Genomic DNA, 57,671 nt, shown 5'->3' with positions numbered 1-57,671 from the left:
GCCACAATGACATCAAAGAGCTTGAGCCCGCCAATGACATTCAGCACAACATTAATGGTGATCGACGGCATAAGCAGCGGCAATGTAATCCGCCTGAATTGTTGAAAGCTCGATGCGCCGTCTAATTGTGCCGCTTCGTAATAATCCTTAGGGATACTTTGAAGTCCTGCTAAATAAATGATCATCGCAATCCCGACGAATTGATATGTGTTGACAAGCACAATGATCCATGTGTTGAATTGCGGGTTGCCGAGCGCATTTATTTGATCAAATCCAAAAAGCATCGCCACATCATTTAAGGCACCGCCTTGGTAAGCAAACACAAAATACCAAATATAGCCCATCGCAATCGGGCTGATCATGACAGGTAAATAGATGACCGTTCTTGTGATGGCTTTCATCTTTAAGCTTTGATTTAATAAGAGCGCATATCCAAGTCCGATGATATTTTGTAAGATGGTGCTCCCAATTCCGTAGAGAAGCGTGTTTTTGACAACAAGCCATGTCGCTTGATCCTGAAGCAGCCGCTCATATTGCTCAAGACCAATCCATTGATAAGTTTGTGAGAAACCGTTCCAATTCGTAAAAGAAAGCTGAATGCCGTTCAAAAAAGGATAAATGATAAAGGTACTGACGACGAGAACAGCTGGCATGTACATCCACCAAAGTGATGAATTGTGGCGTTTTTGTATCTTTTGTTTTGGTAAAGAGGTGAATGCGGCTGGCTGGTTTGCTTTTGTGATGTCATTCATTGGCTTCACTCCTGTTTCAGCATCCATCGGCTATTGTTTTTTCAGACGCTTATACTCCTCTTCCATTTTCTTTGACAACTGTTCTGGTGTGATCGAGCCTGCTAATAATTCTTGACCCGTTGTTGCCATGACCGCCCACATTCCGCTTGGTAAGTATTTTCGATCGAAATACGGTTCAATCTTCACCTGTTCGTATTGATCGTAAAATGTAGAGTAATAGTTTTTCGCTTTCACTTGTTTTAGAGCTGTTTCAGAGGATGTGCCCTCTGCGATTTTTTTGGCGTTTTCAGGCTTTGCTAAAAAATCGATGAATTGCTTTGCTTCTTTTAAATGCTTAGAATCCTTCCAAGCAGCGACAGTAAACCGTTCTCCGCCAATCCAGCTTTGTTTATCTCCTTCATGAATGGCAGGAACAGGCATCGTGCCTACTTTGATCGATGGATTCAGCTCTGTTGCTTCAGGTCCTAATGATCCTCCGACAAAGGTGAAGGCGATTTTGTTTTGAGCCATGAGTTCCGGTGCTTGAGAGAGTTTCGCTGTCAGGACATCTTTGTTTAAAAGGTCTTGATCTTTCAGATCTTTCATGAATTGTGCAAGCGGTGTATAGAGAGACCAATCAAATGATCCGTTTTCAAGTTCCTTTCCGTATTGATGTTTTTGATCGGTGATTAATAAAGGCGTCGCCAGCTCATCAAAGACTTGGGCAATATTTGAGTTATCTCCTCCTGGTATCCAGAGCGGCACAACATCTCCTTTGCTTTTTTCTTTCACTGTCAGCAAAGCCGATTTTAATTCATCAAGTGTTTTAGGGGCTTCGATGCCATATTCATTTAATAGATTGGCATTAAAGCTAAGCCCGTCTTTTGCTTGATTCAGCGGATAGGCGTACACTTTGCCATCTTGGTCCTTTAAAATCTGGTCGAGTGAAGGATCAAGCTGTTTGACCCAATCCATCTCTTTTAAATCTGCCACATACTCGCTATAGCGCAGTTTGGCCCAGCCATGTGTATCAAAAAGGTCTGGCATATCGTTTGCCCCCATTTTGACACGGATCATATCTTCATAGCTGTTGCCTGGGAAATTGGCATCGATTCGAATGTGTTGATGCTCCTTTTCAAACTCACGAATCACTTCTTCAAACGCTTTTCTTTCCCCGCTGTTGCTCATCGTTGAAAATAGCGTCAAGGTGACCTTTCCATTTGCTTCAGAAGAACCGTTATTACCGCAAGCAGACAAAATCATGGTCAAGAATATGGCTGCAGTCAGCAGCATGATTTTTTTATTCATGGTTTCCTCCTTTTGATCACTGAAAATTCAGACGATAATCGGTAGAATTCATGCAGTTGCGGAAACAAAAGAAGTCCATTATACTGGAATTCTATTCTTTTCAAAGAGATAAGAGAGCATACCGGCAGGCTGCCTTGTTCTTAGCATGATCTGGCCATCATGCTAAGCAGCTTGCTTTCTGCTTTTTTGTCTCTTTTTTGTTTGCTGAAATCGATGGTTCACCCCCTTTCATGGATGAGACATGTACTGCCTCGCTCGATGAGTGTTGTTGGCACGACGACTTTTAGAGGAAGTTTTCTTCCGTTTATTCTCTCAAGCAAAAGCTTCAGACCGACTTCCCCCATTTCTTCTGTATATACTTTGACAGTCGTAAGCGGCGGGCTTGAAAATGATGCGGCTTCAATGTCATTAAACCCAACAATGGATACATCTGAAGGAACGTGTAGACCGGCTTCATGGAGAGCGCGCATTGCCCCGATTGCCATAGAGTCACTTCCAATGAAAAAGGCCTGCGGCAGTTTTCCTTTTTTGATAGCTTGCTGCATAAGCGTATAGCCTTCATGCATGGAGTATTCACCAATGTGGATGTCTTCCATATGAAGAGCGCCCGCTTCCTGCATTCTTTTCATAAACGTCGTTTGTCTTTCGTCCTCAATCACAGCGTTGCCTTCGAAATAATGCTCCCGCTCTTTCCCGCCAATATAGCCTAGATGTGAATAGCCGAGTGATTGCAGATGACGAATGGCGCGATCTGCCGCTCTGACAAAATCCACATGTACACAATCATACAAATCTTCATCTGCATAATGATTGATAAAAACAATGTGTTCCATTCGATTTGTCATTTTTTCAACCGTATCGGGGCTGATTCGTCCAATGACGATCAAGCCGTCAATATCCTTTAGCATCGCCCCTTTATCCATGCTTCTTAGACGAAAGGTATGGAGAGTGGATAGGCCTTGTTTGGCATATTCTTTTTCAATTCCTTTTCGAATCGATGAAAAAAAGGGATCATTTAATTCTTCGTCAATGGATTGAGCGACAACGATACCGATGACTGGGGATTCAGATGGGCTTTTTTCTTCTGCTTGATCGGCTTTTCTTGCTCTCACTGGGGTATAGTTTAACTTCTTAGCAATGTCGAGGATGTTTTGTCTTGTTGCGTGTGAAACGGCAAGCGTTTGATCGCCATTTAACACACGGGATACAGTGGAAACGGACACTTTTGCATCATGAGCAATATCTTTGAGTGTGGTCATAGGCAAACTCCTCATCGTTATTTGACTAAATATTTACTAAAGATATTTGAAGGATAACATATTAATAAAGCGCTTTCAATTGTGGATTTGCGATTTTTATTTTGTTTTTGGGTAAGTTTTGGTGAGTAAATGTTGTTTTAGTAAAATTGCGTAAAAAAGAGGATGGGTTTCATCCTCTCTTTTACTAACGTGATTCGATTGAAGCTGTTTCTTTTGAAAATATTTGCTTCATTGTTTCCCAAGCAGTGTCGAGTTGTTTATGAAGTCCAAATAAACCTGAGGTGCCGATGATGTAGATCTCATTTCCAGCCTCAGCAAGCAGCCGGAACGTGCTCTCATTACAAGAGCCGTCTACTTCAATTGAAAACGAGTATCCTCCGTGTTTTTTGATATCTTTCACCTGTTTAATTTTCTGAAGCATTTCTTTAATAAATGGCTGTCCGGCAAAGCCTGGATCGATCGTCATGATCGTCACTCGGTCTATTAAATGAATAAAGGACTCTAATGCTGCAACTGGTGTGGTGGGATTTAGAACAAAGCCAACCTCACAGTTTCTTTGGTGAATATGCCGGATGATTCGAAAGGTATCTTTTTGCACGACTTCTGGATGTAAACAAATCATCGTTGCGCCAGCATCAATACATGCATCGATTAAAAATTCCTGGGGGTGTTCAGCCATTAGATGAACATCAATCGGTAAATTTGTCAGTTTCCGAAGCTGTTCAATGAAAAAGGGTGATAACGTCATATTCTTCACATAATGCCCATCCATCACATCGACATGGTACCGGTCTGCTCTCGTGTTGAGAAGATGAATTTGTTCACGGAAATGCGTGAGATCCATGCACATCAGTGAAGGTGAAAAAGTGGCTGTCAATCTCAGTCTCCTCCTTTTTACAGCTGAAATAAAAACTTGATCAATCCAATTAAGATTCCGATGATACCAAAGTCTGTATCTCCAAACGTTGTCCCTTCAAAGCCGAGGGTTCCGAGCACAGGTAATAAACAAGCAGGTAAAAAGGAAAGAAGCAACCCATTTACAAAGGACCCAGCGACAGCACCTCTTACCCCTCCTGTTGCATTGCCATACACTCCTGCTGTAGCACCGCAAAAAAAGTGCGGGACAAGACCAGGGACAATGACAGTTAAACCAAACAAAGGTAAAAGAAAAATGGATACGATGCCTCCTGCAAAGCTGCATAAAAAACCAATAATGACCGCATTTGGCGCAAATGGAAAAACGGTTGGCGCATCAAGTGCCGGCTTTGCTCCCTTCACGAATCGATCGGCAATCCCCTTGAAAGCAGGCACGATCTCGCCAATGGCCATCCGTACCCCTGCTAAAATAATGTACACACCAGCAGCAAACGTAATCGCCTGAATGAGAATGAAGACAGCGAAGTTCGTGCCCCCGCTAATTTGTTCTATAAAAGGAATTCCTGCAAACGGTGCAATCGCAAAGAACAGCAAAGCCATCGTAATCGAAATGGCAACAGATGTATCTCTTAGAAAACCGAGTGATTTAGGCACTTGAATGGTTTCCGTTGATTTTTCTGGAGAACCAACCCATTTGCCGATCATTCCCGCAGTAAAATAACCGAAAGTACTGAAGTGTCCGAGCGCGAGATCATTGCTTCCGGTGACTTTCCTCGTAAACGGCTGAAGGATTGCGGGTGCAATGACCATAGCTGCCCCTAATATCATTGAACCAGTTGAGATGAGCAGCCACCCGTGCATGCCGGCTGTTGAGAGAACGACGGCGAGCATAGCCGCCATATACAACGTATGATGCCCAGTCAAAAAGACGTATTTAAAGGGTGTGAATCTTGCAAGTAACAAATTGACCAGCATGCCAAAAATCATAATGAGTGCTGTCTGTGTACCGAATTCTTTTTGAGCAATGGCGGCCATAGCATCTGTATTTGGCACAACCCCTTGAATGTGAAAGGCTGCTTCAAACATCTTTCGAAAAACCCCGAGTGAATCCGAAACCACTGTAGCGCCCGCCCCTAATATTAAAAAGCCCATGGTTGTTTTCAAGGTGCCTGACACAGTATCTGCGGCTGATTTTTTCTGCAAAAGTAAACCGGCTAGAGCAAATAAACCGATAAGAATGGCAGGTGTGCCCAATATATCGTTCATGATCAGTTCTATCATGATGTGAATCCCCCTTTTTCATGACTTAAATGTGTTGACGAAGGACGTCCTTAATGGCTTTCTGGTCTAACAAATTATTTAAGCCAGCCACATTTCTTGTGCCGTCATTCAGTTGGTCAATAATATCAGCTGCCCCGATATAAAGGTCTGCTTGTTCATTTTTACTTGTACTGAGATCGGTATGATCCACCTCAGCTTCAAGACCTAATTCTTCTAATGCTTTTTTGACATTCATTTCTACAATAAAGCTGCTCCCTAACCCGTTTCCACATACAACTAGAATTTTTTTCATTCTCTTTTTCCCCCTTTATACTTGTGAAAATTGATCAATTAATTCTTGAACCGATGCTAAATCTTCTGCTTCAATCAATTGTTTCGTCCGTTTCTCTTCACTTAACAGCATGGTCAGCTGTTTGAGTGCTTTCAAGTGGCTCATGCTGTCAATAGCGGCTAACACAATGACGAGCCGCACCTGCTTTTTGCCATCCTTTGAAAACGAAATGGGCTGTTTGAATGACATGAGTGTCATGCTCAATTTGTTCACGCCATCCTCGGGCCTTGCATGTGGAATGGCCACTTGTGGTGCAATCACAATATAAGGACCATTTTGATGAACAGACTGAATCATGGCTTCTACATAACTTGTTTCAATGGCATTTTGGTCAAGTAAAGGCTGCGCCGCTTTAGTAATCGCCTCTTGCCATGTGTCTGCTGTTTGGTGGAGCTTAATGGTTTGTTCTGTTAATAAATCGTTTAACACTGGGTTCCACCCTTTCTGATAGGATACATATGTGGGATGAAGCAGCTCCTGAATGTCATGAAGCAGTGCTTGTTTGTTTTGTACGATGGTATGCTGCTGAATGATGTTGAATAAAGCGTTTACATACTGCTCGTCAACCATCGTTTCTAAGCCTTTCCCGTATTGAAGTAATGTTTTTTTCTCATAGGCAGTTAAAATAGGATGAACGAGATGAACTGGTTTTCCTTTAAACGAAATAGGTGTTGTGGACACAACGAAATCTGCATCAACGGCTGCTAATTCTTCATATGCACGCTTTGATAACAGCCCGCGTACTTCGATGTAGCCGATTAATTCGAGGAGCTGAGTTTTCAGCATGTTACTTGTGCCGATTCCTTCTCCGCAGACAATGTATACAGAACGCTTAACAATGGATGAAATTCCTTCCCTTCTCATCCAGCTGCCAAAATGCATGGTGAGATATGCAACTTCATGGTCACTCAACTTGGAACAGGCCGCCTTTTCTAAATGGCAGGCAACTTTTTGAGTGATTTCAAATACTTCTGGCTGTGCTTTTTTTATAGAATCCGTCAGTTCGTTGATTATACCAATGTGATAGATGAGCCTGTAATAGGCTGGAATTAAATGCATGGTTAAGTTTTGCTCCAATGCTTTTGGTTCTTGAAAGGAAATACAAGCATATCGCTGAAAGTCAAATATCATTTGTCTAGCGATGGTGCGAATGAGATGTTCTTCTGGTTTTTTAATTGATGGAAGTTTTTGTTTTTTGGCACTGAGCCAAAGGGTGCTAAGAAAATAGATCTCATCATCATGAACAAAGAGACTGGCCTCTTTTTGAATCTGCGCCATGAAACGAATAGCCGCCAAGCATTCCTCTGTTTCCTGCAATGTTCGCTTTTCTTCGTTTGAAATGTGTACAGCATACCCTAGCTTCATCCGCTTGAAGTAGAAAAAGAGATCCAAAGAGAGCTGATCCAGCATCTCATCTGCAAATTCAAGCTTAAGTTCTTGTTCTGACTGCTGGAGGAGATGGTGTACCCGTTTGGACGAAATAGGTCCCTTTAACCAAAATGACGGAAACGTTTTTTCGTTTTTTATCATTGTGCGAATGAAATGTATATAAGGTTTGAGTGCCAATCGAATGGCCCTTTCGTCTCCTAAAATCACATAGCCGCTTGCTGCCTGATAGCGGAGTGTGATCTCCTGCTTTAAAAGCGCCTCTTTTAGCTGTTTCATATCCTCGAGCAATGTATTTCGGCTCACCTTTGTCATCTTCATGAAATCATCAATTCTTAGGCAATGCTCGCTGCATGCAATGGATAAAAGCAAGATGGCCCTTCGTTCCTTTTTACATGGTTCATAATCGTGACCAACAAGAATGGTGTCAGCTTTTTGAATAATGATTTCTTTCTCAAGAGGATTTAAATAATAGCCAAGTTGACCTTTTCGCTGCACACCACTAAGCTGATGAGTTTCCAGCCAGCTGTTCATACGTTTGATTTCAGCGTAAACGGTTCGAGTCGAGACTTTCATCCGATTCTGTAAATCTTCTATTGATAGATAAGATGTCGTGTGAAGCAGCATAGATAGTAAAGTCGTGCCCCTTTTGGTTAAGTACAGTTGGAATTCCTCCTTTCTTCTCTTTGCTTATAAGTCTAATCAACTCACATGCATCAAAGAAGCCCAAATGTCTTCAGCACGTGCTGTGCAGCGATTGTGTGCTCTTTTCATAAGAAAAACACACCATTTGAGTGTGCTTTCAGGCAAAGAGTCCTTTGTCTTTTTTTAAGTGTTTGAGGACCAATAAACACAAAAAACCTTGAATGATATAAAGCCAGTCAAGGTTTTTTCACTTCTTATCATCTTTTATTTTTCCTATACGTGACGTTTAAAATTATTTTTTGTTTAAACTAAATCCGAAATCCAAATCGTTTTCAAATGAAATACAAATACACCAATCACCTTTTAATGATATAAAGTAGTGGTGCTGTGGGATATCTAAAAAATAGACTAATAGCTCTTCTAAATGTTTTAATTCAAACTGATACCCAAACTCTGTAAGGTTATCCCCTATGTAAATCACTTGTAAGTGATTAGCTAAATATTTGTCTTTTAATTCGGTTATAAATAGAAGAGCATCAGGAAGTAACGATTCATTATTTGAGCTCTTACTATAATGTTTATTTGTTTGTAACCAATCTATTTTTGAACCAGCAAAATCAAATTTTTGTTCTATTAAATCTAAATAAATTTCGGGATTTTTATGTACTTTGACACTTTTAAGAAGGTCTTTTAATTCCAAATCCTTTATTAGTTCTTCATCATAAGAAATCAATAAAATTAACCCCTTTATCTAAAATGTATTTAACTGCCTTCTTGTCAAAATTCATAGGAATCGCTGTTCCATCATTTGTCGCATTCATCATTTCGGCTTACAATGCCATTGTAGTTTGCTGCTCTGTCTCTAACAAAGAATATTCACCTTTTAAATTTTGATCGAGTTTTATTAAATCTTTAACCGTTTTCTTCCGCAGCTGAGATCTACAGAAGATGGAAGTAAGATTGGTGGTTCATTGAGATTTGTTCGAAATACGACTCAGCTTCATGTATCTAATACGAGGTCTAACCAGCATTGATTATGGACAATATAGTAGTAGTCTTTCTTGTAAACTTTCCAAGATTTCTACAGGCATTTCCCTGACCTTGATATCCTCACCTAGGAAAAATAGCCAATTTGTTATTTCGGTTATTTCTTCTGAATAATTAACATTGATAAAAGTCTTTAAAATGGCTGTAGTTTGGTAAGGATTCGTATAAGAAATTGACATTTTGAAAGGATGGTATTTTTTGAACTGTGCAATTGCCTTTGGACCAAGTTCAAGGACAAGGTTGATTACCTCCTCCTGCTTACTTAGTTTTTCTAATATCTTTTTCCTGCTAAATCTATTTTTTGTAGAGTATGGTTTTACATCTGTGAGATTGTCGACAGGCAAAATCCGTTTCTTCTCTTCCTTTACATCAAAGCCTTCAATCAACCACAGGCTTTTTTCACGATAAAGGTTCAAAAGGTAAATGGGATAGGACTTGATCACTTTCTCCTCTCTAACGGTAATCAGTAAATATCGATCCAAAATAAGCAATTGGATTAATTTTTCTAACATGGGGTGAGGGAGATCGGACAAATCAAGCAAATCAGGATTATTCGGGTTGGTCCCTTCAAATAGCAAGAGGCGATTTAACAGAACGAGGTCATCTTGCTGGGTTTCTGAGATGAGTCCTAGTAATTTTTCAGCTAAAGACTGGCGACTCTTTAAATAAGGGAGTTGTTGGTTTCTCGTGGCCATAAAGGCAATAAAAAGAGCTTTAATCTCATTATCGGTAAAACGGACAGTTGGCAGGACAGAATTGTTCATCACAAAATATCCTCCGTCTCTTCCTACTTCTGCGACAAGCGGCATCCCCATAGCTTCAATTTCTCTGATGTCTCTAATTGCTGTCGAACGAGAGATATGAAATTCTCTCATGATTTCAGAAATTGTAAAGTTGGCGCGGTTGTTAATATACCGCATGATGGTATTAATCCGTTCAACTTTTTTCATCTGGTCCCCCTAAACAGTATCATTTTTTGACATGATTTAAGCCTATTATATACCTATCAAGTGAAAAGACAGAATCACTTGGTTCATTTTTCGAAAAGGAAGTGTTGAATATGGCAGAATATATACTAGAAGAAAAAGACAGCTTTCACGTGTTAGGTATTGGAACTGAACTTAAGAGTCATTACACAGACTATGCGGGCATAACGAAGGAAAAAGCAGACTTTTGGCAAGCAGTCAACCAAGAAGGTAAGCTTGACAGCTTAAAAGCCATTGCCACAAATGACTATATTTTTATCGTAAACGAAGCGGTAAATAATAAGCTGATGCATTATGTCGGGGTCATGACAGAGGAATCGTTACCAGAAGCGGACAGAGTGATTCAATTTCCTAAAGGGGAATATCTAATCGTTAAAGGGGAAGCTAAAACCGCTGATGAATTGCATCAAACGCTTACTGGTATTGCATTTGGTCAAGTCTTGCCTGAAGCAAAGAATTTTGCCTATGTTGGTGGACCAAATGCAGTGGTAGAAATGGGTCAGCGAAACGACTTATTACTTGGTGAGATGTGGATTCCTGTTGTACGGAAATAAGAAGGATTTGGAGGAATAGAAATGGCTTATATCGTTGATTTTAAACATGTGTCTACGATTGGTTTAGAGTCTTCACCTGTAGCAGAAGCACTTGCTGGCTTAAGAGCAAATGAGGCTCGCTACTTTATGAACAAATATAAGCATGAATTTACAGTATTACCCGCCAGCGAAAGTCAGGAGACCCTTGATTATGTGAACCGAGTGTTAAAAGAAGAACGTGAACTAGAGTTTGCAGCCAAACCTTTAGAAACGGCAAGTTTTCAAGTGGAAAATATCAAATGGACCTATGTCTTTTATGAGGATGGTCTTGCAATTAACGTCCTGTATACATTGGATGACCCGAAAAAACGCGCTGTTGGTTTTAAGCTTTCTGAAGGGATGGATGTACCAAAGGAATTAGAAGGAAAATTTAAATTTGCTAGGCAGAAGTCTAAACTAGCTGGAACGATTCGTGGGTCATTTTTTAAAATTAAAGGGGAATATTGAGTTAAGAAACACTTTCTTCACTCGAATTTGTGAATCTGATTGAACAAATAAATTAAAATAATTTCCACCTTCTAAACAGAGCAGCATTCTCTATGCATTATTAGAGGATGTTATTCTGTTTATTGTACCAACCTCATTTTCTTATGAAGAAGTTCGCCGTTAAAGCAATTAGTCTGCTATTTCACTGTTTAACATCTATACTTTTTTCAGATCTATATTCAAAGAAAATGATGTGAAGTATCCCTCATTCAAAAAACAATCACCATAAAAGCTGTGAGTGCCTAGTTTTGCTTGTCTCTATCATACGATGACCCACTCAGGAAAAAAGATCCCCATTTTATCGGTATGAAGGCCAATAAACACAAAAACCTTGAAAGGCATATAGCCAGTCAAGGTATGATAACAATAACATTATATTTAGAAGTATCAACTACTTCACCTACTGATTTATCTGAGAGAATATCATATTTGTTTTATATTTCTTTCTAATACAATAAGGCTATTTTAAAGTAACTCCACTCCAACTTGTTTATAAAATTTAACTTTTAGCCTCTCTTCTTCGCCCACGTTCATTACCATAGCTTTGTCATCTTTTTTTATACTTGTTACATTATTAAAATCACCTGTAAATACTATAGAATCATTAAATGTAATACTTAGACTACTCGTTTGCTTATATACATCTAAAGTTAAAATCACCTTGAAATTTTGGTCATCTTTGTAAGTATAAATTAATTCTCCATCATCTATATTGCCTGTTATACTCACCGGCTCACTTTGAAAAAGTTCTAATAGATCATATTCATCATACTTGATAAACATTCGTATTCATCCTTTTATTAATTATTTTGGTATAACTGTGATAACATCGCCTGCTTCATTTATAATTACTTTGACATCCCGAGTTTCATGAACAAACGTTCCACTTCTATTACCAGGTATCTTTTTCGTATTCATTATAGCGTCTTCAATAACTGAAGGTGGAATATTTCTTGGATCAACATATTTTTTGATAAAATCACTAAATTCTTTTGTTTGTGGTTTAAATCCTAATTCTTCAGCTTTTTTAATTGCTCTACTTGTTAAAGTAGCTTTTACTTCAGGAGTATCAGGTGCCATTCTTTCCAAAGCATGGTGAGAATACATTCTTCCATTTATTTTCCCTCCGCCTTTTGACATATTCCAACCAATTTCACCCGTACCCTTAACCCCCATTTTACCATGAAACCCTTTCGCTCCAAACGGCAAAAGCATTCCAAGCGCCGCATTCATACTCGCTTCCTGCTGTTCTTTCGAGACCTTATTTCCAAACATATCGCGGCCTGTGATTGCTTCGCTGAAACCGTTGGTGACGGTGAGGCCATATAATCCTTTTTGTGACGTTTTCAGGGCGTCAAAGGATTTTTGTGATGTCTTGTAGATGTCGACTGCTCTGACTGCAGCTGTTGTGGCTTGAGTCGTTTTATAGACCGCCTTTCCGCCTTTAAAAATGCGGCCTGCCCAGCCTACGATTGGGATATAGCCGGCTGCTGCCATGCCGCCTGCCGCGACTCGCTGGCCTGCGGTGAGTTCCTCGCCCGTGATTGGATCAACGCCTGTTGCGGCACGTTTTGCATCGTTCACACCTGTCAGTTCATTGACGATATTTCCACCGTAATCGAGCGCTTTTTCATACCAAGGACGGTTGGCGAGGGCTTCTTGTTCTTTTGCGATCTCGCGGGCTTCTTCTTGTTCTTTTTTGATTTTCAGATATTCAGAAGTTTGCTTTTCAATATCGCTTTTTGCCTTGTAGATGTCGCTATTTTGATACGCTTTCTTGTCAAAATTCATAGGCGAAATCGCTTTTCCGTCATTTGTCGCATTCATCATTTCAGCGTACAATGCCATTGTAGCTTGCTGCTCCGTTTCTGACAAAGCATATTCATCTTTTAAATTTTGATCAAGCTCTCTCAGATCTTTGACCGTCTTTTTTCGTTCATCTTCCGCATCTTCTATTTTTTCATCAAAGGTTTGGCTATCAAATACCTCTAGGGAAATGAGGTCATCAATGTCTTGAAAAATGGTTTTGAGTGCCTTTTTTTGATCCTTCACAATGCTTTTGGCATTTTTGATGCCCATATGTACTGCGTTGTCTAAAAAGTGTTCTTCTACAAAGGTGTCGCCGCCAAAGTTTGTATCATCAAGTGTCCCAGAAACACCTTCATGAAAGGCTTTTTGCTTATCAATGAAATTGATAAACATATCAACATTACCCGCTAGTTCTTTATAAAAGCTTTTAATGTTATCGGCACCTTTCCCAGTAAAATCATCACCAAGATTGGCAACACTTTGTAATGCCTGTTTTAAATCTACTATTTGTTCGCGGAGTTCCTGATAGTGTTTTGCCCTTGTGTCCATGGCACTTGTTAGTGCTTTTGCATCAAGTATCTTCCCCAGCAGAATTCACTCCTTCCTATTCATTGACAAGGTCAATTTTCCCAATACAAAGTTTGTCATTAAATAGGCATTAAGATACAAAAACAATACTGATTATGTAAATGAACATTGTTTCAATTGAAAAGCAAACTATAGAATGCATTAGTTCCACTTTTGTCATAACAATTATAATGTAGTTTTTAGAACAATCTTTTAAATAGATTTGAGCTACTCCATTATAAAAAAGTGTTATAGAGCACTTTTATGGTAAGGAAGATGTCACTAATCGAGGCAATCCCTACATGAATTAGGAATGCACTTAGAAAAAGCACACCCGCATCAGTGTACTTTTTACGATTTAGACTTAAGCAATTGAAGTTCTTGCTCCATGATATCTGCTGCTTCAGTTATAAATTGAATAATTAAATCTAATTCTTCTGGTTTGTATTCATTTGTGAGTTCCTTCGTTGATGTTGATAAGGATCGAAAGAGTTCTTTCACCTGTGATTTCCCTGCCGTTAATGGAACGATGATCACTCTTCGTTTGTCTTTTGGGTCCTTTGCTCTTTTGGCGTAGCCCGCTTTTTCAAGCCGGTCAATGAGTGCTGTGACTGCACCGGAGCTAAGGCCTGTTTTTTCACTTAATTCCCCTGCTGTAAGGGGGCCGAGTTCATTTAATAAATCAGCTGATTTGAGATCTGTTGGAAAAAGGCCGAGTGATTGGGCGGCCGCTTGGTGGAATAAAACGGTTCGTGTGGCGAGGCGCCTCATTGTATGGATGATCTGGGTTGCTCTGTCTTCAGCCTCGTTCTTTATTGACAACTTGTTCTCCTCCCTTTAAAATCAATTTATCTTGATCATCAAGATAAATGTTCTCTTACTTTAATATTTAAGTTGATCATAGCAAAAATAAGGAGAGAACGTAAGCAGGAGGTAAATGAAATGAATCATGTGGATAAAGGCAAGGCATCCACTCGCTTTGTTGTCATCGGTTTGCTGTTAGGTATTTTTATGGCAGCGATGGACAATACCATTGTTGCAACAGCGATGGGAAGTATCGTAGCAGATTTGGGCAGTTTTGATAAATTTGCTTGGGTGACGGCTTCTTATATGGTGGCAGTAATGGCGGGAATGCCTATTTACGGAAAGCTTTCTGATATGTATGGTCGAAAGCGTTTTTTTCTGTTTGGACTTATTTTCTTTTTAATTGGATCAGCGCTGTGCGGTATCGCACAAACGATGGATCAGCTCATTATTTACCGAGCCATTCAAGGGCTTGGAGGCGGTGCCCTTCTTCCAATCGCATTTACAATTATCTTTGACATCTTCCCGCCTGAAAAGCGCGGAAAAATGTCTGGTATGTTTGGAGCTGTCTTTGGTTTATCAAGTGTACTCGGACCGCTCTTAGGTGCTATTATTACGGATTCGATCGGCTGGCATTGGGTTTTCTATATTAATGTGCCGATTGGTATTGTCAGTGTCTTCTTGATCGCCAGATATTATCAGGAATCGCTTGAACATCGTAAGCAGAAAATCGACTGGTCAGGTGCTATTACACTTGTCGTTGCGGTTGTCAGCTTAATGTTCGCGCTTGAGCTTGGCGGTAAATCTTATGCTTGGGATTCGGTGCAAATCCTCACACTTTTTGCTGTGTTTCTTGTGTTCGGTACGATCTTCTTTATTGTTGAGCGTAAAGCTGAGGAACCGATTATCTCATTTTGGATGTTTAAAAATCGATTATTTGCGACATCTCAAATTTTGGCGTTTTTATATGGCGGGACATTCATTATTCTTGCTGTGTTTATTCCTATTTTCGTGCAGGCGGTGTACGGTGAATCTGCGACAAGTGCAGGGTTTATTTTAACACCGATGATGATTGGATCAGTCATTGGCAGTATGATTGGCGGAACGATGCAGACGAAAGTGCCTTTCAGACGTCTTATGGCCATCTCTGTCATTTCATTTTTCGCTGGGATGCTGCTGCTTGCCAATATGTCACCAGATACAGCAAGACTGTGGCTCACACTCTTTATGATGATATCAGGATTTGGGGTCGGGTTCAGCTTCTCCCTTCTGCCGTCAGCTTCAATGAATGATCTTGAGCCGCGCTATCGAGGCAGTGCAAACTCGACCAATTCATTTATGAGATCACTTGGGATGACGCTCGGTGTCACGATTTTCGGGACGATTCAAACCAATGTGCTGACAAATCGTTTAGCTGATGCCTTTAGTGGAATGAAAGGATCCCCTTCCCAAATAGGCGATCCACAGGCTATTTTCCAAGAAGGTGCCCGCTCACAAATTCCGACTGATATTTTAAATAAAGTCATCGATGCAATGTCACAAAGTATTACGTATGTATTTTTGCTTGCTTTATTCCCGATTGCACTTGCGGCGATTACAGTCGTATTTATGGGAAATGCACGAGTACGTACATCAAATGAAATGAAAGAAAACGAATAATGTGAAAAAGCAGAGCAATTGCAGCTCTGCTTTTTTTCTTATTGATATAGCGGATGGGCTTTGCCCTCACTGCCAACGATTCGGATTTTCGATTGGACCATGTCTTTTGCTGCTTGTTTTGCTTTTTGTAAATACATACGCGGATCTAAGCTTTCAGGTTCATTTGAGAAATGATCACGTATGGCCTCGGAGTATGCATTTTTCAATTCAGTTGAGACATTCACCTTTGCCATACCAAGTGCAACGCATCGCTTCACATCCTCATCCGGTACAGCAGAACCACCGTGGAGAACAAGTGGTACATCGACCAGGTCCGCAATTTGTTCAATGCGGGCAAAGTCAATATCCGGCACCCCTTTATAAATGCCATGGGCAGTACCAATCGCAGGCGCTAAAGTGGGCACCCCAGTTTCTTCTACAAATTGACGGCATTCTGATGGAACGGCTTTTTCAGCATCCTTTTCATCAACAACGATATCATCTTCGACACCGCCTACCTTGCCTAATTCTGCTTCGACATTTACACCCACTTTTAAGGCAAGATCCACGACTTCTTTTGTGCGACGAACATTTTCTTCATATGAATGCATAGATGCATCGATCATAACGGATGTATATCCCGCTCTGATACAGGTGAGAATCACATCAAAGTCTGTGCAATGATCGAGGTGAAGACCGATTGGGATTTGATATTGATCAGCCGCCGCCTTCACTGTATCTGCAATCGCTTTTGCTCCAAGAGATTGAACCGTTCCAACCGTTGTTTGCAATATCACAGGTGACTTTAATTCTGCAGCAGTTTCGAGTACCCAATAGATACTGTCAAAGGAGTGTACATTGAATGCCACAATTCCGTATTTTTCTTTTTTCGCAGCCTCAAGCATTGGTGTTGTTGAAAGTAAAGGCATGATCAAACATCCTCTCTCGTTAAAATATCCGTTTCTAATACAGCCAGCATGTCTTCATTTGTTCTTGTTTCCAGCAGTTTTTGACGTTTCGTTTCATCCATTAAGCCTCGTGAAAGGGCAGAAAGAGCCTTTAAATGAGTCGTCCCTGCTTCACTTTTAGGGATCAGTAAGGATAAGAAGAAAAAGCAAGGCTTCCCATCAAAAGCGTCCCATTCAATGCCTGTTTCCGTGCGGACGATCACAAGTGCTGGTTTTGTGATGGCTTCTGTTTGTGTATGCGGAATAGCAAATCCATCTTGAAATCCAGTTGTACTCAATGCTTCTCTTTCCGCTAAGCCTTTTTTGACTTCCTCTGGTGAGGTGCAAATACCTGCTTTGTAAGCAATGTCAGCAATGGCTGCGAACACGCCAGCCTGTGAAGAAGCTGTTTCGTGAAGATTCATATAGATATGTTCCATTATTTCTCTTCCTCCCTCTTAAACTGCGGGTTTGTCTATTTTTTTACGGTAAAGTCCGTATAGAATCGCACCTACAATTGATCCGATTAGTATGGAAAGCACCCATTGGAATGCACCTGTGACAACTGGAAGGACAAGGAATCCACCATGCGGAGCTGGAACCTGTACGCCAAACAAATATGTCAATATAGCAGAGATGGCGGAACCAAACATGATAATTGGCAGGACAACGACTGGGTTTTTTGCCGCAAATGGGATGGCTCCTTCTGTAATATGTGTCGCCCCCAGAATATAGTTGATTGCCCCAGCATTTCGTTCTTGTGGCGTGAAATGTTTTCGGAAAATGGTTGTAGCAATCGCAATGATAAGTGGTGGTGTGATACATGCTGCAGACACACCTGCCATAAAGTAAAGGTTGCCTTGTGCAAGTAAAGCCGTTCCTGTAACATAGGCTGCTTTGTTAAATGGTCCGCCCATATCAAATCCACACATTGCTCCCACAATTAAGCCTAAAAGCAGCGGATTTGTGGATTGTACAGATGAGAGAAAATCCATTAAGGAATTATTTAACCCTGTGATGGGAACCAATAGCGGGGTCATGACAGCCCCAATTAAGAAAATACCGATGACAGGATAGATGAAGATCGATTTTAATCCATCAAGTGATGCTGGTAATTTTTGAAGCAAGAATTGAAGCAATAAAATGATATATCCTGCTGCAAAACCTGCGATAATACCGCCTAAGAATCCAGCACCTCCATCATTTGCAAGGAGCCCTCCTATAAAACCGACGACCATCCCTGGGCGTCTTGCAATTGAATCAGCGATAAATGCTGCTAAAATTGGTACCATTAAGCTAAAGCCAAGTCCGCCAATGCTTTTCAAATAGGCAGCAAACGGATGATACGTTTCGTGCTGAGGATCAGCAGAGTAGATTCCGAATAGGAAGGAAATAGCTATTAAGACCCCGCCTCCAACGACAAATGGCAGCATGTGCGATACACCGTTCATTAAGTGCTTATAAATAGTGTGTATCCATTTATTTGCCGACTTTTGTTGAGAGGATGAAGGAGCAGATGGTTTCTCTGTTCCAGAAGCTCTTCCTTTCACTTGATGAACGGGAGCATCTCCATTGATAATGCTCTGAATCAGCTCAGTCGGCGTGCGAATGCCTTTGGCTACAGGCACTTCAATCAGTGGCTTGCCGTGAAAACGGTCTGTATGCACATCTTTGTCGGCTGCCACAATGACTCCATCTGCTTCCATAATGTCTTGATCAGTTAAAGCGTTTTCAATTCCTACTTGACCATGCGTTTCGACTTTGATGTCGACCCCTAGCTGCTCAGCAGCGATTTTTAATGCTTCAGCTGCCATGAATGTGTGTGCAATGCCTGTTGGACAGCCGGTTGCAGCGACAATTTTTTTACGGCTCATGTGTATTCCCCCTTATATTTTCTGTATGTGTACTTGCTCAATCAATGAATCAATGTCATGTAAATCACTTAAGCCTTTCGAAAATGCGGTAGAGGCTCCTGTTGCAATGCCGTATCGTAAGCATTCTTCAGGTGAATGTCCTTCAAGCTGTTTACTAAGAAAAGCTGCAAGCATCGCATCTCCTGAACAAGCTGTATTTACTACAATGCCTGTCGGTGCGTTTCCTTTTAAGACGGCGTTTTTCGTAATGAACAAAGCCCCTTCTCCCCCGCGGGAAATAAGCACTTGCTCTGCACCCATCTCAATAAGCTTTTCTCCTGATTGAATGAGTTCTTTTTCTGACAGAGGATGTGTTTTGCCGAAAAAAGCAGCAATTTCTTCTTCATTTGGTTTTAATAAATACGGCTTGTATTGAAGCGTCTCAAGAACCGCTGCAGAGCTTGTGTCTAAAATGAACTTGACCTTCTGTTGATGGCAAATAGCTGCTACTTCTGAAAAAATGCTGGCAGGAACGCCCTTTGGCAAACTGCCTGACATGATAAGGATGCCCCCCTGCGGGATAGCTGCAATTTTCTCACGAAAGGCGTGAAGCGCTCTTTCTTCAATCGCAGGGCCCTGGTTCACGAGCTTGTATTCTTCTGTCGTATTGATAAAAACATTAATGCGTGTAATTCCCTCAACCGAGATAAAATCGGTCTGAATAGAGAGATCCTTTAAGGATTGTTCAATATAAGAGCCTGAAAACCCAGCGATAAACCCTAATGCAGTGCTGGTGAAGCCATATTTCTTTAGCATAATCGACACGTTCACGCCTTTTCCATTCGGCTGATAATCTTCATCTTCCGTACGGTTGACTGCATTTGCCCGCATTTCTTTTAATGCAATATATAGGTCAATAGCAGGATTTAAGGTGCAGGTATAAATCAATTGGTTTCACCTTCTTTCTTTTCTCTAAAGAAAGTATCTCATACGATTCAGTGAAAATGTTTTCAGAATGTGTAAAGGTTTTCATGAGAAAAAGCCTTCCAGATCAAAGTCTCGAAGGCTTTCTTATTGGTTATTTCATTCGGATCACATAGGCATCGAGTAAAATGCGGGCAATGACATGGAGAGACAGGCGGGATCTGACTTCATAATCTGGAAAGAAAGATTGTTCCCCTTTATATCCGACTAGTGTCATATCTGATATTTTGCTTAATGTAGAATCTATTCTTGTCGTGACCGTAATGGTTGTGACTTGCTTCATGCTGAGGTTTTGACACGCTTCAACAAGCTCAGCTGTTTCGCCATTTAATGAAACAAAGATGGCAAGCTCACTTTTTTCAATGTCTCGCGATTTCAGCCGAATGATATTTGGATCGTCGTGTACTTCACATGTTTTCCCGATGAGCTGTAATTTGATGGTCATCTCTTTGGCGATCATTTCTGAGAAGCCTCTGCCGAAAATATAAATTTTGTCTGCATTATGTATTTTTTGAACGGCATCTTCAATTTGTCCAATACTTTGCAGCTGGATCGTCTTTAAAACCTCTTCTTCATTTTTCCGAATCGCTAGTTTGATGTCTTCATCAATATTTTTCAGCTGGTCGCTTGCATCTGTCATTTTCTTTTCTTGTTTCAATCGATATTTAAAGGATGTATAGCCATTATAACCAATTTTTTTCATCAGTCTGACAATTGTGGCTGTCGATACATTGGCTCTTTCGCTTAAAGTGACAATGGATAAGGTGGAGATATCCTCTAAATGCTGGTGAATATAATTGAGTAAATAACGCTCTGTTTCACTTAACGTTTGATATACATCGCTTGGGATGTTAAATAATGATTCGTTCAATTCGATTCCCCCTTACTCATTTCATACTATAATTAAATGCCCAATAAAAACAAGATGATTCTTTTGTCATGTATTTAGGTGAAAGGCGAAAATGAGTGAAATTTTATTTTTGACATAAACTAAGGAAAAGTTGTGTCTATGTGAAAGGAGCTGATCCGTATGCTTCATCTTTTGTTTTATCTGATCCTTCTCTATGTCGTTTATGTCTTTTTGACCGCATTTGTTTTGTTTTATTTACCGATTCAAAAAACATGCAAAGAACATTGTATCTATAAAGCCTCTTCCATCTCAGGAGACGATCAGGGCACAAATCAAGTGATGCTTCTTGACGATGGATTTGAGTCTGGCCAGGCCAGAATTCAAATGATTCGTGAGGCAAAGAGGATGATCCGTCTTAGTTATTATTCCATTCAAAAGGGAAAAACAGCCGAATGGGTACTAGGTGCTTTAATTGAAGCTGCTGATCGAGGGGTAAAGGTTCAGCTGCTTTTAGACGGCATCTGCCACAGTTTGCGTGGACCGCTGAAGCATTTACGGTATGCCGTGGCAAATCACCCGAACATGGCCATTCGTTTTTATGAGCCCTTTCGGTTATTTAAGCCATGGACTTGGCATAACCGCCTTCATGATAAGCTGCTGCTGGCAGATGGCCGAGTGGTTGTGATGGGCGGAAGGAATATCGGTGATAAATACTTTGCAGATCAGCCGCCGAAAGACTTCGCATTTGACCGCGATGTGCTGCTTTATAACGGCAAAAAAGGAAAAGTATTAGATGAAATGGAGCAATATTTCGTTTATTTATGGAATCATAACTTTACGAAAAAAACAAAAGCCGTGTTCTCCAAGCAAAAAGCAAAAAATGGCTTAAAACTAAGAAAGAAACTGCTTAGGTCCTATCAGGAGGCAGTGCGTACGAAAGAACCTTTTGTGATGTCGTCCTTTAATTGGGCAGCAGATACCACCTCAGTAAAACAGATTGCATTCTTTACAAATCCAGTGGAGCGCTTCAATAAGCGTCCTCTTGTACTGAAAAAATTAAACGATCTTGCTCACCGGGCAAAGCGATCTGTGCTCATACAGACACCTTATATTATCCCGACACGACCCATGAAGGAAGGCCTCACTCCATTAGCTAGCGAGATTCAAACAACAGTTGTCACGAATTCTCTGACAGCCACGCCAAATCCTTTAGCTTTTGCAGGCTACTTAAGCACGAAAAAGGAACTGATGAAAACAGGCGTTCATTTGTACGAATATGAAGGTCCGTATTCCATTCATGCGAAATCGATGGTCATTGATGATTATTTAAGTATTATTGGAACATATAATTTAGATGCGAGGTCTAGTTTTTTAAATACAGAGTCGATTTTGGTCATTGATAGCGCCCCGTTTGCGCTATCACTTACTCAGGCAATCGAACGTAAAATCGCCTATAGTATTCTCGTCGCGAAGGACAAAGCAGCCTATAAAGCGGACGGCTATGGGCAGAAAAAAAAGCCTTTGATGAAAAGGCTCCTTTTAAATGGTTTATCCGCGATAACCGTTTTATGGCGGCGATTGATCTAAAGGGCAGCTACTCTTGTGGCAGCCCTTTTTCTTCTGATTGCTCTTCTTCTGCTGGTTCCAATTTGGTCAATTTAAACACCAAGATTCCTGCAATAATCACAATGACACCTAATAGTTTTGCGGGCGAAAATTCCACTTTCTCTAACCCAAGCCAGCCAAGCGAATCGAACAAAAGCGCGCAGCCAAGCTGTGAAATCAGGACAATTGAGATTCCATAAGTCGGACCAAGACGTTTGATTGCTTGAACGAGGCAGATGACCACCCCTACTCCAATGGCTCCGCTAATCCAGTACCACGCTTCCATATGTCTTAATTGAAACATGCCGGTTCCTTCTAGCAAAAGACCCATCAAAAGTGAAGCAATAAAGCCCATACCTAGAACGAGAGTGGTTGTTGACCAAGAGCCTGTCTGCTCATTGACCTTACTGTTAAAAATGGTTTGTAAGCTGACGAGTGCGCCAGCCGCGATGGCTAATCCTATTCCTATGATCATGTCTGAATCCCTTCATTTCTTCTATTCATAAATGTTGTGCTCTGCTATTTCTAAGAGCCCTTTCCGGTCAAGAATCGTAATCTCGCCTCTTTGCCTCTCTATCAGCCCTTTTTCACAGAATTGCTGAATCACCCGGTTAATATGCCTGTAGCTTGTACCAATTAAGCTCGCCGCATCGGTAAGACGAAGTGCGCTCGCACTGTTATCACCTGTTAACACAGACAATAAGTAGCTTGCGAGCCTGACCTCTACAGGATATAAAAGGTGGAAGCTCAAATCGTTTGATTTCGTATAAAATTTGTTTGTAATCCCTTTTAATAAAAAGGTTAATATGCGGGGGTCATCCTTTGCATATCGCATGAGTGCTTGATGAGAAATCCTTAGCATATGTACTTCTGTGACAGCCTCCACTGTATTGACCATATCTGTCTGCTGAACGTATTCAATATCTCCAATCGCTTCAAGAGGATGTTTAAAACAAAGAATAAAGGTCTTCCCTTCCTTTGTGGTGGTGAAAATCTTTAATTTCCCTTTTACTAACAAGTACAAGTGCTCTCTCTGATCTCCCTTTGAACAAATCAGCTCACCTTGCTCATAGCGCCATAAGCTGACATGTGATATGAGTTTCTGATGAAAGACGTTTTCTAATTGATGTGCCTTGAGATAAGAGGAAAATAGACATTCATCATGAAGCTCTTCCATCTGACGCCCTCCTTTATAGCTTTAAAATGATTACACCCGCGATCATCAATAGAATTCCTGCATAATGCGGCCATTTCATTTTCTTCTTCTGTACACCAAACCATCCTTTTGCATCGATTGCAAAGGTAAATGCCAGCTGTGCAATGAGTAAAGCAGCGATCGTCAGTGTGACACCGATCATTTGAATCGCAGTGACTTCATTAAAAATAATAATGGCTGCAAATGCGCCGCCTACTAAATAAAGCGGCTGCACCTTTCGATATTCTCGAACGTGTCCGTCACGTACGATCAGTAAAATGATAAGTGCGATAACAAAACCGGTCAGCTGCGTGATGGTTGCCGCCTGCCATGTCCCGATATCCTGGCTGATTCTTGCGTTTGCTACGCCTTGCAGTGTAATACAAGCGCCTCCTAATAAAGCGAAAATAACACCTTTCATTCGTTCAAATGCTCCTTCTTTTTTCAGTCTAGTTCCATTAAATGATAGATGCCCTGATGTTGAAAAGGACATATGTCCCACTTTGCGTATTATATCAGAAACTTTTTCTTTTACAGTTTCATCGTTTTAGATTTTTCACAGTGGGTACAGTTTTATATCACCTGAAAACAGAATATTGAATGGAATCACATATAAAAAGGAGACATGTCAGAATGAGAAATCAAGAGAAACATTTTATTAACGGAGAATGGATCGCATCAACAGGAAACGAAACGACGGAAGTCATCAATCCTGCTACAGAGGAAGTCATTGGCACCATTAGTTTAGGTACAAAAGAAGATTTAGATAAGGCAGTCCAAGCTGCTCGTGCCGCCTTCCCTTCTTTCTCAAAAACATCTCGAAATGAACGCGTGAAGATGCTTGAAAACATTGTGCGCGGCTACGAAAAACGTAAGGATGAACTGATAGAAGTCATGACACAAGAGCTCGGTGCACCGCTGAAAGTATCAGAAGAGGTTCATTGCAAAATGGGACATGAACATTTTTCTAAAGCAGCGGAAGCACTTAAATCTTATACATTTACTGAGGACCGCGGCGGGCATACCATTATAAAAGAAGCGATTGGTGTCAGCGGATTGATTACACCTTGGAATTTCCCAACGAATCAAACATCACTTAAAATCGCAGGTGCCATTGCAGCAGGTTCACCAGTTGTCTTAAAGCCTGCGGAAATTACACCTTTTGCCGCAATGATTCTTGCAGACATCATTGATGAAGCAGGCGTACCAAAAGGAGTCTTTAACCTAGTAAACGGAACTGGTGACGTCATTGGTGACGGCATTAGCTCACATCCTGATATTGACTTTGTTTCATTTACTGGATCAGGTGCTGTCGGCTCTAAAATAATGGAGAACGCTGCAGACAATATTAAGAAAGTGGCTCTTGAGCTCGGCGGGAAATCCCCTCTTATCGTCTTAGATGATGCAGATGTGGATGAGGCAGCCGAAACAGCCGTTCATCATATTGCGATGAATACAGGTCAAGTATGTTCCGCAGCTACACGTGTGCTGATTCCTGAATCAATGAAAGACGCATTTGAAAAAGCGCTGCTGAATGCCCTGCCGAAGTTTACAGTTGGTGATCCGCGAGAAGATCACGCCACTGGCCCGCTTGTCTCCAAAAAGCAGTGGGATACCGTGCAGTCTTATATTGAAAAAGGAATTGAAGAAGGTGCCAATCTGCTTGCTGGGGGAACTGGGAAGCCGGACGGACTAGACAAAGGGTATTTCGCCAAGCATACTATTTTCACAAATGTGAAAAATGATATGACCATTGCACAAGAGGAAATATTCGGACCCGTCATGAGTGTGATCACATATCAAGACCTGGATCATGCCCTTGAGATTGCCAATGATACAGTGTACGGTCTTGCTGGTTATGTGGTTGGAAAAGATGAAAAAACATTAAAATATGTAGCTGAACATATTCGTGCTGGTCAAATTACCATTAACAATGCCGAAACAGATTACTTTGCCCCGTTTGGCGGCTTTAAGCAATCTGGTATTGGAAGAGAATGGGGAGACTTCGGAATCGAGGAATATTTAGAAGTGAAAGCTGTGATGGGACTTCCAACAGCATAATTTGAGAAAGGAGAAAAACCTTAGGGTTTTTCTCTTTTTTCATGATAGAAAGAATCTGCCCCTGCTCCCCTACTTATCCATTATGATGTGATATTTTTTGACCGTTGCTTTAGGAGGAGACGATTCTTGTAACTCATCAAACCAAACCTCAATCGTTTGACCCTGTGACAGCTTTTTAGAATCTACTTTCGTTAAATCCATAACGATGAGATCATTTTTATACTTTTCAATAAGAAGATGAGTTTTCAATGAATCATCGCTTTTTAGAGGCGTTCTATTATTTATAAGAAGTAAATTTGTTTCCCCTTTACTTAGCAGTACGCCTTTTTTTGAAAAAGATGCTGTTGTTTTACTCTTATTGTATGAATCCTTTATATTGTCCTTTGGAGAATTGCACGCTGCTAATAAAATGAGAACAATCAAGAAGACAAGCCGAAAACATTTTCTGTTTTTAAATTTTAGCTGCATCAACTTTCATACACCCCTTTTCAATTGCTTACGATCGCTTCTTCATTCAAAACGGCCCCATTTTTCTTAAGGTGCTTTATACAGATAAGCGATTCATCTTCAAGTTTCTTCACCTTGCAAAGGTATTAGAAATCTTAATCATGACAATCAATATTATATATTTTACTTAATGGCAAACTTTCGGTAAAGTTCAAATTGAACCTATATATATAATTCCTATCGAATTAATCTATGTTTATATTCCTTGTGAGGTGGATATCGTTGCAACTTCATGTATTGAACAGTCCGTTTAGTCAGCAGCAGGCAGAACTGCTTAATCAGCTGCTTCCGACTTTAACAGATCAGCAAAAAATTTGGCTTACCGGTTATTTATCAGCACAGGCAGCTTTAACCGGATTAGAAAATACTGCCCAAACCCCTTCTCCTTCTGCTGCAGCACCAGCGCAGCCTGTCAGCAAAGATGTGACCGTGCTTTATGGCTCGCAAACAGGCAATTCTGAAGGGTTAGCAAAAAAGACAGCGCAGTATCTTGAAGAGAAAGGTTTTCAAGTGACGCTCTCTTCTATGTCAGATTTTAAACCAAATAGTCTGAAAAAAATAAACAATTTACTGATCATTGTCAGCACACATGGTGAGGGAGATCCGCCTGATAATGCCCTTTCTTTCCATGAATATGTTCACGGCAGACGTGCACCAAAGCTTGATCATTTAAGCTTTTCTGTCCTTTCACTTGGTGACAGCTCTTACGAATTCTTCTGTCAAACAGGTAAAGAATTTGATGAGCGTTTAAAAGAGCTTGGCGGAACGCGTCTTTTCGATCGAGTGGACTGTGACCTTGATTATGATGAGCCGTTTTCTGAATGGCTTCAAGGGGTGGCATCTTCACTTAGTGAAGGCGGAGCCGCAGCAACCCAGCAGGAATCAGCAGGAGTAAACACTCAAACCGCTGCATCTGAATACTCAAGAACAAATCCTTTTTATGCTGAAGTGCTTGAAAATCTCAACCTAAATGGCCGCGGCTCTAACAAAGAAACCCGTCATTTGGAGCTTTCTCTTGAAGGATCAGGACTTGTTTATGAGCCAGGTGACAGCCTTGGTATTTATCCAACAAATGATCCTGCGCTTGTTGATGAACTGATCACAACATGCGGATGGAATGCAGAGGAAACCGTCACCGTTCATAAAAACGGCGGCACGCTTCCTTTAAAAGAAGCACTCACCTCTCATTTTGAGATTACCGTATTAACAAAACCTCTTCTTCAAAAGATGGCGTCCTTTACAAAAAGCGAAGCCTTGCAGGCCCTTTTAGAAGAAGGAAGCGAAGAAAAATTAAAAGCGTATATAGCAGGAAGAGATTTAGTAGATGCTGCTCGTGATTTCGGTCCTTTTGAAGGAACAGCGGCAGACTTCGCTGCGATTTTAAGAAAAATTCCTGCACGCCTTTATTCCATTGCAAGCAGCCTTAAAGCAAATGAAGAAGAAGTTCATTTGACGATCGGTGCTGTGAGATATGATGCTCACGGAAGAGAACGTCAAGGTGTCTGCTCAATCTTATGTGCGGAGCGCTTAGAGCCAGGTGATAAGCTACCTGTTTATATCCAGCACAATCAAAACTTTAAGCTTCCTGAAAACCATGATGCACCGATCATTATGGTGGGACCAGGCACAGGTATCGCCCCTTTCCGTTCATTTATGCAGGAGCGTGAGGAAGTTGGTGCAGATGGAAAGTCATGGTTGTTCTTCGGTGATCAGCACTTTGTGACGGATTTCTTATATCAAACCGAATGGCAAAAGTGGTTAAAAGATGGTGTGTTAACGAAAATGGATGTGGCTTTTTCAAGAGATTCAGAGGAAAAAGTATATGTCCAGCACCAAATGAAGAAACAAAGTAAAGAATTATTCGAATGGCTGGAACAAGGTGCCTATGTATATGTCTGCGGAGATGAAAAACATATGGCGCATGATGTTCATGATACCCTTCTATCAATCATCCAAGAAGAAGGTGCGATGAGCAAAGAGAAAGCAGAAAGCTATCTAGCCAACTTGCAGCAGCAAAAACGCTATCAGCGTGACGTATATTGATTGAATGCTTGAGAGAAAGGAGCTTTTACTTACATGGTGAAGACAGCATTAACAGCGCCGGATGGACCTCCGAGCGACGTAGAGGAAATCAAAGAAAAAAGTGATTATTTACGGGGTACATTAAAAGAAGTGATGCTTGATCCGATTTCAGCGGGTATTCCTGATGATGATAACCGCCTGATGAAGCATCATGGCAGTTATTTACAGGATGATCGTGACCTGAGAAATGAACGGCAAAAACAAAAGCTTGAGCCTGCCTATCAATTTATGCTGCGCGTCCGCCTGCCTGGCGGAATTGCTACATCCAAGCAGTGGCTTGTCATGGATGAGCTTGCTCATAAATATGGAAACGGTACGTTAAAGCTGACAACTCGTGAAACCTTTCAGCTTCACGGTATTTTAAAATGGAACATGAAAAAGACCATTCAAGACATCCACTCTACTATGCTTGATACAATCGCTGCTTGCGGCGATGTGAACCGTAATGTCATGTGTACGTCAAATCCCTATCAATCAGAAGTACACCATGACGTATACGAGCTCGCCAAAAAATTAAGTGATGACCTGCTTCCGCAAACAAGAGCATATCATGAAATTTGGCTTGATGAGGAAAAAGTAGCGGCTACGCCTGATACAGAGGTTGAGCCGATGTATGGTCCGCTTTATCTGCCAAGAAAATTCAAGATTGGTGTGGCGGTCCCTCCTGCTAACGATATAGATGTCTTTTCGCAGGATTTAGGCTTCATTGCGATTATTGAAAATGATCAATTAGTCGGCTTTAATGTCGCGATTGGCGGCGGAATGGGCATGACGCATGGTGATACAGCGACCTATCCTCAGCTTGCAAAAGTGATTGGCTTTTGTACACCGGAACAAGTTGTAGAGATTGCCAAACAAGTGATCACTATTCAACGTGACTACGGAAACCGTTCGGTGAGAAAAAATGCCCGCTTTAAATATACAGTGGACCGTCTCGGTCTTGAGAATGTAAAAGAAGAGCTTGAACGCCGCCTAGGGTTTACCCTTTTAGACGCAAGAGATTACCACTTTGATCATAACGGTGACCGCTATGGCTGGGTAAAAGGCATCAATGGCAGATGGCATTATACGATGTTTGTAGAAGGCGGCCGCATCACGGATTACGATGACTACCCGCTGATGACAGGCATCCGTGAAATCGCAAAGATTCATACAGGTGACTTCCGCTTAACAGCGAATCAAAATTTAATGATTGGAAATGTCACAACGCATAAAAAGAAACAAATCGAGCAGCTCATTCAGGAGTTCGGTTTATCAGCTGGCCAGCAGCACTCGGCACTGCGCCGCAGTTCAATGGCTTGTGTTTCTCTTCCAACATGTGGTTTAGCGATGGCAGAAGCAGAACGCTACCTCCCGCGCTTAATTGACAAAATTGAAGAGATTGTCGAAGAAAACGGCTTAAGTGATAAAGAAATCACGATTCGTATGACTGGATGTCCAAATGGATGCGCCCGTCATGCACTAGGTGAAATTGGCTTTATCGGGAAATCACCTGGCAAATACAATATGTATCTAGGCGCTGCTTTCGATGGCAGCAGATTAAGTAAACTGTACCGAGAAAATGTTGGAGAAGAAGACATTTTAAACGAGCTTGGCTCTCTTCTCCCCCGCTATGCAAAAGAACGTGAAGAGGATGAACATTTCGGTGATTTTGTGATTCGGGCAGGAATTGTAAAAGCAACAACAGATGGCACGAATTTTCATGTGCAATAAAAAAGACAGGGATCTCTCCTGTCTTTTTTTATATACTTTGTTTCCTTTTCAAGTATTCGCAAATGCATTTGTAGACATTCGGATTATCTAAAGAAGATAGATCTGGTGAAGGCTGCTGCTCATACGCGCCTTTTAATAAACGCCGGACGATTTTTCCGTTTCTTGTTTTCGGTAAAGCTGAAATGAGATGAATTTCCTTTGGAGTGAGCGCTTTCCCCGCATATGAACCAACATGAGTTTTAAGCTCTGAAATGAGTGCTGCTTCTTCGAAAGACTGTAATCTGGCTACGACGAAACAAACAAGTGCTTCTCCCTTCACCTCATCCTTGACTCCAATCACAGCAGCCTCATGTACGGCTGGATGCCCGACAAGAATGGATTCAATTTCAGCTGGACCGACACGTTTTCCTGCTGTATTAATGACATCATCCGATCTGCCCGTGATATGGAAGGCGCCATCCTCTGATTGCATCACCCAATCACCGTGTGTCCACACCCCATCAAATCGTTTGAAATATGTGTCTTCATATCGCTCTGGATCTTTCCAAAATCCACATGTCATACCGACCCATGGCTTTTTCACAACAAGCTCCCCTACCTCATTCATCACGCTCTGTCCTGCCTCATTAAAAACATCTGCCGCCATTCCTAAGATTGCCGCATTAAAAAGGATCGGTTTGATTGGACGAAGCAGCGTACTTCCTACAATACCGCCAGAAACCTCTGTTCCCCCTGAGTAATTTAAGATCGGAATATGCTTTTGACCAATTGTGTCAAAAAGCCATTGCCATGGTGCTTCATTCCAAGGTTCACCTGTAGAAATGATGGCTTTGACATGCGGCAGCTCAATGTCTGCAAGGTTTTGCTGCATTGCAGATCGAACAAAAGTTGGTGAAAGTCCAAAATGGGTGACTTTTTGCTCGTGGATGAATGACCAAAGGTGCTGTTCATCTGGATAATCGGGGGCGCCGTCATATAAAACAATTGCAGCTCCATTGATCAAGCCGCCAAAGACGAGAAATGGCCCCATCATCCATCCCATGTCTGTGAGCCAAAACAAGTGGTCTCCTTTTGCAACATCCATACAAAGACCAGCATCAAAAGCCGCTTTTACAGGAAAGCCTGCATGGGTATGAACAGCCCCTTTTGGTGTACCGGTTGTTCCAGACGTGTATAAGATCATAAGGGGATCTTGATTTGAAAGATAAGTCGTTTCACTCATTGGTTCTTCTTTTAACAAATCGTTTAGCTTGATATCCTCTTTATATCCAGTAGGAGAGGAAGCGTGTACAATGACTGTTTTGACGGTCTTGGTTTTGTCGATTGCTTCTGCCGCACATTCCCGCATGTTGATCGTTTTTCCCCGGCGCGTCACGCTCGACCCTGTGACGACAATGCTTGCCCCCGATGCACGAATACGTACGGCAAGAGGCTCGCTTCCATAGCCAGAAAAAACTGGGCTAAAGATGACACCAATCTTTGCAAAGGCAAGCATGACGGCAGCTGTTTCCGGAAGCATCGGCATATAAATGACCGCCACATCCCCTTTTTGAATTCCCTTCTTCAAAAAACCAGCAGCGAGACGATTGACCTTTTCCTGAAGTTCGAGAAACGTCCATCTACTTTCTTCTCCCGCTTCATTTCTCCAAATCACGGCTGGTTGATGCTGGGTTTCTTCATTCTCTGCCCATTTGTCAACAGCCGTTTCGACCACGTTGAGCCGGCCGCCTTTATACCAATTGGGCCACATGAATGAATCTTGGCCTAAAACGGCTTCATACGGCTCCTTCCACACGATGCCGACCGCCTTTTCAGCTTCTCTCCAAAACCAATCGGTATGCTCGATACTAGCTTGATAGAACGCATCGTAAGTAGAAAAACCAAGTGAATGCATCCATTTGTAAAGACGTGTTTGTTTCATCATCTGCTCTTCGGGGATCCACGCTGGTTTTTGGTTCATCATGAGGCTGCCCCCTTTAGACCGGATAAACCGGGTGTTTTCGTCTTGTAAATGTCATTTCTTTAGCGGTATAGGCTTGTAATCTATGACAAAGCTCATCTCGCAAATGGTCAAACGGGATGACACCATCAACAATCATTTCAGAGGCAAGCTCATATATATTCATATCTTCCTGGTATTCCTTGCGTTTCTCTTGTATAAATGCCGCCCGCTCTTCTACAGGCAGTTCGGCAATTTTATTCGCATAGACCGCATTTACAGCGGCTTCTGGCCCCATGACAGCAATTTGTGCTGATGGAAGTGCGAGACAGCAGTCCGGTTCAAAGGCTGGTCCTGCCATTGCATATAAACCTGCACCATATGCTTTACGAACAATGACGGATATTTTCGGAACGGTTGCCTCTGACATGGCGGAGATCATTTTCGCCCCATGCCTAATAATGCCTGCTTGTTCCACTTTTGTTCCGATCATAAACCCCGGTATATCCGCAAGAAAAAGGAGTGGAATATGAAAGGCGTCACATAGCTGAATAAACTTGGCGGCTTTGTCGGCCGAGTCATGGAATAATACGCCGCCTTTTACCCTCGGCTGGTTGGCAATAAGACCGACAGGCTGACCATTCATACGGCCAAATCCTGTGATCAGCTCTGCGGCAAATAGCTTTTTGATTTCAAAAAATGATCCTTCATCAATGAGTAAATCAATAAGCTGATACATATCAAAAGGGGTATTCTGCCCTTTAGGGATGAGATCTTGAATGGTAATCTCTGATGGTTTAGGTGCTTTTGCGGCTGCCCGTTTTGGTTTTTCTGTATAATTGGCAGGCATGTAAGTTAAATAGGTGCGAGCGATTTCAATGGCTTCTTCTTCTGTTTTTGCTAAAATATCACCGCATCCAGAAATGCTGCAATGCATTTTCGCCCCGCCCATTTCTTCAAGTGATACTTTCTCTCCAATCACCATTTCAGCCATTCGCGGTGAGCCTAAATACATTGAGGCATTCCCTTCGACCATGACGACGATGTCACAAAAAGCAGGAATGTAAGCACCTCCGGCTGCAGAAGGACCAAATAGTAAACAAATTTGCGGAATACGTCCAGACAGCTTTACCTGGTTATAAAAAATGCGGCCTGCGCCTCTTCTGCCTGGAAACATGGCGATTTGATCGGTGATTCTAGCACCCGCAGAGTCGACTAAATACAGCATCGGACAGTTGAGTTTTTCGGCTGTTTCTTGGATTCTAATGATTTTTTCTACCGTTTTGACGCCCCATGATCCTGCTTTGACGGTAGAATCATTTGCCATGACGCAAACCGTCTGCCCATTCATCCGCCCCGTCCCTGTGACAACACCATCTGCTGGTAAATGTTCATCCTGACACTCGGCAAACATGGCATCCTCAATGAAAGAATCCTCATCTAATAACAACTGGAGGCGGTCACGGACGAACAATTTTCCTTTTTCTTTGTTTTTTTGATGGTATCGCTCGGCCCCGCCTTTCAGAATCTGCTGTTTTTTCTTTTCATATTCTTCGATCATACCCATTCCCCTTTCTTACTACCTGCCTTTGTATTGAGGCATGCGTTTTTCTTGGAAGGCTTGAAGACCTTCCGTTCGATCTTCTGTATCAATGAGCCGTAGATAGGCTTCGTATTCCTTCGTTATACCTGAATACAAATCGTGATCAAGGCTTGATTGAATCGCTTGCTTCGCTTCTTTTAAGGCAAGCGGACCATTTTTGATGATTTGTTTTGCAAGAGAGATGGCATCGTTCATAAGTGAATCTGCTACAGAAATATGCTCAATCAGCCCGATTTGAATGGCTTCTTCTGCTTGTAATGATGCGCCTGTGAAAATAAGTTCTTTTGCTTTACCGAGTCCAATGAGGCGCGGAAGCCGCTGCGTCCCTCCGGCTCCTGGTATGATAGCTAGTCCTGTTTCTGGCAGGCCGAGTCTGGCTCCGGCTCGTGCGATGCGGAGATCACAAGCGAGCGCGAGCTCAAGTCCTCCGCCAAGTGCGTGTCCGTTCATCACTGCAATGACAGGTACAGGAATGGATTCAATCTCGATAAAGGTTTGCTGAATTGAACGAACAGCTCCTTTTGCTTCTGCTTCTGTCATCAATCGTCGTTCTTTTAAATCTGCACCAGCGCAAAAGACTTTTGAACCGGCTCCTGTAATGAGCAGACAGCGGATGCTTTCATCGTGTTTGATTTCTTGAATGGTTTGATTGATCTCCTCGAGCATAGGAGCGGATAGGGAATTCGCTTGTTCTGGCCTGTTTAAGGTCATGATGCCGATCTGTTCATCTTGTATTGAAAAATGGACCAATGATGTCATGTTATTCATCCTTTATGAAGTAGTCTGAGAGTGAAAAGCGCGTAAACAGTGACTAGGCAGGGTTCGATCTACTTTTGCTTCAATCCATTCTGCCGCTTGAATTAATGCAGGAAGGTGAATATTTGTCTCAATTCCTAGTTTTTGAAGCATATGCACCACATCTTCTGTCGCCACGTTTCCGCTGGAGCCAGGTGCATAGGGACATCCGCCAAGCCCCCCGCTGGAGGAGTCAAATATCGTGATTCCGGCTTTTAATGCCGTATAAATATTGGCAAGAGCCATCCCCTTCGTATCATGAAAATGAAGAGCAATTTTATCAGCAGGAAAACGTTCAAGTAAAATGTCTAAGCGCCTTTCTACTTGTAGCGGATGGGCTTCACCGATGGTGTCACCGAGAGATATTTCATCAATGCCATAAGAAAGCAAAATATCCGTTAACCGCAGGACTTTATCCATTGGCACTTGTTTTTCATACGGGCAGCCAAACACGGTGGAGATATACGCGCGTGTGTGTTTTCCTGCTGCTTTTAAATCAGCTGTCATTTGTTTGATGACAGGAAGTGTTTCGTGGATGGATTGATTCATATTTTTCTTGTTATGTGTTTCACTCGAAGAGATAAACATAGCGCCTGTGTCAAGATTGGCTTCAAAAAAATGAGCTAAGCCTTTTTCATTGGGAATGAGTGCTGCATAGGTGATGTCGTCTTTTTTGTTTAAGGATTGGGTGAGTTCTTTGGCATCTTTTAAGGCTGGAACCCATTTAGGATGAACAAATGATGTGACTTCAATATAAGGGAGCTGGGCTGCTGCGAGCAGATCTATCCACGTTCGCTTCTCGCCTGTGTCCAGCCAGACTGATTCATTTTGCAGTCCGTCCCGCGGGCCGACCTCCCTGATAAGCACACTCTTTGGTAATGCCATCTGGCTCCCTCCTATTCTGTCAGTTCTAAAAGAACCTCTCCTTCATCGACAAACTCTCCCTCTGCCTTATGCACTTTGCGGATGATCCCGGCCTCTTCAGCAACGATCGGAATTTCCATTTTCATTGATTCTAAGATGGCAACCTCCTGTCCTTTTTGCACTTCATCGCCTTGTTTCACAAGAAGCTTCCACAAGTTTCCGGCCATTTGAATCGTGACAGTTTTCATGAACGGTTTTCCTCCCTTTTTTTCATGAGAAAATCGGTTGTGATGCTGCCTTGTAAGAAGGCAGAAGATCCGGCCATTTCCCTTAAAAGTGGTAAGTTGGTTTTGATCCCTTCTATTTCATATGCTTGTAATGCCCCTTTTAATCGTTCTATTGCAAGTTTTCGTGTATCACCGTAAACGATCATTTTCGCAATCATTGGATCGTAAAAAGGGGTTATAATGCTTCCCTTTGTCACACTTGACTCATGACGGATATACGGAGCTTCAGGCGTAGAAAGCCGAGTGATCGTTCCTGGTGAAGGATAAAAGGTGACGGGATCTTCCGCATAAATTCTAACCTCGATGGCATGCCCGATTTGATGAATATCCTCCTGATTAAAGGAAAGCGACTCACATGCAGCGATTTTCAGCTGCTCCTCAACAAGGTCAATACCTGTAATTTCTTCTGTGACAGGGTGCTCTACTTGTAATCTTGTGTTCATTTCTAGGAAATAAAATTGTTGATGCTGATCGACTAAGCATTCAATCGTCCCTGCATTTTCATACCCAATCGCTTTGGCTGCTTTGACGGCCATCTCCCCCATCTGACGTCTCACCGGTTCATCGAGACAGGCGGCTGGTGCTTCTTCAATGATTTTTTGATGTCTCCGCTGGAGTGAACAGTCGCGCTCAAATAAGTGAACCCCATGACCGAAGGAATCAAAAAGGACCTGGATTTCAATGTGCCGCGCGTTTTCAATGACCTTTTCCATATACAGCGTCCCATCGTTGAAAAAGCTTTGTGCTCTTTTTTGATTCCCTTCAAAAGCCCTGTACAGCTCATCGTCATTTTGCACGAGCTGCATACCAATTCCTCCACCCCCGCTTGAGGCCTTGAGCATGATCGGATAACCGAGTGACTGCGCTTGACTCACTCCTTCTTCTGCATCATGCAGCGGAGCTGAAACGCCTGGTACAATGGGGATCCCTGCTTGAGCCATCGTTTTTCTTGCTTCAATTTTATTCCCCATTCGCTGAATGACTTGTGCGGATGGCCCAATAAAGGCAATACCTTCGCTGCGACAGCGTTCTGCAAAGGCCGCATTTTCTGATAAGAGGCCATATCCTGGGTGAATAGCATCTGTATTTGTCTGCTTGGCTACCCTAATGATGGCTTCCATGTTTAAATAGCTTTCAGATACTTTCGCGCCTCCAATCAGATAGGCGCTGTCTGCTTCTTGCACATGAAGTGCATGCTGATCTGCTTCTGAATAAACGGCAACGGTGTGGATCCCGAGCCTTTTACATGTTCGAATAATTCGCCTAGCAATTTCGCCTCGATTGGCAATCAGTACTTTTTGAAACATCGCTGCCTTCACTCCTTTATTAGATCAAGCGCCTGTTTTTTCAGACGAAATTTTTGAATCTTCCCTGATGCGGTCATCGGATACTCGTCAGTGATGAAAAAATATTTAGGAATTTTGTAGCGCGCCATTTGCGACTGACAATAGCTGGTGAGTGTCTCAATCGTCACCGTTCTGCCTTGCTTAAGCCGAAGGAATGCGGCGGCTTCTTCTCCATACGTCTCGTCAGGTATACCAACAACCTGTGCATCAAGAATGTCCGGATGAGTATAAAGAACATCCTCAATCTCTTTTGGGTATACATTCTCCCCGCCTCTAATGATCATATCTTTCAGCCGTCCTGTGATTTTCACATAGCCGTCCTCATCCATCTCTGCTAAATCTCCCGTATGAAGCCAGCCGTCCTGATCAATCACTTCATTTGTGGCTTCTTCATTTTTATAGTAGCCTTTCATCACATGATAGCCTCTTGTACACAGCTCGCCTTGTTCTCCTCTTGGTACTTCCTCCGGCGTGCCTGGAACGGTGATTTTCACTTCGATGTGAGGAAGCGCCCGGCCGACCGTTTGAACCCGTCTTTCAAATGAATCATCCGTTCTTGTTTGGGTAATGACAGGAGAGCTTTCAGTCTGTCCGTAGGCAATCGTGAGCTCCTTCAGTCCCATTTGTTCAATGACGGCTTTCATCACATGGGATGGGCAAAGAGATCCTGCCATAATGCCCGTTCGTAATGTGGACAGATCGTATTGGTGAAAATTCGGATGGTCGAGCTCTGCAATGAACATTGTCGGGACGCCGTGAAGGACGGTGCACTTCTCTTTTTCCACGGTTTGAAGGACTCGCTCTGGGTGGAAGGATTCAACCGGAATAATCGTTCCTCCCTTTGTGAGACAAGCAAGCACGCCAAGAACGGATCCAAAGCAATGAAAGAAAGGAACGGGAATACACATTCGATCCTTTTGGGTGAGCTTCATACAATCTGCGATTTGGCTGGCATTGCAGACGATGTTTGTATGGCTGAGCATGACTCCTTTTGGATAGCCGGTTGTGCCTGAAGTATATTGCATATTAATGACGTCATCTGGCGCAAGCTCATCCATTCGTTTCTCCCACTCGTGATCCTCAGTTCTTTTAGCAGCAGCTTGAATACTGTTCCAGCTGCGCATGCCTTTTGGCGTGTGCTCGCCAATATAGACGACACTTTTTAAATAAGGAAAAGATGAGGAGGTGATCTCGCCTTGATGAGCGTTTTGAAGCTCTGGTATGAGTTCTTCAAGCATTTTGACATAGGATGTCTCTTTAAAGCCGTCTACGATAAACAGCATGCTGCTATCAGAATGCTTGAGTAAATAGGCGAGTTCCTGTGCTTGAAAATTCGTATTTACAGTGACAAGAACGGCTCCAATCGACGCGCAGGCGAATTGCAGCATGAGCCATTCAGGTACATTAGGCGCCATGATGGCGATATGATCCCCTTTTTGAACCCCTAATGCCATAAGACCTTTTCCTGTTTCCTTGACTTCTCGATAAAACGCTTCATATGAATAACGTAATGAACGTTCTGGATACACAATGGCTTCATGTGCTGGATGCTGCTCCCTTTTCTCTTTTAAAAGGGAGCAGATTGTCTGCGGATGAATCGACATGATGGCTTTCCTCCTCCATTGATAGTAAGCGTTTTCATTATCGGATTACGCTAACAGTTGTCTTGCGATGACTAGACGCTGAATTTCAGAGGTCCCTTCTCCAATTTCCATGAGCTTTGCATCTCTCACTAGCCGTTCTACACCACATTCTTTCATATAGCCTGTTCCTCCATGAATTTGGACAGCATCAAGACTTGCTTTTGTCGCCATTTCAGAAGCGAAAAGTTTGGCATAAGCAGCTTCTTTTGTAAACGGCTTGCCGTGATCTTTCAGCCAAGCGGCTTTCCAAACCATTTGTCTCGCGAGTTCTATTTGCATCGCCATATCTGCCAGCTTAAACTGAATGGCTTGGAAGGAAGAAAGGGTTTGCCCAAATTGCTTTCTTTCCTTTGCATGCGAGAGCGAAGCATCGAGTGCAGCTTGTGCAATGCCAACTGATAACGCAGCAATTGAAATACGTCCTCCGTCTAATGTATATAAAAATTGCTTAAAGCCTTTCGCTGGGTCTCCTAAAATATTCTGGGCTGGTACACGTACACCGTCTAAAATGATTTCTGCTGTATCTGACCCACGCACGCCCATTTTGTCATATGGATTTGTAATGGACAGCCCTTTTTGCCCTTTCTCCACAATGAAGGCGGAGATGATCGGGCGGCCGTGTTCATCATGATCCGTGACAGCGGTGACAATAATGGTTCTGGCAAAATTGGCGTTTGTGATCCAGCACTTCTCCCCGTTGATGACATATTCTTGTCCGTCTTTGACTGCTTTTGTTTTCGTCCCTTTTGCATCTGATCCTGCGTTTGGTTCTGTTAAACCGAAGGAACCAAGTGCTGTCCCAGAAGCCAGCGGGACAAGGTGGTCCATCTTTTGGTCCTCTGTACCGAAGTAATAAAGCGGGCTTGCGCCTAAGGATACGGCTGCGGCATAGCTAAGACCTGTACTGGCACACTGTTTTCCGATTTCTTCTACAGCGAGTGCATACGATATCGTATCTCCTCCTGAGCCTCCGTATTTCTCTGGAAAGGGGATGCCCATAAAGCCGAGCTCCCCCATTTTTTGAAACGTTTTGGCTGGGAATACGGCCTGTTCATCAATCGTTTGAGCGTGTGGTGCAATTTCTGCTTTGGCAAAATCTTTGACCATCTGGCGGATCATTTGTTGTTCTTTCGTTAATTCAAAATCCATCTTGTTTCCCCCTTTGGCTCTTTTCTATCATATTTATTAATCAAGCAGCGGCTTCATGCCAAGCTTGATTGAATTCAGAAAATTAAAACAAGAATAATAGAAAAAAAGCATGAACGAAGAAAATCCTCATTCATGCTTTTTCCGTTATTTTACTATTTTTGTAGAAGGCTTGCTTTCGTGATGAAGGCGATTAAGAGCCGTAATCTTGTAAGTATCAATCGTCTTTTGATTGATTGGTAGGTCTTTAATCGTTGTGATGGCGCCTTTTTCTTTTCTAACTGTTTGCAGCAATTCATATGTTCCTTTATTTGTCAATCGATAGACTGCATAATAGGATACGGTAGAATGTGGATCATTTTTGATTTGCAAAGCCGCACCATCCGCTGTCTTTTTCACAGATTGAATGATTGGTTTTTTAGGCGCTTTCTGATGAAGCCAAGGCATTTCTGGAATGAGAGCTGGTTTGCGGTATGACTCTTCTATCAATCGATCCTTTACATTCAAAGGGTTGCGATTGAGATCCTTCAAGCTGAAATGCATGCTTCCCTGCACGAGCTGTGACTGCCTGTTCAGCTCAATCTGCCTAAAATATTCTTCCGGGTCAGACCAAGCAGGATCACTGTTTTGGTTAATTTTATATGCCGCCTGACCAATATACAGGTGAACCGGCTCCCCTTTCACCTCATTTGACCACCATTTCGTCAGCACGTCATAAGCGGCAGCTTGAAAACCGATGCTCCAGTAAATTTGCGGAGTGACATAATCAATATCGTGCTGCTGAATCCACTCTCTTGTATCAGCATACAAATCATCGTAGTTGGTCATTCCAGCAGTGGTGTTTGAACCAGTCGGGTCATCTTTTATGTTGCGCCATACCCCGAATGGACTAATACCAAATTTCACATACGGCTTTTCTTTCTTAATGGTGTCATTGATCTGTTTCACCAGCTGATTCACATTATCTCTTCGCCAATCTTCTATATGTGTAAAAGCTTTTTTTCCATATGTTTCATATGTTTCTTGATCTGGAAACGGCACACCGGCTATTTTATTTGGGTAAAAATAATCATCCATATGCACTGCATCAATATCGTAGTTTTTCACAACCTCTTCTATGCCGAGGGCAATGAAGTCCTGAGCCTCAGGGATGCCAGGGTTGTAATATAGCTGATTACCGTAGGCAATGGTCCATTCAGGATGTTGTCTTGCAGGGTGATCAGCTGATAAACGGCTGAGATCAGTATGATTCATCGTGATTCGGTAAGGATTAAACCAAGCATGAAATTCAAGGCCGCGTTTATGAGCTTCTTCTATCATAAACTCAAGCGGATCATACCCAGGATCTTTCCCTTGCGTTCCAGTCAAATACTCTGACCACGGCCCGTATGCTGAAGGATAAAAAGCATCTGCTGTTGGTTTAATTTGCATAATGACGGCATTCATATTCATCGCTTTGATCTCGTCTAACAAACGAATGAACTCTTTTTTCTGCTCTGCTACGGGCAGCCCCTTCTTTGAGGGCCAATCTAAGTTATAAACCGATGCAATCCATACCGCGCGCATTTCTCTTGTGCTCTCAAGCTTCCCTTTTGGCACTGGACGAGCTGCTAGACTGCTAGAAGGAATCAATAAGAATACAAACATTAACATCAGTGTTAGAACTGTCATACTGATCTTTTTCAGCATGTTTTGCATCACCTCATATTCAGTTTATTCCGCTTTTTGTGATGGAATGCCAGCAGATGGTGTAAGCAGAATGTTTTTCATTTGATTGAGCTGAGCTTCAGGGATTTTGCAGGCTTCAATTAAATACCGCTCTGCACTCCCGTATGTCTCCAGCATTTCGTGCAGCACATCTTCAAGATAATCTTGCTGCACACCGACAAGCGGCTGAATTTGTTCTTTTGATACCCGGTATAAACTCATCCATCGGACAAATCGTTCCTGCCTTCTGACAAGCATTTGCACGCCTTCATTGGACCGCATGTATTCACTTAAAACGACAGTCAGCGGTACACCTGCTGTTAACTGAATCAGGGCAGATAAAAAACCTGTACGGTCCTTGCCACTCGTGCAGTGAAGCATCAGCGGATAATGGCTTTGATCTGAAAGCAGTGTGAACAGCTGCCGAATCTCTTCTTTACGCTCGGTGAGCATGCTTTGATATAAATCTTTCATGATCGGTGTAAATGAGAGAGACTTCCCTTCTGTTACCAGCATACGAAACATGGTCCATTTACTCGGCATCTTACTGTCAGGCTGCATCGGAATATGGACGATTTTGTCGTGTTCCTTGATCTTTGGTGGATGTGATTTACGTTCTGAGGTTGTACGGAGGTCGCAAACAGTTTGAATCCCGAGTGTTGAGAATATCTCGATGTCTTGTTTCGTCAATCGAGATAAGTCTGCGGATCGATAAATCATTCCCTCTTTGATCACCATCCCCTCTGTTGTTTGAAGTCCCCCTACTTCTCTAAAATTCGCAAGCTTTGAAAATGGGTTGTTTGATTGATTCATAGAAGTGAAAGTCCTTTCTGGTTTCGTTCTTTTTTCTATCATACGATTTTATATCAAAGGAGAAAAGAGAATCAATTGACCTAATCCATGTAAGAGAATTTATTGGTATAATGGAAAAAGGACATTCGGATTGATTGGAGATATGAAGCATGATAAAAACAAAACGGATTCAGCAAATTAAAGAGTATGTGTTTGACCGGGAATCTGCTTCACTTGATGAGCTTGTGGCGCATTTTGGTGTCTCAAAAAACACGATACGCCGAGATGTACAGGCATTGGTCGAGTCTGGCGTGCTCAAAAAAGTGTATGGCGGAGTGGCTGTGAACCACTCAACGTTAGTGGTGTATCAGGAGCGAAAGATCCGTCAGCTCAGTAAAAAGCAATTGATCGGTCAGACGGCTGCTGCTTTTGTGGAAAACGGGGATATGATTTTTATTGATTCTGGTACGACAACGCTTGAGATGCTCCCCTATTTGACAGAGAAACAGGTGACCATTGTGACCAATAATGTGGATTTCATTACACAAGCGATGCCTTATGAAAATCTCACCATCTTTTCTACTGGCGGGATGCTTGAAAGGAAAACAAATTCTTTCGTAGGCTATCAAAGTGTAGAGCGCTTAAAAGCTTACAATGTGAATAAAGCCTTTATCGCGTCAACTGGTTTATCAATTGATCACGGCGTCACGAATTCGTCCCCGCTTGAAACCGATATTAAAAAGACGCTCGTTCAAAAAAGTGCCAAAACGTTTTTATTAGTGGATGATAGCAAATTCGATCATTACGCCTTGACCACGTTTTGTGATTTGCACGAAATTGATGTCGTCGTGACCAATCAGGAGCCAAATGAACATTATCTTCAATATGGAAAAGAGCATGATGTGCGGTTTGTCACGCCTTCATCAAATGAATAGATCAAAAAAAAACGGCTCAGGAATTTGAGCCGTTTTTTGATTCATTGATTTCAAGCTGCATGACCATACGGAATAAAAATCGGTACACAGCCGAGATAACGTCAATGAAAGCCATATCTTCGTGGATGTCCTCAAGCTCAAGAAGCTGTAAATTCACATCAAATAAGCCATCTTGTCCATTAAATTGAAGCTGAGCACCATTTAATGGCGATAGCAAGTCCTTTAAAATATTCGTGTCTTTCTTAGGACGTTTGAAACCGAATAACACGGTATACGTTTGAAACACTTCGTCCCATTCAATGGCCAAGCCATCAACTTTCACGACATCAAACCACTTTGATTCGATATAAATAAATACTTTTTGATGTTTTTTCACATATGTAAGCGGCGTGTTTAGAAATGAGGCGTCTTCTGTTTGAATCATGTCCTCAGATTCCTTGTCTACACGCTCTATATATACATCGCCAAAGCGCGCTTCTTCTTTTATTCTCGCCCCTTCTAAAGGCCAATTGCGGCTCGCCGCTTCATCATATTCGAAGTCTGTCAGCGCTTGTCCTTCTTTCAGTAAATCTTGTAAGCGATTTTGCAGTGACATGGCTATGTCTCCTTTCTTCTCCTTCATGTGCGTTTATTATTTTAGCATAACTCAGGAAAAGAAAGATATGTCCTAGCATATGATGGTATGATAGTGTCAAAAGAAACATCTCGGAGGGGTACATTTTGCTCACAATGACACTGGCAGAAAAGATCGTAGACGAAGTGAAAAAGGTGCTGACTGAGGAAATCATCATCGCACAAACGAACGGCACCATCATTGCAGCAACAGATCCAGCGCGCATTGGACAATTTCATGAAGGAGCTTATCTGACATCTTTTGAAGGACAGAAACGAATTCTCACGAAGGATGACCAGCAGCACATGAAAGGCGTCAAAGCTGGCATCAATCTGCCTATTTATTTTAAGCAGGAGGTCATCGGAGTCATTGGGATGACAGGAGATCCTGTACATGTGTCTCCTTTTGGCGAAATATTAAGAAAAATGACCGAGCTGCTTATTCATGAACATGAATTTTTTCAAGAAACCGAAACGGATGAACGTCAGCTCGAAGCGTTTGTATTCGACTGGCTCCATCTTCCAGAGACAGCGATTGATCTCACTGAAAAAGCATCGCGGCTTCAGCTTGATATCAACAAGGAGCGTGCGGTTGTCCTGATCGATTGTCAGGATGAATCGTTTATGAAACAAAATCAATACAAAGAATTAAAGGAAACGCTGCATCTCACTAGTCAGGAGATCATCGTCCGCTGGGGGCATGCCCGCTTTTTGCTCATGCTGCAAACAACAGCAGATGATCGTAAAACACTGCAGCAGCGCCTATTTCACATCCATGCCTCCCTTACGGCGCAGAGCACGCCAGGGGTTTTGATTGGGGCGGGAAAACCAGCAGCTGCTCATTTGATGAAGCAATCCTTTCAACAAGCCTTTCGTGCATTAAAAATGGCACATGCTGATACGCCGATTGTATTTGATGAAGATTTAACGCTTGAACTTTTTATGGAGGAAGTCAGTCAGGAAACAAAGGAAGTGTTTCTTGATCGAACGATCGCCCCTCTTCTCCCCTATCCTGAATTAGTGAAAACATTGCGGGTACTCATGACATCAGATTGCTCATTAAAATATACCGCAGAAGCAATGCATGTTCATATCAATACACTACATTACAGGCTAAAACGAATCCAAGATTTAACGACACTTGATCCAAAGCGCATGCAAGATGCAATGCTTTTTTATTTAGCCTTCATGCTATTAGATCATGATCCAAAAAAACGAAGCGAACAGCCCGATATTTTGTAGAATCGTCCATAGGCATGAGGCGATTCTTTTTTTATACTGAAAGAAACGATACGTCTAATCAGTAGGAGTTGAATGCGCATGTTAAATTCTGAATTTTTAAATCAATTGAAAAAGATTGTTGGTGCGCCTTACGTACAGGACAGTAAAGCCGATCGGCTTGCCTACTCTTATGATGCAACACCAAATTTTCAGCAGATGCCAGATGTCATCGTAAGCCCGCATACGGCTGAGGAAATCCAGCAGATTGTCCGACTCTGCGCCTCATATCATATACCGATCGTGCCAAGAGGATCAGGAACGAACCTTTGTGCAGGTACATGTCCCACACAAGGCGGACTTGTGCTGCTGTTTACAAGAATGAACCAATTAATAGAAATAGATGAAGAAAACCTGACAGCAACGGTGCAGCCTGGTTTGATCACACAGGAACTCATTCGCCAAGTAGAGGCAAAAGGGCTCTTCTATCCACCTGATCCAAGCTCTATGAAAATCTCTACATTAGGCGGAAATATTAATGAAAATTCAGGTGGTCTCCGGGGCTTAAAATATGGCGTGACAAGAGATTATGTACTTGGACTTGAAGTGGTTCTGCCAAACGGTGACATCATTAAAACAGGCGGCAAACTTGCAAAGGACGTGGCCGGGTATGATATGACTCGTTTGTTCGTAGGTTCAGAAGGAACGCTCGGGATTGTTACTGAAGCCACGCTGAAGCTTTTGCCGCTTCCAGAAACAAAACAAACGATGCTTTGCTTATATGAAAGCCTAGAGGAAGCAGCCGCTTCAGTGTCGGCGATTATTGCAGAGCGTATCATCCCCGCCACATTAGAATTTATGGATCAGCCGACCCTGGAAGTCGTTGAAGACTTTGCAAAAATCGGTTTGCCGACGGACGTTCAAGCGGTGCTGTTAATCGAACAGGACGGCCATCCTGAGGCGGTTTCCCGTGATATGCAGAGCATCGCAAGAGTATGCCAGCAGCACGGAGCAAAACGTGTGAATATTGCTCATTCTGAAGAAGAGGCAAATGCCCTTTTAACAGCGAGACGATCCGCTTTATCTGCCCTCGCCCGGTTAAGCCCAACGACCATTTTAGAAGATGCCACAGTCCCTCGGTCTGAAATTGCCAGCATGGTGCGGGCAATCGAAGATATTGCGAAGGAGTACAAAGTGAAAATCTGCACATTCGGTCATGCAGGTGATGGCAATTTGCACCCTACTTGTGCAGCAGATGCAAGAAATGAAGAAGAAATGAAACGGGTGGAGGAAGCCTTTCAGGCCATTTTTGAAAAAGCCGTCTCACTTGGCGGCACCATTACGGGTGAACATGGTGTGGGTCTTATGAAAGCCCCTTACTTGGAACTAAAGGTCAAAAAAGAAGGCATTGCAGCAATGAAAGCGATCAAACAAGCGCTAGACCCAGAAAATATGATGAACCCTGATAAAGTGTTTGGTAAAGCCGCAAGAAAGCGGGTGGTGGTCTCATGAGTTCCTCTAAACAAACAGAGATTCAGCAATCATTTCAGCAGCAAATGGACGAAAAAGAGCTGCTCAATTGCATGCGCTGCGGCTTCTGCCTTCCTTCCTGCCCTACTTATATTGAATCTGGTCAACAAGAAACACACTCTCCCCGCGGCCGAATTGCTTTAATGAAGGCGGTGAGAGACGGCGTCATTGAGCCAGATGAAGATGTCGAGCATTCACTGAATCTTTGTCTTGGCTGCCGTGCATGTGAACCGGTCTGCCCTTCCGGCGTTAAATATGGCCGGTTACTTGAGGATGCAAGAGACATCATTCAGCAGCACAAAAAACAATCCATCCCTGTCAAACTTGTGAGACGTGCAGTATTCAAAGGACTCTTTCCTTCACAAAGCCGAATGCGGCAAGCGGCAGGACTTCTTCGATTTTATCAAACATCTGGTCTGCAAACAGCCGCCCGTAAAACTGGCATGCTGAAGGTGCTTCCACCGCACTTACGCCTGATGGAACAGGCGCTTCCAACGGTGCCGCGTCAACAAAAAAGCCGTTTGTCGGAATATAAAGCCGCAGGCCCAGCTAGAAAACGTGTCGCCTTTTTTACTGGCTGTTTAATGGATACCGTTTTTTCCAGTACAAACGAAGCGACCATCCAGCTTTTGCAGTTGGCAGGCTGTGACGTCATCGTCCCTCCTATTCAGACGTGCTGCGGAGCGCTTCATGGTCATAGCGGAGAAAAAGAGCAAGCGAAACAGCTAGCAAAGCGGAATATTGAAACATTTGAAAAGATAGATGCAGATGCCATAGTCATGAATGCGGGCGGTTGTGGTGCTTTTTTAAGTGATTACGATCATTTGCTTCACGATGATCTGGATTTTCAAAAACGAAGTGAAATCTTCTCAAAGAAAATCACCGATATATCAGACATTTTAGTGGAGCTGGAATTTCACCGCCGTATGCCGCTTGCTTTGCCAGAGCAGGTCATCACCTATCAAGATTCCTGTCATTTGCGGAACGGAATGGGTGTACAGCATGCGCCAAGGGTGCTGATGAAGGCCATTCAAGGCGTATCATTTAAAGAAATGAAGGATTCGGGCCGGTGCTGCGGCTCAGCTGGCATTTACAACATCTTGCAGCCAAAGATGTCGATGCAAATTTTAGATCATAAAATGACAGAAGCAAGGGAAACAAAGGCTGCTGCCATTGTTACATCTAATCCAGGCTGTCAGCTGCAAATGGCAGCAGGCATCAAACGCGCGGAGCACTCGCCGACCATGCGTGCCGTCCATCTAGCTGATTTATTATTAGAAGCCGTTCTATATGGGAAAAAAGCGTCCAGCCCATCAAGCTGAACGCTTTTTTTATGCATATCTTTAGACAATTGGTTGGATAATAGAGGCAAATCGCCGAAGGAGCTGGTTCAAATGCTGAAAAAAAACAAACAACAAAAGGACCCGAATTCAGTATTTGAAGCATTGTCACGTTCTGCTGATTTTACAAATGAGCTGTCTCGAAATGGTGATTTTCTGTATAGGATTTCCTTTTTTCGATCTTTAATTAATGGACATCTTCTACATGAACAAATTCTCCCCTCTCTCAAACAAATGCACCTGACACCTACTCTTGAAGAGCTGAAAGAACAAATTCCCATTGAGCAGGCTGTCATCACGAGCGATCTTCAAAAAGTGGAAGAAGCCCTTCACCGGGGCAGCATTGCCATTAGACTTGAGACAGACTGGGGCAAAACGCTTCTTTTACCGATTGAAGAAAAGAAAGGCAGACAAGTAGGTCCGCCTGAGATTGAATTTGGCATTATCAGTGCACAGGAAGCATTTGTGGAGGTTTTAGATACCAATTTAAATTTGGTCAGGCGGCGGCTGCCGACGCCTAACCTGAAAGTTGAGGAAAAGACGGTTGGTACGCTCTCTCAAACAAAAGTAGCCGTGTTATATATTGAAGAAATCGCTAACCCGGAAAACATCGAAACGGTTCTGCAGCGAATTGAGGACGTTGATTATGATCAGATTTTAGATGCGAATTACCTCGCTCAAATGCTTTATGATGTGTCCAATACGATTTTTCCGTTGTTTTTGAATACAGAAAGACCCGACCGTGTGTCTTCAGGTTTATCAGAAGGGAAAATTGCCATATTAGTGGATGGCTCGCCTCATGTCTTGCTTGCCCCAACTATTTTACTTGAGTATTTTTCCACTATGGAAGACTACAATATGTCGTGGATTGCGGCTTCTTGTTTTAGGCTGTTACGCATATTTGCTGTGATATTTTCCATTTTTGCGACACCTTTATATGTCGCCGTTTTAACCTTTCATTATGAGCTGATCCCAAAGGATTTATTAGAAACCATTGTATCCTCGCGCTATCTTGTTCCATTTCCTCCGATCATTGAGGCACTATTTTTAGAGACTTCGATTGAATTACTAAGAGAAGCAGGGTCAAGGCTCCCAGCTAAAGTCGGTCAGACGCTCGGGATTGTTGGAGGGATTGTCATTGGACAGGCGGCTGTAGCAGCAGGCTTAACGAGCAATATTTTACTCATTATTGTTGCCCTGTCTGCTCTTGCCTCATTTGTCACGCCTATTTACAAAATGGGCAGTACCATTCGGCTGCTGAGATTCCCTTTTTTACTCGCAGCACAGGTTTGGGGCGCATTAGGCATTGCTGTGATGGGATCTTTTCTGCTCACCCATTTAATGAAATTAACTTCAATTGGCCGCCCATATTTAGAGCCTATTTTTCCAATGCGCCTTGCTGATTTAAAGGGCAGTCTGATTCGTCCTCAGCTCCGTTTTTTGAACAAAAGGCCGGAAAATTTACGACCGCAAAATGAAACCATCCATCGCTCTAAGCCAAAGCAAGGCCGCAAGGGGAAAAATGATTTTTATGAATAAGGAAGTGAAGGCATGAGTTCTTCTTCTGTCAAAGAGAAATTTCAAGTATCTCCTTATTTTGTGTTTTTTCTCGTCAATGCCAATCAAGTCGGTGTCAGCATTTTAAACTTTCAAACAAACCTTGTTCGTTCTATCAATAATGATGGATGGATCGCTATTTTGATTTCTGGCATGAGCGTCAATGTGATGATCTTTCTCATGTACTTGATGTTTAAAAAGGCACCTTCGGATGAATTTGGTGATATCACGCAATATGTATTTGGCAAATGGATTGGGCAATTATTCAACATTCTTTATATCTTATATTTTGCTTCTTTGTCGCTGACCGTTCTTATCCATTACATGGATGTGATCCATGTATGGCTGTTTAAAGAAATTCCTGGTCTTTTGTTTGCATCTGTACTGCTGCTGCTTGTGTATTACATTCATACTGGCGGCTTTAGAACCATTGCTGGCTGGGCATTTTTTAGCATTGTACTGACGTATTGGATGACATTTATCTGTTTTTATGCCATGAAATATAGTCACCTTCGTTTCATGTTCCCAATGTTTGATCATACATTTTCGCAAATGCTTGTGGGAGTCAAAGATGCATCCTTATCCATGTTTGGTTTTGGCACGCTGCTTGTCTATTATCCCTTTATTAAACAAGCTCAGACATCTCAAAAATTTGCTCACATGGGGGTATTATTTACGACATGCTTAAACTTGCTCACTTTTCTCGTCTCTATAGCGTATTACTCAAGTGCTCAGCTCAAATTAACAAAATGGCCGACGCTAACGTTAACGAGCATTGTGAAGCTTCCGTTTATCCAGCGCTTTGAATTTATTGAAGTGTCTCTTTGGCTGCTTCTGATCATTCCTAATATCACGATTCCATTATGGGCAGCGAGCCGAATGGCAAAAAAAATGCTTCATACGAGCCAGCGCGTCACGTTCATCGGGCTCAGCATCCTCATTCTGATCATGTTTTCGTTTTTTGCCAGTGCAACTTCTTTTGAAACCTTTAATCAATGGGTGGAATTTAGTGGATTCATTCTGATCTATGGATTGATTATCTGTATGGTCATTGGACTGATGCTGAAAAAAAGGAGGGGGAAAAAACGAGCATGAAACGTTATATACTTACGGGCCTCATGTTGTGTAGTCTTTTGTTAACCAGCTGTGCAGAGCCCCGCCTTTTAGATGAATTAAATATCTCCCAGGCGGCGGGATTTGATTTATTGGAAGATGGAGAAATGAAGGGCTTCTTTGTCTTCCCTGTCTTTAAAAGTCAAGAGCAAGGAAGTTATCAAATATTAAGTGCAAGGTCAAACACCATTAGTAATATTCAATTTCTTGTATCAGAAAAATCGCCTTTTCCAGTCGTCATGGGCCAGGTACTCGTTATTTTAGTCAGTGAAAAGTTAGCAAAAGAAGTCGGCATGATCGATTTAATGAATTATATTTATCGTGATCCTATCATTGGTTCACGCCAAGTGTTTGCAATTGTAGGCGGAGAAGTGGAAGAGTTATTATACACAAAAATGAATCAAACGAACTTAAATATAGGTGTATATCTCTCTGATCTGCTCGCCCAAAATATGCGAAATGGCAATGAACCTGTCACCAATCAGCATATTTTTATGAATCAGATGCTGGCAAAAGGGGTCGATGCATACCTCCCTTACATCAAGAAAACAAACAGTGGCATCAAGATCACAGGAGTCGCTCTGTTTGATCATGAAAAAATGGTCAGTCATATACCTGGAAAAGACACGTTCACATTTAAAGCGATGATTGAAAATCATAAAAATGGCATCTATGAGTTTCAATTGGCAGATCAAGCAAAGACCCATGTCGTCATTGAAAATATCAAATCTCATGTGTCTTACCGAATCAAACCAACGAAAAACCTAACAAAGAAGCCTCATATCATGATTGATATCAAGCTGAAAGGCGAATTAAAAGAATTCATGAAGTCCAAAAAAATTGATAAACCTTCTATATTGGACCATGTTGAAAAAGAAGTAGAAAAACGTGTCGCTCAGCAAGGACAAGACCTTGTTCAATCCTTTAAAAAGCAAAACATAGATCCTCTTGGGCTGGGCCTTAGGTATAGATCAAAAGACAAAGCAGTGACACCAGAAAAATGGAAGAACATTTATCCTGATGCAGATGTACAAGTTAAATGCCACATGAAAATTGTTCAAACGGGAGTCAGCCAATAAAAAGGCTTATTCAAATATGTCTTGTTTGTTCTCCAAGATTTTGGACACTTTCATTTTCACTCGTGGAACATGATCTTTTTGATAATATTCATTTAAAATCTTTTCTACTTCATTTTTATCAGTTTTAAGGATTTTAGGTGAATATTGTTCCACTAGAGCCGGTCTATTCCCTTTTGCACAGGTTGCCATTGTATCTAGTGCAATTAAGCTGAAAGGTCTTCCTTTGTTTAGCCAAGATTTCATTCTCTCCCAGGTTGGGTAGCTCACGGCTGCCAGCCTTACTGCCAATGAATGGTCATTCTGCTTCTTTCAAATAGAGATTATTCTATCTATCACCCACGGCCATTGAGCCATGTTAAATCAATTGAAAAGATATTCTAATCTTCATCCTTTACATCGGGGTCTTCCGGAATCGGTTCATTTAAGATCTCTTGGACGAGCTCTTTATATTGTTCGAGCTGCTTTAAATGCGTTTGAAACTGCCCTTGATAAATAAGATAAGATTCCCCGTCAAATACGTAACGGATCTTTTTTTGCTGGATCAATTTTTCAATATACGCTTCTGATACTTCCAAGTATTCAGCTGTTTCTGCGATTGTTAAATACATGCTTGTGCACCACCCGTTCGTTTCATCTATCAAATTATATCATGATCTGCTGAAAAAACGGATGCAGCCTATTCTCTTTTCTGGTGGCCATTCTTCATATAGCAAGTAGATCGTCTAGATGCCGGCAAATATGGTATGATAAAATCTGCTAGATGAGAGCTTGCCAACATAGATTTGGTGAAAAAGCCAGGTTCAGTGGTGACTCTATGAGCCGCAAGCCATGCTGGCATATATAGAAAGCATACTCATGAGAAAAGCAAAACAAGCATAGGCTCTTATAAGGATGCTTGAAGAAAATTCGTATTTAAAGGCAGAGTGAAATGAATGGGAACCTTTTTTAATGAAATTTTAACCTGGCTGACAAGCCTTGGTTATGTAGGTGTAGCACTAGGGCTGATGATTGAAATCATTCCGAGTGAAATTGTACTTGCCTATGGCGGATATATGGTGTCAACAGGCACAATTGGTTTTGTTGGAGCTGTTATTGCCGGCGTCATCGGTGGTACGCTCGCCCAGTGTTTTATTTACTGGATCGGTCTGTACGGCGGAAGACCTTTTTTAACAAAGTATGGAAAGTATTTATTCATCCATGAACATCATATCGCGACTGCAGAGCGCTGGTTTGACCGGTATGGAACCGGTGTAGTGTTTACCGCGCGCTTTATCCCTGTTGTGCGCCATGCCATCTCGATTCCAGCAGGTATTGCCAAGATGCCTTTTTTGAAATTTGTTTTCTTGACTGGATTAGCTGCCATCCCTTGGTCTATTTTATTTATCTATCTTGGCATGCAGCTTGGGACAAAATGGGATCATATTCAAAGTGTTGCTCATACTTATACAACCCCTATTATGGTCATTGCTATTGTACTGATTGTTCTCTATTTTGTACTCAAAAAAATTCGGACGAATCGAAAACGGACAATTTAACAAAAACGCCTTTCACTGATCTGGTGAAAGGCGTTTTTTTAGGAGTGTGCTGATTGTTTTTTCATATATTGTGATAATTCTATAATCATTGCACCCATTCTCTCAAGTGAAGGGGCAAGAATTCGGTCTATTCCTTCTTCTTTTAAAGCTTCAGCAGTGACTTTTCCAACAGCTACTGCCAGAACGTCCTGCTCGAATAATGCTTGCAATTCTTCTTTTCTGCCCCATTCTGCGGCCAGTTTGAAAAAGGCGTGAACCTGGACAGCGGTTGTAAAACAGACGGCATGAACTTGTCCATCTTTCATTTCTTGCAGAAGCGTTTCAGCAGCCTCTGGTTCAGGTGGTGTGTGCTGATATGGTAAAAGCGGCAAAACATCTGCCCCCTTGTCATGTAAAAACTGAATGAGAGCTGGTGCATTTTCACCATGAAGCTGCACCATCACGCGTTTTCCTTGAAATTCCTTGTTTTCAAGCTTTGAAATCAAGTCACGAACCGTTCCGTCTTCATCAGAGACCTCTGGCTGAATTCCGCGTTTTTTCAACGCAGCAAAGGTTTTGTACCCTCTTGAAGCAATATGGGCATTTGATAGAATGTTCATAAATTCTTTACCAAGCTGCAGCTCTTCTGCACTCTCAATCAATGTATCTGTACCGATGCCTGTCGTCAAGATCACCCAGTCGGCCCCTTGTTTCACAAAGGTTTCTATACCTGGCTTTAATTCCTCTTTGGCTAAAAATACGGTTCCTTGAAGAGAGCGAATGACGGCTTGTCCTCCTTGTTTTTCGACAAGTGTACGCATTTCTTCTGTTTTTCTCGTTCCACAAATGGCAATCGTTTTCCCAGATAAGCCTTTACTCATATTATCCCTCTTTTTCTATCACATTTGATATGTATTAAATATAGATTTATTTGGAAGACGATGCAAGTGTCTACTAAAAAAGAGCTTGACGTTTCTATCGAATTCGAGTATCTTTTGTAAGTGCAAATTGTAGGAGGTCATTATGGAAAAACAGAATGTTCAAGCAATTCGATTATCAATTGCAGACCCAACACCACTTGGTTTGTTTGGTTTAGCAATGGTGACGCTCGTTGCGTCCTCACAAAAACTAGGAATCACAGATGGCACTTCCCTTATTTTACCTTGGGCTATCTTCCTTGGAGGAATCGCGCAGTTGATCGCGTCCATACAAGATTCAAAGCATCATAATATTTTTGGAGCCACTGCTTTTGGCGCATTCGGTCTTTTCTGGATGGGCGTTGGAACGACTTGGCTCATTCAAGCCGGCGTTTTTGGGAAAACGCTTGCGGGAGCAGCAGATCCAAAACAGCTAGGCTTTGCGTTTATTGGTTATTTGATTTTCAGCTTGTTTATGACGATTGGTGCAATGGAAACACATAAAGTGTTATTTTTGATTTTCGTCTTTATTGATTTCTTATTCATTGGTCTTTCCCTTAGCACTTTTGGTGTGATGTACGATGTCACTCATACCATGGCTGGTATTGCAGAATTGATCATTTCCCTGCTTTCATTTTATGGTTCTGCAGCTGTTGTCCTTAATACACATTTTGGCCGTATTGTTCTGCCAATTGGACAACCATTTCGCATTTTTACAAAAGCATAAATAAAAAAGAACTGCTCTGTGCAGTTCTTTTTTTATGTTTAATTTTCTTGTGCCTCTTGAAAGATCTCTCCGATAATTTCATACGAACGCATTCTTTCTTGATGGTCAAACATATCCGAATTAATCATCACTTCATCAGCTTGAGTAGCTTCAATAAAGGCTTCTAATTCTGTTTTCACCTTTTCTTTATCCCCAATGATAGTCGAGCTTAATTGTTCATCCACCATCGCCTTTTCATATGGACTCCAAAGACCGTCCATGCTGTCGACAGGCGCTTTCAGTTTTCCTGGTGTATTGCGAATGAGACTTAAAAACCGCTGATAATGAGAGGTTGCCAAATATTCAGCACGCTCAGTTTGATCTGCAGCAAAAACCGTCACACCAACCATGGCATAAGGCTCTTTTAACACATCAGAAGGTCTAAATGACTGTCTGTACAATTCTAACGCGGGAATTGTATTTTTAGGTGAGAAATGTGCTGCAAAGGCAAATGGCAGTCCAAGTTCTCCTGCAAGTCTGGCGCTAAAACCACTTGAACCAAGGAGCCAAATTGGAATGTCCAGGCCTTCTCCTGGAACAGCTCTTACATGTTTTTTAACCTGACCGGTCGGCTTGAAATATTGCATCAGTTCTTCAAGCTGCTCAGGGAAATCTTCTCCGTTATGAAGATTACGTCTAAGCGCTCTTGCTGTTAACTGATCCGTCCCTGGTGCTCGGCCAAGACCTAAATCAATTCTCCCCGGATACAATGTCTCAAGTGTGCCAAATTGTTCGGCTATGACAAGTGAAGAGTGATTTGGCAGCATAATCCCACCAGATCCTACTCGAATTTTTTCTGTTCCTCCCGCAATATATCCAATTAAAACGGACGTTGCAGAGCTCGCAACCCCTTCCATGTTATGGTGTTCTGCCAGCCAGTATCTATGATAGCCCCACTTCTCCGCCTTTTTTGCTAAATCCATGCTACGATCAAAAGATTCTTTAATGGTGCCTCCTTCTGTCACAGAGGATAAATTTAAAACGGAATAGGCTTTGCCCTGTAAAACTGATTGACTCATAAATGATGTCCCCATTTCTGTCAAATATCATACTATTTTATACTTTCAACACCATAACATAAATTCATGAAAGATTTAAATAATTTGATTCGATGATTTTCGAAATGATGATTTTTTAGGTTTTACTTCCAATTTAAAAATTTGCACATAGAATGAAATATCAATTCTAGGAGATGGGCAATTTGTACAATCAATTCGAACACAAATGTCCCTTTTGCGGTAAATACCATGAACAGCCTCATTACAAAAGATCACGTCATGACCGTCCTCGAAAAAGAGACTGTCCATTCATTAAACAAGAATATATAAAACAAAATATATCTCAAGGGGATCACCCCTGCCAAATTGCAAAAGGAATAAAGCAATTAAAACCAAATCAAAGAGCTGGACCAAGAGGCCCGGCAGGCCCAGCAGGTCCCCCCGGACCAACCGGACCTACTGGACCAGCTGGCGGGTTAACCGGCGCTATTCCTTTTAATCCCTCACAATCACAAGATTACGATGCAGGGCAAGTGGTCACGTTTGATGGCAGTACTTACATTGCCAATGTAGACGCTCCATCAGGAATACCTGGACTCTCCCCCGACTATACCCTTTTGGCTGCTTCTGGAGAAACTGGGCCTACGGGTCCTACTGGGATCGGATTAAGTGGTGTTGAATCCTATGATCCTGTAACGGCACCAACATATTCAGTAGGGCAAGTGGTCACTTATGGTGGGGGTACTTATCTTGTGAATTCTTCACCACCTTCAGGTACGCCAGATACGTCGCCAGATTACACACTTTTAGCAGCACCAGGTGAAACTGGACCTGCAGGTGCTACGGGTATTACTGGAGCTACTGGTTCTACCGGGGCTACAGGTAGCACTGGAGCTACTGGCGCTACGGGTGTCACTGGAGATACCGGTCCTACTGGCGCTACGGGTAGCACTGGAGTTACTGGCTCTACCGGCGCCACGGGTATCACCGGAGCTACTGGCTCTACCGGCGCAACGGGTGTCACTGGAGTTACCGGACCTACTGGCGCTACGGGTAGCACTGGCGTTACCGGACCTACTGGCGTTACGGGTATTACCGGAGCCACTGGTCCTACCGGCGCTACTGGTGTCACTGGAGCTACTGGTCCTACTGGCGCTACGGGTATCACCGGAGCCACTGGCTCTACCGGGGCAACGGGTGTCACTGGAGATACTGGCTCTACCGGGGCAACGGGTGTCACTGGAGTTACCGGACCTACTGGCGCTACGGGTAGCACTGGAGTTACTGGCTCTACCGGGGCAACGGGTGTCACTGGAGATACTGGTCCTACTGGCGCAACGGGTATCACCGGAGCTACTGGTTCTACCGGCGCAACGGGTATCACCGGAGCTACTGGTTCTACTGGCGCTACGGGCAGCACCGGAGATACTGGTCCTACTGGCGTCACAGGTAGCACTGGAGTTACCGGACCTACTGGTATTACCGGTGCTACTGGAGATACGGGCGCCACGGGTAGCACCGGAGCCACTGGTCCTACCGGGGCAACTGGTATTACTGGACCTACTGGTCCTACCGGTGCTACGGGTATCACTGGAGATACTGGTTCTACTGGTGCGACGGGTATTACCGGAGCCACTGGACCTACCGGTGCTACAGGTAGCACTGGAGTTACCGGACCTACCGGTGCTACGGGTAGCACTGGAGATACCGGTCCTACTGGCGCTACGGGTGTCACTGGAGCTACTGGTCCTACTGGCGTAACGGGTATCACTGGAGTTACTGGCTCTACCGGTGCTACGGGTGTCACTGGAGATACCGGACCTACTGGCGCTACGGGTATTACTGGAGATACTGGACCTACTGGCGCTACGGGTAGCACTGGAGATACTGGTTCTACTGGTGCGACGGGTATTACCGGAGCCACTGGTCCTACCGGGGCAACTGGTATTACTGGACCTACTGGTCCTACCGGTGCGACGGGTAGCACTGGAGTTACTGGCTCTACCGGGGCAACGGGTGTCACTGGAGATACTGGTCCTACTGGCGCAACGGGCAGCACCGGAGATACTGGGCCTACTGGCGTCACAGGTATTACTGGACCTACTGGTCCTACTGGTATCACAGGCAGCACCGGAGATACCGGCCCTACTGGCGCAACGGGTGTCACTGGAGATACTGGTCCTACTGGCGTAACGGGTATCACTGGAGTTACTGGCTCTACCGGAGCTACTGGACCTACCGGTGCTACGGGTGTCACTGGAGATACCGGACCTACCGGGGCAACGGGCATCACCGGAGCTACTGGTCCTACTGGCGTAACGGGTAGCACTGGAGTTACTGGCTCTACCGGCGCCACGGGTATCACCGGAGATACTGGGCCTACTGGCGCCACGGGTATCACCGGAGCTACCGGTCCTACTGGCGCC

At 42.7% G+C, this 57,671-nt stretch carries 53 protein-coding genes and 1 pseudogene (1 of these 54 running past the window's edge); 17 read left to right on the top strand and 37 right to left on the bottom strand.

All coding sequences use genetic code 11. The features are described from left to right. The 10 genes and pseudogenes from OIT90_RS10370 to OIT90_RS10325 all read right to left on the bottom strand — a co-directional run. A protein-coding gene (locus OIT90_RS10370) for a carbohydrate ABC transporter permease (RefSeq protein WP_474892522.1) crosses the window boundary here: on the bottom strand, positions 1–752 show its 5' portion. The gene continues 181 nt to the left of window position 1, outside the view; 752 of the gene's 933 nt are visible here — the first part of the coding sequence; its start codon is at positions 750–752; its stop codon lies beyond the left edge, outside the window. A gap of 30 nt (positions 753–782) precedes the next feature. Continuing rightward, complete coding sequence (locus tag OIT90_RS10365; protein ID WP_144491273.1) at positions 783–2,039, bottom strand: ABC transporter substrate-binding protein; 1,257 nt, start codon at positions 2,037–2,039, stop codon at positions 783–785. A gap of 218 nt (positions 2,040–2,257) precedes the next feature. Beyond that, on the bottom strand, positions 2,258–3,298 hold the full coding sequence (locus OIT90_RS10360) for a LacI family DNA-binding transcriptional regulator (protein WP_041085192.1): 1,041 nt from the start codon (positions 3,296–3,298) through the stop codon (positions 2,258–2,260). A 184-nt stretch (positions 3,299–3,482) separates the two neighbouring features. Then, entirely contained in the window at positions 3,483–4,175 is a 693-nt protein-coding gene (gene alsE, locus OIT90_RS10355; RefSeq protein ID WP_474892521.1) for a D-allulose 6-phosphate 3-epimerase, read from the bottom strand. Positions 4,176–4,192: 17 nt separating this feature from the next. After that, complete coding sequence (locus OIT90_RS10350; RefSeq protein ID WP_039179039.1) at positions 4,193–5,455, bottom strand: PTS ascorbate transporter subunit IIC; 1,263 nt, start codon at positions 5,453–5,455, stop codon at positions 4,193–4,195. Positions 5,456–5,480: 25 nt separating this feature from the next. Further along, positions 5,481–5,747, bottom strand: a complete 267-nt coding sequence (locus tag OIT90_RS10345) for a PTS sugar transporter subunit IIB (RefSeq protein ID WP_099663319.1) — start codon at positions 5,745–5,747, stop codon at positions 5,481–5,483. Positions 5,748–5,762: 15 nt separating this feature from the next. Further along, entirely contained in the window at positions 5,763–7,835 is a 2,073-nt protein-coding gene (locus OIT90_RS10340; protein ID WP_474892617.1) for a BglG family transcription antiterminator, read from the bottom strand. A 274-nt stretch (positions 7,836–8,109) separates the two neighbouring features. After that, on the bottom strand, positions 8,110–8,550 hold the full coding sequence (locus OIT90_RS10335) for a hypothetical protein (RefSeq protein ID WP_059375275.1): 441 nt from the start codon (positions 8,548–8,550) through the stop codon (positions 8,110–8,112). Positions 8,551–8,584: 34 nt separating this feature from the next. Continuing rightward, positions 8,585–8,746: pseudogene (locus OIT90_RS10330) on the bottom strand (T7SS effector LXG polymorphic toxin); the annotation flags it as partial. A gap of 105 nt (positions 8,747–8,851) precedes the next feature. Further along, entirely contained in the window at positions 8,852–9,814 is a 963-nt protein-coding gene (locus OIT90_RS10325) for a helix-turn-helix transcriptional regulator (protein ID WP_268464485.1), read from the bottom strand. Positions 9,815–9,924: 110 nt separating this feature from the next. On the opposite strand from OIT90_RS10325, the gene OIT90_RS10320 reads away from it, so the two are divergent. Beyond that, entirely contained in the window at positions 9,925–10,404 is a 480-nt protein-coding gene (locus tag OIT90_RS10320; RefSeq protein WP_228279903.1) for a GyrI-like domain-containing protein, read from the top strand. A 21-nt stretch (positions 10,405–10,425) separates the two neighbouring features. Continuing rightward, entirely contained in the window at positions 10,426–10,890 is a 465-nt protein-coding gene (locus OIT90_RS10315; protein ID WP_064498541.1) for a hypothetical protein, read from the top strand. Between the two features lie 504 nt (positions 10,891–11,394). On the opposite strand, the gene OIT90_RS10310 is transcribed toward OIT90_RS10315, so the two are convergent. From OIT90_RS10310 to OIT90_RS10300, 3 genes are all read right to left on the bottom strand, one after another. Further along, positions 11,395–11,712, bottom strand: coding sequence for a hypothetical protein (locus tag OIT90_RS10310; protein ID WP_039179063.1), 318 nt, complete (start codon positions 11,710–11,712; stop codon positions 11,395–11,397). A gap of 21 nt (positions 11,713–11,733) precedes the next feature. After that, the gene (locus OIT90_RS10305; RefSeq protein WP_474892520.1) at positions 11,734–13,287 is read right to left on the bottom strand and encodes a ribonuclease YeeF family protein; all 1,554 of its coding nucleotides are present in this window, start codon (positions 13,285–13,287) and stop codon (positions 11,734–11,736) included. Positions 13,288–13,656: 369 nt separating this feature from the next. Beyond that, complete coding sequence (locus OIT90_RS10300; protein WP_059377412.1) at positions 13,657–14,076, bottom strand: MarR family winged helix-turn-helix transcriptional regulator; 420 nt, start codon at positions 14,074–14,076, stop codon at positions 13,657–13,659. A gap of 171 nt (positions 14,077–14,247) precedes the next feature. Here OIT90_RS10300 and OIT90_RS10295 point away from each other — a divergent pair, with 171 nt between their 5' ends. Then, entirely contained in the window at positions 14,248–15,768 is a 1,521-nt protein-coding gene (locus OIT90_RS10295) for an MDR family MFS transporter (protein ID WP_474892519.1), read from the top strand. A 38-nt stretch (positions 15,769–15,806) separates the two neighbouring features. Here OIT90_RS10295 and OIT90_RS10290 read toward each other — a convergent pair whose 3' ends face one another. The 5 genes from OIT90_RS10290 to OIT90_RS10270 form a co-directional block, all read right to left on the bottom strand. Beyond that, complete coding sequence (locus tag OIT90_RS10290; protein WP_047203423.1) at positions 15,807–16,676, bottom strand: class II fructose-bisphosphate aldolase; 870 nt, start codon at positions 16,674–16,676, stop codon at positions 15,807–15,809. Positions 16,677–16,678: 2 nt separating this feature from the next. Beyond that, positions 16,679–17,137, bottom strand: coding sequence for a PTS sugar transporter subunit IIA (locus OIT90_RS10285; protein WP_039179076.1), 459 nt, complete (start codon positions 17,135–17,137; stop codon positions 16,679–16,681). A gap of 15 nt (positions 17,138–17,152) precedes the next feature. Further along, the gene (locus OIT90_RS10280; RefSeq protein ID WP_039179080.1) at positions 17,153–18,568 is read right to left on the bottom strand and encodes a PTS fructose transporter subunit IIC; all 1,416 of its coding nucleotides are present in this window, start codon (positions 18,566–18,568) and stop codon (positions 17,153–17,155) included. A 12-nt stretch (positions 18,569–18,580) separates the two neighbouring features. After that, entirely contained in the window at positions 18,581–19,495 is a 915-nt protein-coding gene (gene pfkB, locus OIT90_RS10275) for a 1-phosphofructokinase (protein ID WP_058838630.1), read from the bottom strand. A gap of 130 nt (positions 19,496–19,625) precedes the next feature. Next, complete coding sequence (locus tag OIT90_RS10270; RefSeq protein ID WP_024425669.1) at positions 19,626–20,402, bottom strand: MurR/RpiR family transcriptional regulator; 777 nt, start codon at positions 20,400–20,402, stop codon at positions 19,626–19,628. Between the two features lie 159 nt (positions 20,403–20,561). Between OIT90_RS10270 and OIT90_RS10265 the strand changes: the two genes are divergently transcribed. Next, positions 20,562–21,968 (top strand): phospholipase D-like domain-containing protein, encoded by a 1,407-nt coding sequence (locus OIT90_RS10265; protein ID WP_474892518.1) that lies wholly within the window; start codon positions 20,562–20,564, stop codon positions 21,966–21,968. Positions 21,969–21,975: 7 nt separating this feature from the next. On the opposite strand, the gene OIT90_RS10260 is transcribed toward OIT90_RS10265, so the two are convergent. Genes OIT90_RS10260 through OIT90_RS10250 form a run of 3 tightly spaced genes read right to left on the bottom strand, consistent with a single transcriptional unit; the run spans position 21,976 to position 23,602 of the window. Beyond that, a complete protein-coding gene (locus OIT90_RS10260) occupies positions 21,976–22,461 on the bottom strand; it encodes a DMT family transporter (protein ID WP_144491282.1) in 486 nt (161 codons plus the stop codon). 21 nt (positions 22,462–22,482) lie between these two features. Next, entirely contained in the window at positions 22,483–23,163 is a 681-nt protein-coding gene (locus OIT90_RS10255; RefSeq protein WP_107164275.1) for a Crp/Fnr family transcriptional regulator, read from the bottom strand. Positions 23,164–23,176: 13 nt separating this feature from the next. Continuing rightward, positions 23,177–23,602, bottom strand: a complete 426-nt coding sequence (locus tag OIT90_RS10250) for a DMT family transporter (protein ID WP_039183136.1) — start codon at positions 23,600–23,602, stop codon at positions 23,177–23,179. Between the two features lie 212 nt (positions 23,603–23,814). On the opposite strand from OIT90_RS10250, the gene OIT90_RS10245 reads away from it, so the two are divergent. Continuing rightward, positions 23,815–25,242 carry an aldehyde dehydrogenase family protein gene (locus OIT90_RS10245; RefSeq protein WP_474892517.1) on the top strand — a complete coding sequence of 476 codons (1,428 nt, stop codon included), beginning with the start codon at positions 23,815–23,817 and terminating at the stop codon, positions 25,240–25,242. Positions 25,243–25,311: 69 nt separating this feature from the next. Here the strand turns inward: OIT90_RS10245 and OIT90_RS10240 are convergent, their stop codons facing one another. Then, on the bottom strand, positions 25,312–25,710 hold the full coding sequence (locus OIT90_RS10240; protein WP_247544732.1) for a DUF3221 domain-containing protein: 399 nt from the start codon (positions 25,708–25,710) through the stop codon (positions 25,312–25,314). A gap of 261 nt (positions 25,711–25,971) precedes the next feature. On the opposite strand from OIT90_RS10240, the gene OIT90_RS10235 reads away from it, so the two are divergent. Together OIT90_RS10235 and cysI are read left to right on the top strand one after the other, a co-directional pair. Continuing rightward, entirely contained in the window at positions 25,972–27,792 is a 1,821-nt protein-coding gene (locus OIT90_RS10235; protein WP_474892516.1) for an assimilatory sulfite reductase (NADPH) flavoprotein subunit, read from the top strand. A 33-nt stretch (positions 27,793–27,825) separates the two neighbouring features. Continuing rightward, positions 27,826–29,544, top strand: a complete 1,719-nt coding sequence (gene cysI / locus OIT90_RS10230) for an assimilatory sulfite reductase (NADPH) hemoprotein subunit (RefSeq protein WP_059377376.1) — start codon at positions 27,826–27,828, stop codon at positions 29,542–29,544. Between the two features lie 28 nt (positions 29,545–29,572). Here the strand turns inward: cysI and OIT90_RS10225 are convergent, their stop codons facing one another. The 10 genes from OIT90_RS10225 to OIT90_RS10180 all read right to left on the bottom strand — a co-directional run bounded on the left by OIT90_RS10225 (position 29,573) and on the right by OIT90_RS10180 (position 41,687). Beyond that, positions 29,573–31,507, bottom strand: a complete 1,935-nt coding sequence (locus OIT90_RS10225) for an AMP-binding protein (protein ID WP_474892515.1) — start codon at positions 31,505–31,507, stop codon at positions 29,573–29,575. 13 nt (positions 31,508–31,520) lie between these two features. Further along, on the bottom strand, positions 31,521–33,044 hold the full coding sequence (locus tag OIT90_RS10220) for an acyl-CoA carboxylase subunit beta (protein WP_410559130.1): 1,524 nt from the start codon (positions 33,042–33,044) through the stop codon (positions 31,521–31,523). Between the two features lie 18 nt (positions 33,045–33,062). Further along, positions 33,063–33,845, bottom strand: a complete 783-nt coding sequence (locus OIT90_RS10215) for an enoyl-CoA hydratase-related protein (RefSeq protein ID WP_268474593.1) — start codon at positions 33,843–33,845, stop codon at positions 33,063–33,065. A 12-nt stretch (positions 33,846–33,857) separates the two neighbouring features. Beyond that, positions 33,858–34,766, bottom strand: coding sequence for a hydroxymethylglutaryl-CoA lyase (locus OIT90_RS10210; RefSeq protein WP_410559131.1), 909 nt, complete (start codon positions 34,764–34,766; stop codon positions 33,858–33,860). Between the two features lie 11 nt (positions 34,767–34,777). Then, positions 34,778–34,993 (bottom strand): acetyl-CoA carboxylase biotin carboxyl carrier protein subunit, encoded by a 216-nt coding sequence (locus OIT90_RS10205; protein ID WP_039179120.1) that lies wholly within the window; start codon positions 34,991–34,993, stop codon positions 34,778–34,780. Further along, positions 34,990–36,339, bottom strand: a complete 1,350-nt coding sequence (locus OIT90_RS10200; protein ID WP_474892514.1) for an acetyl-CoA carboxylase biotin carboxylase subunit — start codon at positions 36,337–36,339, stop codon at positions 34,990–34,992. The genes OIT90_RS10205 and OIT90_RS10200 overlap by 4 nt, the downstream gene beginning before the upstream one ends. Before the next feature lie 8 nt (positions 36,340–36,347). Then, entirely contained in the window at positions 36,348–37,982 is a 1,635-nt protein-coding gene (locus OIT90_RS10195) for an AMP-binding protein (protein WP_474892513.1), read from the bottom strand. Positions 37,983–38,027: 45 nt separating this feature from the next. After that, a complete protein-coding gene (locus tag OIT90_RS10190) occupies positions 38,028–39,170 on the bottom strand; it encodes an acyl-CoA dehydrogenase family protein (protein ID WP_064498554.1) in 1,143 nt (380 codons plus the stop codon). Between the two features lie 144 nt (positions 39,171–39,314). Further along, positions 39,315–40,856, bottom strand: coding sequence for a glycoside hydrolase family 10-like protein (locus tag OIT90_RS10185; RefSeq protein ID WP_064498555.1), 1,542 nt, complete (start codon positions 40,854–40,856; stop codon positions 39,315–39,317). Positions 40,857–40,880: 24 nt separating this feature from the next. After that, entirely contained in the window at positions 40,881–41,687 is an 807-nt protein-coding gene (locus OIT90_RS10180) for a tyrosine-protein phosphatase (RefSeq protein ID WP_474892512.1), read from the bottom strand. Between the two features lie 149 nt (positions 41,688–41,836). Here OIT90_RS10180 and OIT90_RS10175 point away from each other — a divergent pair, with 149 nt between their 5' ends. Continuing rightward, positions 41,837–42,601, top strand: coding sequence for a DeoR/GlpR family DNA-binding transcription regulator (locus OIT90_RS10175; RefSeq protein WP_106025080.1), 765 nt, complete (start codon positions 41,837–41,839; stop codon positions 42,599–42,601). Between the two features lie 16 nt (positions 42,602–42,617). Here OIT90_RS10175 and OIT90_RS10170 read toward each other — a convergent pair whose 3' ends face one another. Next, on the bottom strand, positions 42,618–43,196 hold the full coding sequence (locus OIT90_RS10170) for a branched-chain amino acid aminotransferase (protein WP_474892511.1): 579 nt from the start codon (positions 43,194–43,196) through the stop codon (positions 42,618–42,620). 125 nt (positions 43,197–43,321) lie between these two features. On the opposite strand from OIT90_RS10170, the gene OIT90_RS10165 reads away from it, so the two are divergent. The 6 genes from OIT90_RS10165 (at position 43,322) to OIT90_RS10140 (ending at position 51,050) form a co-directional block, all read left to right on the top strand. Beyond that, positions 43,322–44,455: a CdaR family transcriptional regulator gene (locus OIT90_RS10165; protein WP_366204823.1), complete on the top strand. Its 1,134-nt coding sequence runs from the start codon at positions 43,322–43,324 to the stop codon at positions 44,453–44,455. A gap of 78 nt (positions 44,456–44,533) precedes the next feature. Next, the gene (gene glcD / locus OIT90_RS10160) at positions 44,534–45,943 is read left to right on the top strand and encodes a glycolate oxidase subunit GlcD (protein WP_474892510.1); all 1,410 of its coding nucleotides are present in this window, start codon (positions 44,534–44,536) and stop codon (positions 45,941–45,943) included. Further along, on the top strand, positions 45,940–47,283 hold the full coding sequence (locus OIT90_RS10155; protein ID WP_474892509.1) for a (Fe-S)-binding protein: 1,344 nt from the start codon (positions 45,940–45,942) through the stop codon (positions 47,281–47,283). The genes glcD and OIT90_RS10155 overlap by 4 nt, the downstream gene beginning before the upstream one ends. A 72-nt stretch (positions 47,284–47,355) precedes the next feature. After that, the gene (locus OIT90_RS10150) at positions 47,356–48,840 is read left to right on the top strand and encodes a spore germination protein (RefSeq protein ID WP_247544723.1); all 1,485 of its coding nucleotides are present in this window, start codon (positions 47,356–47,358) and stop codon (positions 48,838–48,840) included. 12 nt (positions 48,841–48,852) lie between these two features. Continuing rightward, positions 48,853–49,953, top strand: a complete 1,101-nt coding sequence (locus OIT90_RS10145; RefSeq protein WP_474892508.1) for a GerAB/ArcD/ProY family transporter — start codon at positions 48,853–48,855, stop codon at positions 49,951–49,953. Continuing rightward, entirely contained in the window at positions 49,950–51,050 is a 1,101-nt protein-coding gene (locus tag OIT90_RS10140) for a Ger(x)C family spore germination protein (protein WP_474892507.1), read from the top strand. The genes OIT90_RS10145 and OIT90_RS10140 overlap by 4 nt, the downstream gene beginning before the upstream one ends. Positions 51,051–51,056: 6 nt before the next feature. On the opposite strand, the gene OIT90_RS10135 is transcribed toward OIT90_RS10140, so the two are convergent. Next, the gene (locus OIT90_RS10135; RefSeq protein WP_338591148.1) at positions 51,057–51,338 is read right to left on the bottom strand and encodes a hypothetical protein; all 282 of its coding nucleotides are present in this window, start codon (positions 51,336–51,338) and stop codon (positions 51,057–51,059) included. An 89-nt stretch (positions 51,339–51,427) separates the two neighbouring features. Beyond that, the gene (locus OIT90_RS10130) at positions 51,428–51,658 is read right to left on the bottom strand and encodes an excisionase family DNA-binding protein (protein ID WP_039179160.1); all 231 of its coding nucleotides are present in this window, start codon (positions 51,656–51,658) and stop codon (positions 51,428–51,430) included. A gap of 324 nt (positions 51,659–51,982) precedes the next feature. On the opposite strand from OIT90_RS10130, the gene uptA reads away from it, so the two are divergent. After that, positions 51,983–52,585: an undecaprenyl phosphate transporter UptA gene (uptA, locus tag OIT90_RS10125; RefSeq protein ID WP_039179163.1), complete on the top strand. Its 603-nt coding sequence runs from the start codon at positions 51,983–51,985 to the stop codon at positions 52,583–52,585. 38 nt (positions 52,586–52,623) lie between these two features. Here uptA and OIT90_RS10120 read toward each other — a convergent pair whose 3' ends face one another. Continuing rightward, a complete protein-coding gene (locus OIT90_RS10120; RefSeq protein WP_126681952.1) occupies positions 52,624–53,445 on the bottom strand; it encodes a uroporphyrinogen-III synthase in 822 nt (273 codons plus the stop codon). A gap of 142 nt (positions 53,446–53,587) precedes the next feature. On the opposite strand from OIT90_RS10120, the gene OIT90_RS10115 reads away from it, so the two are divergent. Beyond that, complete coding sequence (locus OIT90_RS10115; RefSeq protein WP_024425703.1) at positions 53,588–54,208, top strand: acetate uptake transporter; 621 nt, start codon at positions 53,588–53,590, stop codon at positions 54,206–54,208. A gap of 38 nt (positions 54,209–54,246) precedes the next feature. On the opposite strand, the gene OIT90_RS10110 is transcribed toward OIT90_RS10115, so the two are convergent. Then, positions 54,247–55,266 carry an LLM class flavin-dependent oxidoreductase gene (locus tag OIT90_RS10110; RefSeq protein ID WP_047203393.1) on the bottom strand — a complete coding sequence of 340 codons (1,020 nt, stop codon included), beginning with the start codon at positions 55,264–55,266 and terminating at the stop codon, positions 54,247–54,249. A 173-nt stretch (positions 55,267–55,439) separates the two neighbouring features. On the opposite strand from OIT90_RS10110, the gene OIT90_RS10105 reads away from it, so the two are divergent. Further along, the coding region (locus OIT90_RS10105; protein ID WP_474892506.1) for a beta strand repeat-containing protein at positions 55,440–57,671 on the top strand (2,232 nt) is incomplete at its 3' end.

This window comes from Bacillus sp. ABR (assembly GCF_056172715.1).
Note: the sequence above shows the minus strand (reverse complement) of the source record. Positions and strands in the feature narration are given on the sequence as shown.

Bases quoted from the DNA above. Each gene is read 5' to 3' on its own strand.
- OIT90_RS10225 (WP_474892515.1), bottom strand. From the start codon at position 31,507: ATGATGAACCAAAAACCAGCGTGGATCCCCGAAGAGCAGATGATGAAA.
- OIT90_RS10215 (WP_268474593.1), bottom strand. From the start codon at position 33,845: ATGACATCATTGGTCCATTTTTCAATACAAGATGAACAGATCGGCATC.
- OIT90_RS10190 (WP_064498554.1), bottom strand. From the start codon at position 39,170: ATGGATTTTGAATTAACGAAAGAACAACAAATGATCCGCCAGATGGTC.
- OIT90_RS10140 (WP_474892507.1), top strand. From the start codon at position 49,950: ATGAAACGTTATATACTTACGGGCCTCATGTTGTGTAGTCTTTTGTTA.
- OIT90_RS10255 (WP_107164275.1), bottom strand. From the start codon at position 23,163: ATGGAAGAGCTTCATGATGAATGTCTATTTTCCTCTTATCTCAAGGCA.
- OIT90_RS10300 (WP_059377412.1), bottom strand. From the start codon at position 14,076: ATGAGGCGCCTCGCCACACGAACCGTTTTATTCCACCAAGCGGCCGCC.
- OIT90_RS10240 (WP_247544732.1), bottom strand. From the start codon at position 25,710: ATGCAGCTAAAATTTAAAAACAGAAAATGTTTTCGGCTTGTCTTCTTG.
- OIT90_RS10150 (WP_247544723.1), top strand. From the start codon at position 47,356: ATGCTGAAAAAAAACAAACAACAAAAGGACCCGAATTCAGTATTTGAA.
- OIT90_RS10115 (WP_024425703.1), top strand. From the start codon at position 53,588: ATGGAAAAACAGAATGTTCAAGCAATTCGATTATCAATTGCAGACCCA.
- OIT90_RS10185 (WP_064498555.1), bottom strand. From the start codon at position 40,856: ATGCTGAAAAAGATCAGTATGACAGTTCTAACACTGATGTTAATGTTT.
- OIT90_RS10180 (WP_474892512.1), bottom strand. From the start codon at position 41,687: ATGAATCAATCAAACAACCCATTTTCAAAGCTTGCGAATTTTAGAGAA.
- OIT90_RS10365 (WP_144491273.1), bottom strand. From the start codon at position 2,039: ATGAATAAAAAAATCATGCTGCTGACTGCAGCCATATTCTTGACCATG.
- OIT90_RS10260 (WP_144491282.1), bottom strand. From the start codon at position 22,461: ATGATCATAGGAATAGGATTAGCCATCGCGGCTGGCGCACTCGTCAGC.
- OIT90_RS10220 (WP_410559130.1), bottom strand. From the start codon at position 33,044: ATGATCGAAGAATATGAAAAGAAAAAACAGCAGATTCTGAAAGGCGGG.
- OIT90_RS10310 (WP_039179063.1), bottom strand. From the start codon at position 11,712: ATGTTTATCAAGTATGATGAATATGATCTATTAGAACTTTTTCAAAGT.
- OIT90_RS10345 (WP_099663319.1), bottom strand. From the start codon at position 5,747: ATGAAAAAAATTCTAGTTGTATGTGGAAACGGGTTAGGGAGCAGCTTT.
- OIT90_RS10350 (WP_039179039.1), bottom strand. From the start codon at position 5,455: ATGATAGAACTGATCATGAACGATATATTGGGCACACCTGCCATTCTT.
- OIT90_RS10130 (WP_039179160.1), bottom strand. From the start codon at position 51,658: ATGTATTTAACAATCGCAGAAACAGCTGAATACTTGGAAGTATCAGAA.
- uptA (WP_039179163.1), top strand. From the start codon at position 51,983: ATGGGAACCTTTTTTAATGAAATTTTAACCTGGCTGACAAGCCTTGGT.
- OIT90_RS10145 (WP_474892508.1), top strand. From the start codon at position 48,853: ATGAGTTCTTCTTCTGTCAAAGAGAAATTTCAAGTATCTCCTTATTTT.
- OIT90_RS10195 (WP_474892513.1), bottom strand. From the start codon at position 37,982: ATGTCGATTCATCCGCAGACAATCTGCTCCCTTTTAAAAGAGAAAAGG.
- OIT90_RS10250 (WP_039183136.1), bottom strand. From the start codon at position 23,602: ATGAAAGGTGTTATTTTCGCTTTATTAGGAGGCGCTTGTATTACACTG.
- OIT90_RS10155 (WP_474892509.1), top strand. From the start codon at position 45,940: ATGAGTTCCTCTAAACAAACAGAGATTCAGCAATCATTTCAGCAGCAA.
- OIT90_RS10200 (WP_474892514.1), bottom strand. From the start codon at position 36,339: ATGTTTCAAAAAGTACTGATTGCCAATCGAGGCGAAATTGCTAGGCGA.
- OIT90_RS10210 (WP_410559131.1), bottom strand. From the start codon at position 34,766: ATGGCATTACCAAAGAGTGTGCTTATCAGGGAGGTCGGCCCGCGGGAC.
- OIT90_RS10325 (WP_268464485.1), bottom strand. From the start codon at position 9,814: ATGAAAAAAGTTGAACGGATTAATACCATCATGCGGTATATTAACAAC.
- OIT90_RS10305 (WP_474892520.1), bottom strand. From the start codon at position 13,287: ATGGACACAAGGGCAAAACACTATCAGGAACTCCGCGAACAAATAGTA.
- OIT90_RS10245 (WP_474892517.1), top strand. From the start codon at position 23,815: ATGAGAAATCAAGAGAAACATTTTATTAACGGAGAATGGATCGCATCA.
- OIT90_RS10280 (WP_039179080.1), bottom strand. From the start codon at position 18,568: ATGAGCCGTAAAAAAATTGTCGCTGCAACCGGCTGTCCAACAGGCATT.
- glcD (WP_474892510.1), top strand. From the start codon at position 44,534: ATGTTAAATTCTGAATTTTTAAATCAATTGAAAAAGATTGTTGGTGCG.
- OIT90_RS10320 (WP_228279903.1), top strand. From the start codon at position 9,925: ATGGCAGAATATATACTAGAAGAAAAAGACAGCTTTCACGTGTTAGGT.
- OIT90_RS10290 (WP_047203423.1), bottom strand. From the start codon at position 16,676: ATGCCTTTACTTTCAACAACACCAATGCTTGAGGCTGCGAAAAAAGAA.
- OIT90_RS10315 (WP_064498541.1), top strand. From the start codon at position 10,426: ATGGCTTATATCGTTGATTTTAAACATGTGTCTACGATTGGTTTAGAG.
- OIT90_RS10170 (WP_474892511.1), bottom strand. From the start codon at position 43,196: ATGTCACTGCAAAATCGCTTACAAGATTTACTGAAAGAAGGACAAGCG.
- OIT90_RS10205 (WP_039179120.1), bottom strand. From the start codon at position 34,993: ATGAAAACTGTCACGATTCAAATGGCCGGAAACTTGTGGAAGCTTCTT.
- OIT90_RS10120 (WP_126681952.1), bottom strand. From the start codon at position 53,445: ATGAGTAAAGGCTTATCTGGGAAAACGATTGCCATTTGTGGAACGAGA.
- cysI (WP_059377376.1), top strand. From the start codon at position 27,826: ATGGTGAAGACAGCATTAACAGCGCCGGATGGACCTCCGAGCGACGTA.
- OIT90_RS10110 (WP_047203393.1), bottom strand. From the start codon at position 55,266: ATGAGTCAATCAGTTTTACAGGGCAAAGCCTATTCCGTTTTAAATTTA.
- OIT90_RS10175 (WP_106025080.1), top strand. From the start codon at position 41,837: ATGATAAAAACAAAACGGATTCAGCAAATTAAAGAGTATGTGTTTGAC.
- OIT90_RS10360 (WP_041085192.1), bottom strand. From the start codon at position 3,298: ATGACCACACTCAAAGATATTGCTCATGATGCAAAAGTGTCCGTTTCC.
- OIT90_RS10295 (WP_474892519.1), top strand. From the start codon at position 14,248: ATGAATCATGTGGATAAAGGCAAGGCATCCACTCGCTTTGTTGTCATC.
- OIT90_RS10265 (WP_474892518.1), top strand. From the start codon at position 20,562: ATGCTTCATCTTTTGTTTTATCTGATCCTTCTCTATGTCGTTTATGTC.